At 60.8% G+C, this 56,585-nt stretch carries 54 protein-coding genes and 1 tRNA gene (1 of these 55 running past the window's edge); 27 read left to right on the top strand and 28 right to left on the bottom strand.

Annotated elements, in window-relative coordinates:
- The 3 genes from M5B97_RS02780 to M5B97_RS02770 form a co-directional block, all read left to right on the top strand.
- A protein-coding gene (locus M5B97_RS02780; protein WP_248730689.1) for a pseudouridine synthase crosses the window boundary here: on the top strand, positions 1-324 show its end. 369 nt of this gene lie to the left of the window's left edge; 324 of the gene's 693 nt are visible here — the last part of the coding sequence; the start codon falls outside the window, past its left edge; its stop codon occupies positions 322-324.
- A 305-nt stretch (positions 325-629) separates the two neighbouring features.
- Positions 630-1,514, top strand: a complete 885-nt coding sequence (locus M5B97_RS02775) for an alpha/beta hydrolase (protein WP_248730688.1) — start codon at positions 630-632, stop codon at positions 1,512-1,514.
- A gap of 218 nt (positions 1,515-1,732) precedes the next feature.
- Positions 1,733-1,806 (top strand) — tRNA-Gly (locus M5B97_RS02770).
- A 158-nt stretch (positions 1,807-1,964) separates the two neighbouring features.
- Here the strand turns inward: M5B97_RS02770 and M5B97_RS02765 are convergent.
- Positions 1,965-3,158 carry an MFS transporter gene (locus M5B97_RS02765; protein WP_248730687.1) on the bottom strand — a complete coding sequence of 398 codons (1,194 nt, stop codon included), beginning with the start codon at positions 3,156-3,158 and terminating at the stop codon, positions 1,965-1,967.
- On the bottom strand, positions 3,155-4,318 hold the full coding sequence (locus tag M5B97_RS02760; RefSeq protein WP_248730686.1) for an MFS transporter: 1,164 nt from the start codon (positions 4,316-4,318) through the stop codon (positions 3,155-3,157). Before M5B97_RS02760 ends, M5B97_RS02765 begins: the two co-directional genes overlap by 4 nt.
- A gap of 95 nt (positions 4,319-4,413) precedes the next feature.
- Between M5B97_RS02760 and M5B97_RS02755 the strand changes: the two genes are divergently transcribed.
- The 4 genes from M5B97_RS02755 to M5B97_RS02740 all read left to right on the top strand — a co-directional run bounded on the left by M5B97_RS02755 (position 4,414) and on the right by M5B97_RS02740 (position 6,905).
- Positions 4,414-5,334, top strand: coding sequence for a LysR family transcriptional regulator (locus M5B97_RS02755; protein ID WP_248730685.1), 921 nt, complete (start codon positions 4,414-4,416; stop codon positions 5,332-5,334).
- 107 nt (positions 5,335-5,441) lie between these two features.
- A complete protein-coding gene (locus M5B97_RS02750; RefSeq protein ID WP_248730684.1) occupies positions 5,442-5,774 on the top strand; it encodes a hypothetical protein in 333 nt (110 codons plus the stop codon).
- Positions 5,775-5,866: 92 nt separating this feature from the next.
- Positions 5,867-6,367, top strand: coding sequence for a methylated-DNA--[protein]-cysteine S-methyltransferase (locus tag M5B97_RS02745; protein ID WP_134657969.1), 501 nt, complete (start codon positions 5,867-5,869; stop codon positions 6,365-6,367).
- 112 nt (positions 6,368-6,479) lie between these two features.
- Positions 6,480-6,905, top strand: a complete 426-nt coding sequence (locus tag M5B97_RS02740; protein WP_134657971.1) for a low affinity iron permease family protein — start codon at positions 6,480-6,482, stop codon at positions 6,903-6,905.
- A 52-nt stretch (positions 6,906-6,957) separates the two neighbouring features.
- Here the strand turns inward: M5B97_RS02740 and M5B97_RS02735 are convergent, their stop codons facing one another.
- The 4 genes from M5B97_RS02735 to M5B97_RS02720 all read right to left on the bottom strand — a co-directional run bounded on the left by M5B97_RS02735 (position 6,958) and on the right by M5B97_RS02720 (position 9,650).
- Entirely contained in the window at positions 6,958-7,485 is a 528-nt protein-coding gene (locus M5B97_RS02735) for a DUF4142 domain-containing protein (protein ID WP_123715006.1), read from the bottom strand.
- Between the two features lie 120 nt (positions 7,486-7,605).
- Entirely contained in the window at positions 7,606-8,247 is a 642-nt protein-coding gene (locus M5B97_RS02730) for a LysE family translocator (protein ID WP_123715005.1), read from the bottom strand.
- A gap of 53 nt (positions 8,248-8,300) precedes the next feature.
- The gene (gene fos, locus M5B97_RS02725) at positions 8,301-8,711 is read right to left on the bottom strand and encodes a fosfomycin resistance glutathione transferase (RefSeq protein ID WP_248730683.1); all 411 of its coding nucleotides are present in this window, start codon (positions 8,709-8,711) and stop codon (positions 8,301-8,303) included.
- Between the two features lie 12 nt (positions 8,712-8,723).
- On the bottom strand, positions 8,724-9,650 hold the full coding sequence (locus tag M5B97_RS02720; protein ID WP_248730682.1) for a LysR family transcriptional regulator: 927 nt from the start codon (positions 9,648-9,650) through the stop codon (positions 8,724-8,726).
- A 68-nt stretch (positions 9,651-9,718) separates the two neighbouring features.
- Between M5B97_RS02720 and M5B97_RS02715 the strand changes: the two genes are divergently transcribed.
- A complete protein-coding gene (locus tag M5B97_RS02715; RefSeq protein WP_134657979.1) occupies positions 9,719-10,204 on the top strand; it encodes a DMT family transporter in 486 nt (161 codons plus the stop codon).
- Positions 10,205-10,211: 7 nt separating this feature from the next.
- On the opposite strand, the gene M5B97_RS02710 is transcribed toward M5B97_RS02715, so the two are convergent.
- The 6 genes from M5B97_RS02710 to yiaY form a co-directional block, all read right to left on the bottom strand.
- The gene (locus M5B97_RS02710) at positions 10,212-11,540 is read right to left on the bottom strand and encodes an MFS transporter (RefSeq protein ID WP_134657981.1); all 1,329 of its coding nucleotides are present in this window, start codon (positions 11,538-11,540) and stop codon (positions 10,212-10,214) included.
- Positions 11,541-11,599: 59 nt separating this feature from the next.
- Positions 11,600-12,541 (bottom strand): hydroxymethylglutaryl-CoA lyase, encoded by a 942-nt coding sequence (locus M5B97_RS02705; RefSeq protein WP_248730681.1) that lies wholly within the window; start codon positions 12,539-12,541, stop codon positions 11,600-11,602.
- Positions 12,538-13,731 carry a CaiB/BaiF CoA-transferase family protein gene (locus M5B97_RS02700; protein ID WP_248730680.1) on the bottom strand — a complete coding sequence of 398 codons (1,194 nt, stop codon included), beginning with the start codon at positions 13,729-13,731 and terminating at the stop codon, positions 12,538-12,540. The genes M5B97_RS02705 and M5B97_RS02700 overlap by 4 nt, the downstream gene beginning before the upstream one ends.
- A 111-nt stretch (positions 13,732-13,842) precedes the next feature.
- Positions 13,843-14,763, bottom strand: coding sequence for a LysR family transcriptional regulator (locus tag M5B97_RS02695; RefSeq protein ID WP_248730679.1), 921 nt, complete (start codon positions 14,761-14,763; stop codon positions 13,843-13,845).
- Positions 14,763-15,437: an NAD(P)H-binding protein gene (locus M5B97_RS02690; protein ID WP_248730678.1), complete on the bottom strand. Its 675-nt coding sequence runs from the start codon at positions 15,435-15,437 to the stop codon at positions 14,763-14,765. Before M5B97_RS02690 ends, M5B97_RS02695 begins: the two co-directional genes overlap by 1 nt.
- A gap of 91 nt (positions 15,438-15,528) precedes the next feature.
- Positions 15,529-16,677, bottom strand: a complete 1,149-nt coding sequence (gene yiaY / locus M5B97_RS02685; RefSeq protein ID WP_248730677.1) for an L-threonine dehydrogenase — start codon at positions 16,675-16,677, stop codon at positions 15,529-15,531.
- Positions 16,678-16,800: 123 nt separating this feature from the next.
- Between yiaY and M5B97_RS02680 the strand changes: the two genes are divergently transcribed.
- The gene (locus tag M5B97_RS02680) at positions 16,801-17,817 is read left to right on the top strand and encodes a DUF4917 family protein (protein ID WP_123714994.1); all 1,017 of its coding nucleotides are present in this window, start codon (positions 16,801-16,803) and stop codon (positions 17,815-17,817) included.
- A 75-nt stretch (positions 17,818-17,892) separates the two neighbouring features.
- Here the strand turns inward: M5B97_RS02680 and M5B97_RS02675 are convergent, their stop codons facing one another.
- Positions 17,893-18,420 (bottom strand): XRE family transcriptional regulator, encoded by a 528-nt coding sequence (locus tag M5B97_RS02675; protein WP_248730676.1) that lies wholly within the window; start codon positions 18,418-18,420, stop codon positions 17,893-17,895.
- A gap of 160 nt (positions 18,421-18,580) precedes the next feature.
- On the opposite strand from M5B97_RS02675, the gene M5B97_RS02670 reads away from it, so the two are divergent.
- The 6 genes from M5B97_RS02670 (at position 18,581) to M5B97_RS02645 (ending at position 25,603) form a co-directional block, all read left to right on the top strand.
- Positions 18,581-19,363 (top strand): aldolase, encoded by a 783-nt coding sequence (locus M5B97_RS02670; RefSeq protein ID WP_123714992.1) that lies wholly within the window; start codon positions 18,581-18,583, stop codon positions 19,361-19,363.
- A 28-nt stretch (positions 19,364-19,391) separates the two neighbouring features.
- The gene (locus tag M5B97_RS02665; RefSeq protein ID WP_248730675.1) at positions 19,392-20,264 is read left to right on the top strand and encodes a dihydrodipicolinate synthase family protein; all 873 of its coding nucleotides are present in this window, start codon (positions 19,392-19,394) and stop codon (positions 20,262-20,264) included.
- Between the two features lie 147 nt (positions 20,265-20,411).
- Complete coding sequence (locus M5B97_RS02660; RefSeq protein ID WP_248730674.1) at positions 20,412-20,951, top strand: RNA polymerase sigma factor; 540 nt, start codon at positions 20,412-20,414, stop codon at positions 20,949-20,951.
- On the top strand, positions 20,948-21,916 hold the full coding sequence (locus tag M5B97_RS02655) for a FecR domain-containing protein (RefSeq protein WP_248730673.1): 969 nt from the start codon (positions 20,948-20,950) through the stop codon (positions 21,914-21,916). The genes M5B97_RS02660 and M5B97_RS02655 overlap by 4 nt, the downstream gene beginning before the upstream one ends.
- Before the next feature lie 128 nt (positions 21,917-22,044).
- Positions 22,045-24,603 carry a TonB-dependent receptor gene (locus tag M5B97_RS02650; RefSeq protein ID WP_248730672.1) on the top strand — a complete coding sequence of 853 codons (2,559 nt, stop codon included), beginning with the start codon at positions 22,045-22,047 and terminating at the stop codon, positions 24,601-24,603.
- Positions 24,604-24,703: 100 nt separating this feature from the next.
- Complete coding sequence (locus M5B97_RS02645) at positions 24,704-25,603, top strand: DMT family transporter (protein ID WP_248730671.1); 900 nt, start codon at positions 24,704-24,706, stop codon at positions 25,601-25,603.
- Between the two features lie 147 nt (positions 25,604-25,750).
- Here M5B97_RS02645 and M5B97_RS02640 read toward each other — a convergent pair whose 3' ends face one another.
- From M5B97_RS02640 to M5B97_RS02620, 4 genes are all read right to left on the bottom strand, one after another.
- Positions 25,751-26,968, bottom strand: a complete 1,218-nt coding sequence (locus M5B97_RS02640) for an SAM-dependent methyltransferase (RefSeq protein ID WP_248730670.1) — start codon at positions 26,966-26,968, stop codon at positions 25,751-25,753.
- Between the two features lie 144 nt (positions 26,969-27,112).
- Positions 27,113-27,730 carry a TPM domain-containing protein gene (locus tag M5B97_RS02635; protein WP_123714985.1) on the bottom strand — a complete coding sequence of 206 codons (618 nt, stop codon included), beginning with the start codon at positions 27,728-27,730 and terminating at the stop codon, positions 27,113-27,115.
- Positions 27,731-27,761: 31 nt separating this feature from the next.
- On the bottom strand, positions 27,762-28,490 hold the full coding sequence (locus tag M5B97_RS27605) for a TPM domain-containing protein (RefSeq protein WP_283100839.1): 729 nt from the start codon (positions 28,488-28,490) through the stop codon (positions 27,762-27,764).
- An 18-nt stretch (positions 28,491-28,508) separates the two neighbouring features.
- A complete protein-coding gene (locus M5B97_RS02620; protein ID WP_123714984.1) occupies positions 28,509-29,120 on the bottom strand; it encodes a LemA family protein in 612 nt (203 codons plus the stop codon).
- Between the two features lie 242 nt (positions 29,121-29,362).
- Between M5B97_RS02620 and bglX the strand changes: the two genes are divergently transcribed.
- Positions 29,363-31,654, top strand: coding sequence for a beta-glucosidase BglX (bglX, locus tag M5B97_RS02615; protein ID WP_248730669.1), 2,292 nt, complete (start codon positions 29,363-29,365; stop codon positions 31,652-31,654).
- 82 nt (positions 31,655-31,736) lie between these two features.
- On the opposite strand, the gene M5B97_RS02610 is transcribed toward bglX, so the two are convergent.
- The 5 genes from M5B97_RS02610 to M5B97_RS02590 form a co-directional block, all read right to left on the bottom strand.
- On the bottom strand, positions 31,737-32,894 hold the full coding sequence (locus M5B97_RS02610) for a phosphatidylserine/phosphatidylglycerophosphate/cardiolipin synthase family protein (RefSeq protein WP_248730668.1): 1,158 nt from the start codon (positions 32,892-32,894) through the stop codon (positions 31,737-31,739).
- A 1-nt stretch (position 32,895) separates the two neighbouring features.
- A complete protein-coding gene (locus M5B97_RS02605; RefSeq protein ID WP_248730667.1) occupies positions 32,896-33,474 on the bottom strand; it encodes a YceI family protein in 579 nt (192 codons plus the stop codon).
- Positions 33,475-33,538: 64 nt separating this feature from the next.
- Complete coding sequence (locus M5B97_RS02600; RefSeq protein ID WP_248730666.1) at positions 33,539-35,005, bottom strand: amidase; 1,467 nt, start codon at positions 35,003-35,005, stop codon at positions 33,539-33,541.
- Positions 35,006-35,145: 140 nt separating this feature from the next.
- A complete protein-coding gene (locus M5B97_RS02595) occupies positions 35,146-35,460 on the bottom strand; it encodes an amidase (protein WP_123714979.1) in 315 nt (104 codons plus the stop codon).
- Complete coding sequence (locus M5B97_RS02590) at positions 35,457-36,530, bottom strand: serine hydrolase (RefSeq protein WP_248730665.1); 1,074 nt, start codon at positions 36,528-36,530, stop codon at positions 35,457-35,459. Before M5B97_RS02590 ends, M5B97_RS02595 begins: the two co-directional genes overlap by 4 nt.
- 187 nt (positions 36,531-36,717) lie before the next feature.
- On the opposite strand from M5B97_RS02590, the gene olsB reads away from it, so the two are divergent.
- The gene (gene olsB / locus M5B97_RS02585) at positions 36,718-37,473 is read left to right on the top strand and encodes an L-ornithine N(alpha)-acyltransferase (RefSeq protein WP_123714977.1); all 756 of its coding nucleotides are present in this window, start codon (positions 36,718-36,720) and stop codon (positions 37,471-37,473) included.
- On the top strand, positions 37,473-38,264 hold the full coding sequence (locus M5B97_RS02580) for a lysophospholipid acyltransferase family protein (protein ID WP_248730664.1): 792 nt from the start codon (positions 37,473-37,475) through the stop codon (positions 38,262-38,264). The genes olsB and M5B97_RS02580 overlap by 1 nt, the downstream gene beginning before the upstream one ends.
- A 39-nt stretch (positions 38,265-38,303) precedes the next feature.
- Here M5B97_RS02580 and M5B97_RS02575 read toward each other — a convergent pair whose 3' ends face one another.
- Positions 38,304-38,888 (bottom strand): ACP phosphodiesterase, encoded by a 585-nt coding sequence (locus M5B97_RS02575; RefSeq protein ID WP_134658019.1) that lies wholly within the window; start codon positions 38,886-38,888, stop codon positions 38,304-38,306.
- A gap of 152 nt (positions 38,889-39,040) precedes the next feature.
- Between M5B97_RS02575 and M5B97_RS02570 the strand changes: the two genes are divergently transcribed.
- The 3 genes from M5B97_RS02570 to M5B97_RS02560 are packed head-to-tail and all read left to right on the top strand — an operon-like array spanning position 39,041 to position 41,630.
- Positions 39,041-39,367, top strand: a complete 327-nt coding sequence (locus tag M5B97_RS02570) for a helix-turn-helix transcriptional regulator (RefSeq protein ID WP_123714974.1) — start codon at positions 39,041-39,043, stop codon at positions 39,365-39,367.
- A gap of 13 nt (positions 39,368-39,380) precedes the next feature.
- Positions 39,381-40,547 (top strand): MFS transporter, encoded by a 1,167-nt coding sequence (locus M5B97_RS02565; protein ID WP_248730663.1) that lies wholly within the window; start codon positions 39,381-39,383, stop codon positions 40,545-40,547.
- 27 nt (positions 40,548-40,574) lie between these two features.
- Positions 40,575-41,630: an alkene reductase gene (locus M5B97_RS02560; RefSeq protein ID WP_134658023.1), complete on the top strand. Its 1,056-nt coding sequence runs from the start codon at positions 40,575-40,577 to the stop codon at positions 41,628-41,630.
- Positions 41,631-41,864: 234 nt separating this feature from the next.
- Here M5B97_RS02560 and M5B97_RS02555 read toward each other — a convergent pair whose 3' ends face one another.
- Positions 41,865-42,497, bottom strand: coding sequence for a TetR family transcriptional regulator (locus M5B97_RS02555; protein WP_123714971.1), 633 nt, complete (start codon positions 42,495-42,497; stop codon positions 41,865-41,867).
- Positions 42,498-42,762: 265 nt separating this feature from the next.
- On the opposite strand from M5B97_RS02555, the gene M5B97_RS02550 reads away from it, so the two are divergent.
- The 6 genes from M5B97_RS02550 to M5B97_RS02525 all read left to right on the top strand — a co-directional run bounded on the left by M5B97_RS02550 (position 42,763) and on the right by M5B97_RS02525 (position 52,527).
- The gene (locus tag M5B97_RS02550; RefSeq protein WP_248730662.1) at positions 42,763-43,911 is read left to right on the top strand and encodes an efflux RND transporter periplasmic adaptor subunit; all 1,149 of its coding nucleotides are present in this window, start codon (positions 42,763-42,765) and stop codon (positions 43,909-43,911) included.
- Positions 43,912-43,914: 3 nt separating this feature from the next.
- The gene (locus M5B97_RS02545) at positions 43,915-47,076 is read left to right on the top strand and encodes an efflux RND transporter permease subunit (RefSeq protein WP_248730661.1); all 3,162 of its coding nucleotides are present in this window, start codon (positions 43,915-43,917) and stop codon (positions 47,074-47,076) included.
- A complete protein-coding gene (adeC, locus tag M5B97_RS02540) occupies positions 47,073-48,530 on the top strand; it encodes an AdeC/AdeK/OprM family multidrug efflux complex outer membrane factor (protein ID WP_123714968.1) in 1,458 nt (485 codons plus the stop codon). The genes M5B97_RS02545 and adeC overlap by 4 nt, the downstream gene beginning before the upstream one ends.
- A gap of 172 nt (positions 48,531-48,702) precedes the next feature.
- The gene (locus M5B97_RS02535; protein ID WP_134658025.1) at positions 48,703-49,953 is read left to right on the top strand and encodes an OprD family porin; all 1,251 of its coding nucleotides are present in this window, start codon (positions 48,703-48,705) and stop codon (positions 49,951-49,953) included.
- Positions 49,954-50,036: 83 nt separating this feature from the next.
- Positions 50,037-50,936 (top strand): polysaccharide deacetylase family protein, encoded by a 900-nt coding sequence (locus tag M5B97_RS02530; protein WP_123714966.1) that lies wholly within the window; start codon positions 50,037-50,039, stop codon positions 50,934-50,936.
- A 118-nt stretch (positions 50,937-51,054) separates the two neighbouring features.
- On the top strand, positions 51,055-52,527 hold the full coding sequence (locus tag M5B97_RS02525; RefSeq protein ID WP_248730660.1) for a M91 family zinc metallopeptidase: 1,473 nt from the start codon (positions 51,055-51,057) through the stop codon (positions 52,525-52,527).
- A gap of 28 nt (positions 52,528-52,555) precedes the next feature.
- Here M5B97_RS02525 and pcaC read toward each other — a convergent pair whose 3' ends face one another.
- The 4 genes from pcaC to M5B97_RS02505 are packed head-to-tail and all read right to left on the bottom strand — an operon-like array spanning position 52,556 to position 56,433.
- Positions 52,556-52,951, bottom strand: a complete 396-nt coding sequence (pcaC, locus tag M5B97_RS02520; protein ID WP_248730659.1) for a 4-carboxymuconolactone decarboxylase — start codon at positions 52,949-52,951, stop codon at positions 52,556-52,558.
- Positions 52,952-52,961: 10 nt separating this feature from the next.
- Complete coding sequence (gene pcaD / locus M5B97_RS02515) at positions 52,962-53,753, bottom strand: 3-oxoadipate enol-lactonase (RefSeq protein WP_248730658.1); 792 nt, start codon at positions 53,751-53,753, stop codon at positions 52,962-52,964.
- A gap of 10 nt (positions 53,754-53,763) precedes the next feature.
- The gene (locus M5B97_RS02510) at positions 53,764-55,128 is read right to left on the bottom strand and encodes a 3-carboxy-cis,cis-muconate cycloisomerase (protein WP_134658031.1); all 1,365 of its coding nucleotides are present in this window, start codon (positions 55,126-55,128) and stop codon (positions 53,764-53,766) included.
- Between the two features lie 9 nt (positions 55,129-55,137).
- Positions 55,138-56,433, bottom strand: a complete 1,296-nt coding sequence (locus M5B97_RS02505) for an MFS family transporter (RefSeq protein ID WP_123714964.1) — start codon at positions 56,431-56,433, stop codon at positions 55,138-55,140.
- Between the last annotated feature and the right edge of the window lie 152 nt (positions 56,434-56,585).

The raw sequence follows: 56,585 nt of genomic DNA, 5'->3' as shown, positions 1-56,585 counted from the left end.
CCGCAGACCAAACTGCCCAAGGTCTACCGCGTGGAAACCGAGCAGGACATCGGCCCGCAATACGCGCAGACCTTCGCCGCGGGCCTGTATTTTGCGTTTGAAGACCTCACCACCCAACCGGCCGAATTGACGTTGCTGGGCGCCAGAACCGCGCGCTTGAGCATCATTGAAGGGCGCTACCATCAGGTAAAGCGCATGTTCGGACACTTCAATAACAAGGTGATCGGCCTGCATCGCGAGCGAATGGGCCCGCTGGTGCTGGATGCAACCCTCGCGCCGGGCCAGTATCGCGCGCTGACCGCGGAGGAAATCCGACAGGTATGACGACCGTTCGGCCGGTAGTGGCAAAAACCCATTTCTGCGGCTTGCGACTTCAAGGGTCAGATGCTTGAATCAAACCGTCAGCCGAAATATGACTGATGAGTCGCCTATAACCTCCAAGAAACACTTTGCCCCGCCCGCGCTTGATCTACGGGCCTTCCCGGCAAACAGCCCGCCCTAACAACACCCGTCGACCAGCCGTCCCCGGATCGACATGGGCCCTCATTTTTCCAGGCGTATGCCTACCTGTCATAAAGCTCGTGCAGAGTGATCTGCGCGCCCTACCCGCTTGCCAGGAGTCTTATGACATGAGGCCAGAAATCGCTGTGTTGGATATACAGGGTCAGTATCGGGTTTACACGGAGTTCTATCGCGCGGAAGCTGCTGACAAGACCATCATCCTGGTCAACGGCTCCATGGCCACCACGGCATCTTTCGCCCAAACCGTGAAAAGCCTGTACCCGCAATTCAATGTGGTTTTGTACGACCAGCCTTACGCTGGCCGCTCCAAAATCCATAACCGTCACGAGCAAATGCTGACGAAAGAAGTCGAAGGCCAGATCCTGCTGGAACTCATCGACCATTTCGCCGCTGAACACGTGCTGTCGTTCTCCTGGGGCGGTGCCGCCACTCTGGTCGCCCTTGCCCACCGCCCCCGCCGCGTGGAAAAAGCGGTGATCAGCTCGTTTTCTCCGGTGATCAACGCGCCCATGCGCGATTACCTTGAACGCGGCGTTGACTACCTCGGCAACCTCGACCGCCACAACGTCGGCAACCTGGTGAACAGCACCATTGGCAAACACCTGCCCTCGCTGTTCAAACGCTTCAACTACAAGCACGTGAGCAGCCTGGCCGAGCATGAATATGGGCAGATGCACTTTCACATCAGCCATGTGCTGAACAGCGACCGGTTGTGCTACCTCAAGGCTGCCAGGCAGATCGATATTCCGGTGCTGTTCTTGAACGGCGAATGGGACGAATACACCAGCGCCCAGGATGCCAAGTTGTTCGGCCAGCACGTGGCGAACAGCACCTTCAGCACCATTCAGGCGACCGGGCATTTCCTGGACATGGAGCACAAGGCGGCAAGCCGGGACGCCCGGGATGCGGTGGTGGGTTTCCTCAAACCAGAGCGTCAGGTCAGCCGCTTGCGCTACCAACAGGGCCAGACGCAGCATGCCTTTGCGATTTGAATATGGCTCACTGTGGCGAGCAAGCTTGCTTGCGCTGGGGTGCGAAGCAGCCCCACTGTTTTATTTAGGAGCGCGTCGCCCCCAGCGGGAGCAAGCTCTCTCACCACAGGCACGCTCGCTCCCACAGTGGATCAAGTCGTCGGCTTACGTAACCTGCACATTTTTGAAGAAAAACTTCAAATCCCGGCGAACATCTGGTACAAAGTCAGCCGCTCTGAGCGGGTATAGTTTAGTGGCAAAACGAAAGCTTCCCAAGCTTTAGTTGAGGGTTCGATTCCCTCTACCCGCTCCACTTCTCTGCCGACTCGTTGACTTCTCTGACATCTCAGAGAAATAAAGCGAGAAAGCGTCAAAACGAAATAGCCCTTCTGCAAAAATTCGCGAGACGGTGAACCCTCACCGCGTACGATCGGGTCCACCCGGGTCATGCTTTCGCATGCGCAATACCAGTCAAACTTTCTCCTCTACGCCTCGCTGCACCACCCACGCCAGCGGCAGCGTCACCCATAACACCCCCGCCAGCAGCATCACCGCCATCGGCACACCCCATGCGTCCCCTATGCCACCGAACACCACCGGTGCCACTGCCCCGCCACCAATGGTGCCGGTATAGAACAGCGCAAACGCCTGCTCCCGCCTGGCCGCGCCTGCCAGGTCCGGCACAGTGCCGTAGAGCACCGAAGACGTGCCATTGAGTACCATGCCGAGCACCGGCAGCATCACCATCAACCCGGCCAACGGCAAGTAAACCGCCGCGACAATCAGCAGCGCGGTGCTGGTTTCCGTCAGCCATACGGTTTTCATCATGCCAAGACGGGCGCCGAGGTAACCGCAGAAGAGTTTGCCGAATGCGCCGCCGATAAACAGCATCGTCAGCGCCAAGCCAATGCCGGCGGTACCGGCACCTTTGGCTTGCAGCAGGAATGGCAGGAAGGTCAGAAACCCCATGCGCACGGCGCTGTCGAGAGTGCCGGTGAGGATCAGTGCGCGCAGGCCTGCGGCGGACCCCGCTCCGGTGAGAGGCTTCGTCTGTTTACTCGCAGTGGGCGCAGGGGGTTGGCCTGGGATCATCCACCACAACAGCCCCGCCGCCATCAGCCCCAGCAAGCCCAGCAGTGAGGCACTGGCGCGCCAACTGACAATGGTGAGCAGCAGGCCGACCAACCCTGGAATCAGTGTTTTGCCGATGTCGCCGGCGAAGTTGTACTGGGACAGCGCTTGCTTGACGCCACCACCCTCCTCGTAAGCGTCAGTGATCATCGAGGACGCCAGCGGGTGTTGGGTGCTGGCGCCCAGGCCGCCGAGCAGCAGCGCCAGCAGCAACATGACCAGGCCAGTGGCTTGCCCGACCACCAGGTAAGCGGCACCTGCCAGCGCGGTCCCCACCACCAGCATCGGCATGCGCCCCCAGCGCTTGGCGGCACGACTGGCCATGAGTTGGAACACCGCCATCGTCCCGGAGTAAGCGCCTCGCAGCAGACCGATCTGGGCGTAGGACAACGCGAACTGGGTTTGCCAGATCGGCAGCAGTACGTAGATGACATCGGTGAGGCCATCGTGCACGGCATGGGCGCCGCAACCCGCAATGAGCGAGCGGCGGCGGGAGGATTTCTCAATGGCAGGCAGGGCGACAGTATCGTTCATGGTGTTGGGACCCGTTCAGGCCGATGGGGCGTCCAGCCGATCAGGGCGATCAGCAAGGTGAGGAGCTGGAAACCGATAATCAGGCTCACGCAGCCGGGCCAGCCCCAGTGCTCCCAGATCGCCGCAGGAATGATGGCGCCGCAACTGCCGCCCAGGTAATAACAGGTGAGGTAGATGCCTACGGCGACAGTCTTGCTGTCTCGGGCACTGGCAGAGATAAAGGCATTGGCGGCGGCTTGGGCGAGAAACACTCCCGTGGAACTGAGGGCAAGGCCTGCCACGATGCACCACAAGGGCGACAAAAGGGTCAGTGCCGAGCCCGTGACGCCGAGCACGACGGCAACGCTTAGCAGTTCGGCATGGGACCGGGCCTTGCTAAGGCGACCTGCAACGGGAATCACGATCAGGGCCAGCAGGAACACCATATAGAGCACGCCCAAGGCGGCGGGTCCAAGATTGTATGGCGGTAAGCCGAGGTGCAGCCCCACGTAGGTAAACGCCGCAACCTGTGAAAACAACACGCAAAAACCTACGGCATACGCCGCCAACAACGGTTGGCGAAAGACCCCCGATGATGTCGCGCTCCGCAGTGCCGTCCGTGGCCGATTGGCGGGCAGCAGAAACTGGATAAACCCGCCCACCATCAAGCTCAGCACCGCCAGCCATTCAAAGGCCTCGCGCCAGCCCACATATTCGGTTATGACCCCCGTAACGAAGCGCCCGGCAAATCCGCCCAACACGGTCCCCGCCACATAGAGGCTGGTGACTTCAGTCACCGTGCTCCCCTGCCAGCGATCACCGATGTAAGCCACGCTGGTGGCAAACACCACCGGGATCAACATGCCTTCGACGAATCGCCACACCAGCACTTCGGCGAAGCTGTCGGCATAAGCCGTCATCAACGTCGGCACCGCCAGCAACAGCGCGGCCCCGGCGATCACCGTGCGCTGTTCGAAACGCCCGGTCAGGCGGCTGACGAAGGGTGCGGTGACGGCCACGGCCAGGGTGGTGACCGTGATGCTCCACCCCGCCGCCCTGGCGCTGATCTGAAACTGCGTGGCAAAGGTCTGGAGAATGCTCTGGGTTGCATAGAGGTTGAGAAACGCCGCGCATCCACACAAAAACAGGGCAAGGCGGGCACAATGCAGGCGCGGTTTCATGAAACATCTCGGTTTATTTTGTAACGCCTTTATAGAATGGGTGGCAGGACCGTGACCAATACCGATTTCCGACCGATCAATACCCAAGGACCAGGATGCTTGACCTACGCAAGCTGCGTTACTTTCTGACGGTCGCCGAAGAACTGCACTTCGGCCGTGCCGCCCTGCGCCTGCATCTGGCCCAGCCACCACTGACCCGGCAGATCTCGGCCCTGGAAGCGGAGCTGGGTTTCAAGCTGTTCGATCGCACCAGCCGCACAGTGGCCCTCACCGCGCAGGGCCGTGCGTTTCTGCCCTATGCCCGGGGCGTGCTGGAGCAGGTTGAGCGGGCCCAAGTGATCGCCGGCAAATTGGCCGCCGGTACCGCCGGGCAACTGACATTGGGCTATGTCAGCTCAATCGCCTTGTCGGATCTGTTCAGCCAGACGATCCAGGCGTTCGCCCAACGTTTTCCCGATGTGCAACTGACCCTGGTGGAATGCGCCTCCGGCAGCCTGGGCGCGCAGGTGGCGGATGGGCGCCTGGACATCGGGCTGAGTCGCCTGCTGCCACAGACCGCAGACGTACAAGCCCTGTCATTGGGCGAGGAACGCTTGGTGGCGGCGGTCTCCAGCGAGAGTCCCCTGGCGCTCCAGCCACAGGTCAGCCTGGCGCAATTGAGCGCTTACCCATTGATCCTGTTCCCGCCTGATTATGGGTCGGGGTTGAACCAGTCCATCGAGCAGCTTTACCGACACCACGGCGTTCCTTTGCGTCCAGGCCCGACCGGGCGGCAGATCACCTCGATCATTGCCCTCGTGGCTGCCGGGCAAGGTGTGGCGCTGGTGCCGGAATGCACACAGAGCCTGATGAACAAAGGTGTGGCATACCGACCCTTGGTGGAGGTGGATGCGTGTGCCCGGTTATTGGTACTGACTCGCAGTGAAACCAAAAGCGTGTTGGTTGAAGCCTTCCTCACCGTCATCGCGCAGGCTCTACCGACTCGCGCTCGGGTGTTCTCGCGTCAGCGGCTCTAAGGTGTTGCGCCAGGACTGCCGACGGTCACTCAGAAATATCTGAATGCCGTGGCGGCCGCACCTTGTGATGATGGCAACTCGTCAGCCCTGAAAGAAGGATCAGCGCAATGCTTGAACCCGGACAATGCACACCAAAATCTATACCGCGCCAAGTGGTGGGCTGGGTTGTGGTATTGCCGCTATTGGTTTCATTTGTGAGGCTGCCATTTCCGTTTGGATTGTTCCTGGCGCTCGGCTCAATTGCAGCATCCGCATATGGCGTTTGGCTGGCCCGGCGCCATGCCAGCCGACGCGTAACAGTGTTCGCCTGGGTCGTCACCCTGCTCAATGTCACCTCATTGATATTGACGGGTAATGCATCAGTCCTGGTGGCGCTTTATTGGACCGCTTGGCTTTATGGGTACCCGTACTATTCCAATTGGGTTTACTGGACCTTCTAGGCGGCAGCAGAATTTGACCGCAAGAATCGTAGTTTCCAGTCGGGCGGATGGACTTACAGTAGTGTCGTACTTATCTCCCCAGGAGCCCGATCATGTCTTACGAATACAAGCTCATGCCCTCCCCCGTCGGCCAGCTCACGCTGGTAGCACGCAATGGCAAACTCAGTGCCATCCTGTGGGAAAAAGAGCGCGCCAACCGCGTACGCCTGGGTCAATTGCAGGAAGCCAATGACAGCCCGGTACTGATGGAGGCCGAGCGCCAGTTGAGGGAATACTTTACCGGCACCCGCAACCGTTTCGAGCTGGAACTGGACTTCGTCGGCACCGAGTTTCAGAAGCAGGTGTGGCAGGCGCTGCTGACCATCCCCTTCGGCGAAACTCGCAGCTACAGCCAGATTGCCCGGCAGATCGGCAACCCTAAAGCCGTGCGCGCAGTGGGGGCGGCCAATGGGCGTAATCCGATCTCGATCATCGCGCCTTGTCATCGGGTGATTGGCGCATCGGGCGGGCTGACCGGGTTCGCCGGAGGGCTGGAGGCCAAGCAATATCTGCTCGCACTGGAAGGTGCCGGTCAGGCGGAGTTGGCATTCTGAGGCGTTGGGTACCGCTTCGTAGCATTCCGCGCGCTGAATCAATTGTTAAAAGAAATTTCAGAGCACGGCTGCGGTCAATCTTTCATCACCTCTAGATTCAAGGAATACGGTCATGAAATTTTCCGCAGTTTCCCAATCCCTGTCCCGCTGGGCAGGCAGTGCCCGGACATTTTACGCGGCGGTCGCGTTGATTTTCCTCTGGAGCCTCAGCGGCCCGTATTTTCACTACAACGATACCTGGCAACTGATCATCAACACCTCGACCACCATCATCACGTTCCTGATGGTGTTCCTGATCCAGAACACGCAGAACCGCGACAATGACATCCTGCATATCAAAATCGACGAGTTGCTGCGCGTGTCCAAAGACGCACAAAACGCTGTGTTGAGCCTGGAGGGCCTGGACCGCAAAGAGCTGGAAAAACTGCGCAACCAGTACCGCAGCATCGGCAACACGGGCACCGTCACCCTGAACGGCAACTGTGGTGAGAATGGCGAAGGTGCGCCGCCCACACGAACCGATTTGAATCAGGCATAAAAAACGGCGGTTGGAGAGATTCCAACCGCCGTTTTCATTTCCGGCAAAGGCGTCAACCGTCGCCTTGGTGGCCTTTGCCGTAGGTCGATGCCAGCGCCCGGGCTTTCTGCAGACGTTCCTGCAACTTGGGCAGCGTCTCATCGACCAGGGCTTTTATTTCCGGCACATCCGACGCCGCGCCTTCCTGTTTGAACAGCGCGATGGCGTCTTCGCTTTCCTTGACCTGTTGCGCGGTGTACGCGGCGTCAAAGGAATCGCCATCCTTGAGTTCCGGCATCAGGGTTTCGGCTTTATCGACGATTTTCTCCCGCGGTGCCACCGGCAGGTCGAGCTTCTTGGCGATCGCCGCCAAATGCTGGTTGGCCAGGGTGCGTTCGTTGATCACCTCGATGGTGTAATCCTTGATTTCCTGGGATGAGGTTTTGGCGTGGGCCATGCGACTGGTTTCGATATCGGCCATCCCTTTGGCCGAAGCCTGCTCGATGAATTCAGCAGGCGACTGGGCGAAAGCATTGCTGGCGCCGAGGCCCAGCAGCATCGCGAAACTGGCGGTGCGTAACCGGAAAGCCATGCGGCTCATGATAGGTTCCTCCAGGGCAAAAATAAGGGCGGGGCAACACGTCCCCGCCCTCAATTCGAATTTTCATGGCGGCAAAGGTTTAGAAAAACCTGCCCGGCGCGACGAACGGTCGTCTGCGGCTCAGGCCGGCTTGCTGCCGAACAGCCCCGGCAACGCGTGCGCCAGGGCATTGATGGCAAAGCCGATAAACATCACGCCGCAGAGCCTGGTGATGAGGATTTCATGGCGCTGATACACCGTGCGCACGCGCTGGGCGCCAACCACGCCGACCAGGATCGCATAGGCCAGCAGGCCGCCTAGAAAGCTGAGGGCAATCAGTGACGGCAGCATCGACCAGGTCAGCAATTCAGCACGGCTGGACAACAACGCGGTAAAAGTCGCGACCGCCACCGGGTAAGCCTTGGGGTTAGTCAAACCGAACAGAATGCCGTGCCAGAACGGATGCCGAGCGGCCCCCTGAGGCGCATCGCTGCTGCGACGCTGGGTGCGAATCGCCCGCCAGCCGAGCCAGAACAGATAGAGGCCGCTGAGTACGCCCAGTACATCAAATGCACTGCTGCCCACCTCCCTCGCGCCGACAATGGCGATCAGCGCCGTGCTGCACCAGACCACATCCCCGAGCAAATGCCCACACAGAAACCCCGCCCCGGCACGGCGGCCACGGGCGGCACCAATACCGAACACGGCCAGCACGCCAGGCCCAGGCGTAATACCGTAGATAAAACCCGAAGCAAGGACGGCGAGCAGCAGGGACGGGGTCATAGGCGCGACTCTGACAGACGGTTGGGGGCGGATGGATTCTGCACGTTCTGGTGCTACGGGTAAAACTTCATTCCGGCATAAGGCTGCGCGCGACAGGCGTGCAGGCGCGACGTCAGGTCACCGACATGGACTTCGAGCTTATGGCCGTCCGGGTCGAGAAAGTAGAACGACGCACCTTCGCTGCGGTTGTCGCGCCACTCTTGCACACCCGCGGCACGCAGGCGAGCCACCACCTCGCCGAAGTCATGGGCGCTCGCAGTCAATGCGTAGTGGGTGTAGTCGACAACGGGTGCCGACACGCGCGACGGGTCGAGCGACAAGCACAGCCATAAACCGGGCAAAGAAAGGTAGGCGCCGTTGTCCCAGGTGGCGTCGAGCCGAAGCTGCAACAAATCATGGTAGAAACTGACGCTGCGGTTCAGATCGGTAACGGCAAGGGTCAGGTGGTTGAAGCCTGAAAGCATAGTGTTTTCCTGTTATTGGGCGCCTTCGGACAATACACCCTGCACCTGCCCGATCAACCACTGCAACCCCGAATCCCCGCCCCGGCGTGTATGCCACGCCAGTTCAAAAGCAAAAGAGGGAATATGAAACGGCGGTGGCACAGTCAGCAAATACCGATGGTCAATGTTCAGCAAGCCGCGGGACGAGACCGTCAGAATCAAATCCGTGCCCTGGATCAACTGCGGTGCCACCCCCCAATGCGGCAAGCTGATCGCCACATGCCGACGCTGGCGAATCGCGCTCAACGCCCGCTCGATTTCCGGTGTGCCGCTACCGCGCATCTCCAGCAGCACGTGGGGACGCGCCAGGTAGGTGGGCAGATCCAATACGCCGCTTTGCGGCAGGCTGCTGCGATCCACCAGACAGGTGTAATGCTCCTCGAACAAAGGGGTGGTACACAGCTCGGCAGGCAAATCGGGGAACACACCGGCAGCCAGGTCGATGTCGCCATTAAGCACACCATCGACCATGCCTTCTCGGCTGGCTTGGATGATCTGCAGATCCACGCCAGGCGCATCACGGCGTAGAACCCGGGTCAGTTGCGGCAGGAAAATCGCCGCGCTGTAGTCCGACATCGCCACACGAAACCGGCGTTTTGCCGACGCGGGATCAAACCGGTTAGGCGCCAACAGCGCCTGCACCTGGGCCAGGGCTTCAGCCAAAGGCGCTGCGAGCTCCAAGGCTCGGGCGGTCGGCACCAGGCCACCGCCCTGGCGTACCAGCAACGGGTCGCCCAATAGATCGCGCAGGCGCGCCAACGCATGGCTGACAGCCGGCTGACTCAGGTGCAGACGTTCGGCTGCCCGCGTCACATGTTGCTCGCTGAGCAGCGCGTCGAGGATCACCAGCAGGTTGAGGTCGATACGGCGCAGGTCATTCATAAGCTGCATGCCCGGCATAAGAACTTGGAATTTAAATTTGCGTGACGAATAGCCTAGAGTCCAGCAAAACCTTTGGGAGAATGAAGATGACGACGTTGCACTGGGTAGGCTTGTCAGCGCTGGCGGTGATCGCGGGTGCCGTGGTGCCGTTTCAAAGCGCAATCAACGCCAATCTGGGGCGAGGGCTGGGTCATCCGCTGTGGGCCACCCTCGCCTCGCTGTTGGTGAGCATTGTGGTGCTGCTGCCGGTGATCCTGGCGCTGCGCCTGCCGCTGCCAAGCCTGGCGTTTATCGGCAAGGCACCGCTGTGGATGTGGGCAGGCGGTGCGTTTGGGGTGTGTTTCATTTCACTGGCGTTGATACTGCTGCCCAAGTTGGGCGCCTCAGGGTTTATCGCACTGGCCATGGCCGGGCAGATTCTCGCCTCGTTGCTGCTCGATCATTTCGGTTTGTTTGGCCTGGCGGAACGCCAACTGACAACGCCCCGCGTGTTGGGAGCGTTGTTGTTGATGGGCGGGGTGATATTGATTCAGTTCAGCGCAGCGCCCGCCAAAGCCTTGGCTGCTGCATGAGCATGGGTCAGCGCTTGTCGGAAGTCCGCAGCTTTTGCGGCAACCCCCACAGCAGCAGCGCAGCGGCGATCAGCGCACACACGCCGATCACGTAGAGTGCCGGGGTCGTACTGCCCGTCATGTCCTTGATCCGACCGACCATCACGGGGCTGACAATACCGCCCAGTTGCCCCAGGGTGTTGATCAAGGCTATGCCGCCGGCGGCCCCTGCCCCGGCACCCGCCAGCAGCTTGGGCGGCAACGTCCAGAAGGTGGGGATCGACGCAATAATTCCCGCGCCCAGCAGCCCCAGGGCAATGATCAGGAAAAGGGTGTGATCATCAAAGATCCCGGCGCAAAAGAACCCCACCGCGCCTAACGCGACCAGCCCACTGACAAACTTGCGCCGTTCACCCGTGGCGTCTGACCAACGTCCCACCAGCACCATGGTGATAGCGCCGCAGATGTAGGGGATGGCAGTCAGCAGGCCGATCACTACGGAGCTTTCGATACCGGTGCTGCGGATCAATTGCGGTGCCCAGAAATTCAAGCCGTAGGACGCCACCTGGATCAGGAAGTAAATCAAGCCCAGCATCAGGAAACCGGGAATTCGCAGTGCTTGAAGCAACGAGCCTTTTTTATGGACTTCATGCACCGCAATACGGCTTGAGAGCAACGCCTTTTCGTCACTGTTCAACCAGGGCGCATCTTCGATGCGGTCCTTGAACTGCGTCAGCACCATCCACGCCAACACCACACAGGGCAGGCCGCCCAGCAGGAACAACCAGTGCCAGCCGCGCATCTGTAACACACCGTCCATGTGATCCAATACGAACCCGGAGAACGGTGCGCCTATCAGCCCGGCAAAAGCCGACGCCAAAAACAGCATCGAGGTGATACGCCCGCGGAAATCCTGGGGGAACCAGAGGGTCAGGTAATACAGCACGCCAGGTGCAAAGCCAGCCTCCATGGCGCCGATCAGAAAGCGCAGGGCATAGAACTGCCATTCAGCCGTGACGAACACCATGGCTGCCGTCGCCAGCCCCCAGGACACCATGATGCGCGCGATCCAGCGTCTTGCGCCGACCTTGTAGAGCATCATGTTGCTCGGCACTTCGAAGATGACATAACCGACAACGAACAACCCGGCCCCCAGACCGTACGCGGTGTTGCTCAAACCGAGGTCGGCCTGCAGCTGGAACTTGGCGAAGCTGATGTTGATGCGGTCAAAAAAAGCAAACAGGTAACAGACCATGATCAACGGCATCAGGCGCCAGGCGACCTTGTTCACGACTGCCTTGATCGGATCGGCTTCTCCGGCCGGGCGCGCGCCGGCCTCTAACGTATTAGTGCTCATGGTTTCACTCCAGAGGACAGCTCACAGGTGTCCGATTGTTTTTGTTGTCTGGTAAGCAGTTACAGCGTGGCGATGTAATCCGGCGGTGGGTGCAGGTCACAGTTGCGCCCGGCCTTTGCCACCTGACCGGGCAACTCATGACCCAGCAGCGCCGGCAGGCGACGGGACATTTTCAGCAGATGCGGCAGATCGATGCCGGTGTGAATGCCAACCTCCTCGCACAGGTTGACCAGGTCTTCGGTGCAGATATTGCCCGACGCGCCCGGCGCAAACGGGCAACCACCGAGCCCACCCAGCGCCGCGTCAAAACGCCGGGCGCCGGCCTCGTAGGCGGCCAGTACATTGCACAAACCCAGGCCCCGGGTATTGTGAAAATGCAGGGTCAGGTCGCTGGCGGTCACGCGCTCCAATACACGCTTGACCAAGCGCTCCACTTGGCGCGGGTTGGCCATGCCGGTGGTGTCGGCGAGGCTGATACCGCGGATGCCGAGCGCTTGATAAGCGTCGACAATTTCCAGTACGCGGTCTTCATCAATCGTGCCCTCGAATGGGCAACCGAACGTGGTGGCGATGCTGCCATTAAGACGCACCGGGTGATAGGCGGCAAAGCGCGTGATATCGCCAAACGCCGCCAACGATGCCTCGCAACGCATGCGCATATTGGCCAGGTTGTGGGTCTGGCTGGCGGACATCACCAGGTTCAACTCGTCGGCGCTGGATTCGATGGCGCGCTGCGCGCCCTTGAGGTTGGGGATCAGCGCCACGTAGATCACGCCGGGTCTGCGTTGAATGCCCTGGAACACCTGCTCACCATCGCGCAATGCCGGGATGGCTTTGGGGGAAACGAATGAACCGGCTTCGATCCGCGAGAATCCGGCCAGGGAAAGCTGGTCGACCAGCGCGATTTTGTCGGCTGTCTCCACCCAGGTCGGCTCGATTTGCAGGCCATCGCGCGGGGACACTTCCTGCACGATCAGCGCCTCTGAATAATCAGTGATCATTGCACCACTCCGCAGGTTTTCAGGCGTTGGATATCGGCAGCCGTCAAACCCAGGTTACCGAGGATGTCATCCGTATGCTGGCCCAGGGTCGGACCTTGCCAGTGGACCGCGCCGGGCGTCTCCGACAGCTTGGGCACGATGCCGGGCATCTTCACCGACACACCACCGGGCAGCTCGGCATCGAGCAGCATGTCGCGTGCCTGGTAATGCGGGTCGCTGACGATGTCGGCCACCGAGTAGATACGCCCGGCCGGTACTTCGGCGGTTTCCAGGGCATTGAGCACCTGCTCGATAGGCCGGCTGCTGGTCCAGTGGGTAATCGCAGCGTCCAGTACGCCGCTTTTCGCCGCGCGGCCATCGTTATGGGCAAACTCCGGCGCTTCGGCCAGATCGGCGCGGCCGATGGTGGTCATCAATCGCTTATAGATCGGGTCGCTGTTACCGGCAATCACCACATAGGCGCCATCGGCGGTGAGGTAGGTGTTGGAGGGTGCGATGCCGGGCAAGGCCCCGCCGCTGCGCTCACGTACATGGCCGAGCATGTCGTATTCAGGCACCAGGCTTTCCATCAGGTTGAACACACTTTCGGCGAGGGACACATCGACTATCTGCCCGTCGCCCTGGCCGGTCTTGACTCGCAGCAACGACATCAGCGCACCGATCACGCCGTGCAAGGACGCCAGGGAATCCCCCAGGCTCACGCCCACCCGCGCCGGCGGCGAGTCCGGGTTGCCGGTGGTATAGCGGATACCCCCCATGGCCTCGCCAATGGCACCAAAGCCCGGGCGGTCGCGGTAGGGGCCGGTCTGGCCGTAGCCAGAGATACGCACCAGGGTCAGCTTGGGGTTGAGGGCGTGCAACACGTCCCAGCCCAGGCCGAGTTTTTCCAGCCCGCCGGGGCGCAGGTTCTCGATGAGCACGTCGGCGTCGCCGAGCAGTTGTTTGATCAGGCCCAAGCCTTCAGCGGACTTCAGGTCCAGGGCCAATGACTTCTTGTTGCGCGATTGCAGGTACCACCACAGCGACGTGCCTTCGTGCAGCTTTCGCCACTTGCGAAGCGGATCGCCCTGCCCCATGGCTTCGATCTTGATCACCTCGGCGCCGAACTCGGCCATCAGGCGCGCGGCAAACGGCGCGGCAATCAGGGTTCCGATCTCGATCACCTTGATACCGCTCAGGGGAGCCGTCATGGGGTGTACCTCTTATTCTTGGAATGTGACGCCAAGGCTAGAGGACTGAGCGGGAAGAAAGCCAACCGTCAGTTGGCAAGGAGCGTTCGCGAAACGCGAACAAACAGCGAATTACCTGTAGGAATGTGCCGAATGACTCAGGTAGTCAAAGAGCAAACGGCTGACGGGCGAGAGCTGCGCCTCATCGCGTACCACCAGGATCAGACGGCGATCGGACCAGTCATCCGTCAGCGGTACGGCATGCAAACCCAGTGCGCGACCAAATAATTCAAAAGCCTTCTGCGGCAGGATGCCAATCCCCATATTGGCCTGGACCATCCGGCACATTGCATCGAAACCCGGCACATGAATCCGCAGCCGCAGCATCTTGCCGGCCTCGCGCGCGGCGGCATGGGTGCGCATATTGATCGAGCTGGCAGAATGCAGGCCGACGTAATCGCTGCCCAGGGTTTCGGCGAAGGCCAGGGACTGGCGGGCCGCCAACGGATGGTCCGCCGGCATCAGCACCACCAGTTTGTCGTGGCGGTAAACCACGCGCGGCAGGCCCTTGGTGTCGGTGTCACTGGAGCAGATACCCAGGTCCGCCACGCCATCCAACACGCCTTGCACCACGCCGTTGCTGGGACGTTCTTCGAGGTCGGTTTTGACTTCTGGGTGCAACTCGGAAAAATCCCGCAAGTCTTCCGGAAGGAACTGAATGATCGCCGACAGGTTGGCCAACATCCGCACATAGCCCCGCACGCCGTGGCTGTGCTCGCCCAGTTCCAGGCCCATTTTTTCGAAGTTGAACAGCATCTGCCGTGCATGGTGCAGCAACGTCTCACCGGCCGCCGTCAGGTCCATGCCCTTGGCCCGGCGCACGAACAGGCTGACGCCCAGCACCTGTTCCAACTCCATCAAACGCTTGCTGGCCGCCGACACCGCGATGGCTTCCCGCGCGGCGGCGCGGGTCAACGTGCCTTCTTCAAACACGGCAACGAACAGTTGCAGCGTGATCAGGTCCAGGCGCCGCACCAGGCTCTTGTGCAGCATCAGCGACGCTCGGCGGCCAGGCGATTGATCCCGGCCTGTTCCACCACCGCCTGAGGCGCGCCATGGCGCACCGCCGCGAGCATCGCCTGGCCGACGGTTTCGGTACTCACCACCCAACCCGGTTTGACCCGGCGAAAGAACGACAGCAGCGGGCCGAGCACGGTATAGAAAGATTGGTAGAGCGGCGTTTTCGAGCGCACGCCGTGCAACGGTTGGATCACCCCGGGCCGGAACAGGTACACCGCTTTGAACGGCAGGCGCAGCAATGCGTTTTCGGTCTTGCCCTTGACCCGCGCCCACATCGACTTGCCCGACTCGGAGCTGTCGGTACCGGCGCCGGACACATAGATAAACGTCATTTGCGGATTGAGCCGCGCCAAGGTGCTGGCCGCAACAAGCGTCAAGTCATAGGTAAGGTGGGTGTAGCGGGTTTCACTCATGCCTGCCGACGAGACGCCCAGGCAGAAGAAACAGGCATCGAAGCCTTGCAGCAGGTTTTCCAACGGTTGGAAATCGAGCATGTCGCTGTGCAACACCTGATGCAGCTTGCCGTGTTCCTGGGCCAACGGCGTACGCCCCACGGCGACGACTTCCTGAACGTCGGACGCCAGCAGGCACTCGCGCAACACACCCTGGCCGACCATGCCGGTGGCGCCGAATAGCAGAACTCTCATAAGGGGACCTCAGCGGCAAGCCGCACGCTTCATGCTCAAGTTGAATGCAGTTCGACTTGTAGCTTAACGCTTGCGGCTTGCGCGTGCCCCTTTAGAACGCGCTGCGGAAAATCTCCTCAATCTGACGCTGATCGGCTCGCCGAGGGTTGGTCACCCCGCAGGCGTCTTTCAACGCGTTGGCGGCCAGCAGTGGGATGTCCTGCAACTTGGCACCCAACTCGCGCAGCCCGGCCGGGATTTCAACATCCTGCGCCAAGGTGCGGATGGCCACGATCGCCGCCTGGGCGCCCTCCTCCGGCGAGTTGCCTTTGATATCGGCGCCCAGTGCGCGCGCCACGTCGCTCAAGCGTTTGGCACTGACACTGGCGTTGAAGCTCTGTACGTGGGGTAACAACACCGCGTTGCAGACACCGTGCGGCAGGTCATACAGACCGCCCAACTGGTGCGCCATGGCATGCACGAACCCCAGGGAGGCATTGTTGAAGGCCATGCCGGCGAGGAATTGCGCATAGGCCATGTTTTCCCGCGCGGTCATGTCGCTGCCATCACGTACCGCCAGGCGCAGGTTGGCGCTGATCAATTCGATGGCCTTGATCGCACAGGCATCGGTAATCGGGTTGGCGGCGGTGGACACGTAGGCCTCGATGGCGTGGGTCAAGGCGTCCATGCCGGTGGCGGCGGTGAGGCCCTTGGGCATACCGACCATCAGCGCCGGGTCGTTGACCGACAGCAGCGGCGTGACGTTGCGGTCGACGATGGCCATTTTCACATGGCGGGTTTCGTCGGTAATGATGCAGAAGCGGGTCATCTCGCTGGCGGTGCCGGCGGTGGTGTTGATGGCCACCAACGGCAGTTGCGGCTTGCTCGATTGGTCGATGCCTTCGTAGTCGCCGATATGCCCGCCGTTGGTGGCGCACAACGCAATGCCCTTGGCGCAGTCATGGGGCGAACCGCCGCCCAGGGAGACCACGAAATCGCAGGCATGGGCTTCCAGAAGCGCCAGGCCTTTCTCGACGTTTTCCACATTGGGGTTGGGCTTGGCGCCGTCGTAGATCACCGAGTCGATGTCCTGCATCGCCAGCTTCTCGGCGATCATGCTCGCGACGCCCGCCTTGGCCAGGCCGGCGTCGGTGACGATCAGCGCCTTGCGAAAACCGTAATTGCGGATGGCGTCCATGGCTTCGTCGAGGCAGTCGGTGCCCATGATGTTGACGGCGGGAATGAAGAATGTGCTGCTCATGGCGAATCCTCAGAGGCTTTATGCCTACAGGATCAACCTCTGTCGCCTCAGGCATCTTGATCAGGATCAACGCCGGCTCGTGATAAAGTCACCCACCCGCCGATTTTGAGTAGACCCGCCGCAATGAAGGATTTCCAGGATATTGACGCCCACCTCGAAGACTGGAGCGCGGTGCGCAGCGCCATCGACTTCAGCGCGATTCTGATCGGCAACGGCGCCAGCCGCACGATTTGGGAAGACTTTGCCTATGATTCGCTGTTCGAAAATGCCCGCACCGTCGAAGAAAAACCCCTGAGCCAATCCGAACTCAGTGTGTTCGACGCCCTGCAAACCCGCAGCTTCGAGCAGGTCCTGGGCGCACTGAAAACCACCAGCCGGGTCAACAAAGCCCTGGCCGTCAGCTCGGCAGCGCCGCGTAATCGCTACTACGCGATCAAGGAAGCGCTGATCAACGCCATCCACGCCGTGCACATCCCGTGGCGCCTGGTGCAGCCATCAACGCTGGCGACGATCCACGCAGAGTTGGCAAGCTACCCCACCGTCTTCACCAGCAACTACGACCTGCTCAACTATTGGGCGATCCTGCACACGCCGGGCATCGACGATCTGTTTCACAGCGCCGACGCCAGTTTCGACCTGCGCAACACCCACACCGACGCCACACGCATCCTCTACTTGCACGGCGGCCTGCACCTGGTGCGCAACCTCGATGGTACGGCGCGCAAACTGGCGTCTACCGACAGCACCTTGCTCAGCAGTTTCGCGATCAACAATACAATCAAGACCCTCGATGACGTGCCGCTGTTCGTCAACGAAGGCAAGGTGCAGGAGAAGCTCAAGACCATCCGCAGTTCGGACTACCTGTCGTTCTGCTATGAGCAGTTGCTCAGTCATGAAGGGGCGCTGTGCATCTTCGGCCATGATCTGGGGCCGCAGGATCAACACCTGGTGGATGCGGTTCGCCAGGCGAAGCCCGCGACCCTGGCGATCTCGGTGTCGGGGCGCAGTGACGGGTTTATCCGCCAGCAGAAGCGCCGGTATTCGGAGCTGTTTGAGGGGGCTGGGGTGGAGCTGAAGTTCTTTGCGGCGCGCACGCATCCCCTGGGTAATCCGGCGCTATCAGTACCTGTCGAACGCTGATGCGCTGAACAAAGAAGATCAATGTGGGAACTGGCTTGTGTCCCACATTGATCCTACTTCAAGCACGCATCAGCGTTACTCTTCGGTGCTGTGCACCACCACCAACAGTTGCGCCTGCACCTCCCCCACCGAACGAAGCCGGTGCGGCTTCTGCGCGTTGAAATGCAGCGCATCCCCGCGCTCCAGAATCACCCGCTCGTTCATGAAATCCACTTCCACCCGGCCTTCATGCACAAACAGAAATTCTTCCCCCAAGTGCTCCTTGAAGGTCTTGTCGGTGAACTCCGCCGGCGGGTAGATGATGAACGGCAGCAGGCTGCGTTCGCTGACCTGATGGGCCAGCACGGCATACCCCGGCGTGGTGTCCGGCCGCTCGTGACTGCGCACCAGGCTGTAGCTGTCGAGGCTTACGTTGTCTTCGCTGAACAACTCCTCGACCTTCACGTTCAACGCCTTGGCCAGCTTCAGCGCGGCCGCAATCGACGGCGTGTTCAGCCCGCGCTCGACCTTGGACAGGTAACTCTTGGTCATCCCGGATCGTTCAGCCAAGGCCTCAAGGGTTACGCCAAGTTTTTTTCTCAATAATTTCAAACGGATAGACATGCGCTGCGGTTAATCCATGCAGAAAAGCAAGAACTTTGCTTGCCTATGACACTTTGTGTCATATAGCATCTTTAGTGTCATTTGCGTCCACCCCACGACCTTGCGAGCAACGGGAGACCAGCAAACCAGACGTCCATTGAACCACCCAAAGGACACCGATATGGCCAAGACATTAGCACTCCCCAAAGACCAACTGGTCAAGCAAGCGCTGATCCAGATGCAAAACACCCTGGCAGATAATACGTGGACCGACCGGCAAAAGCTGGCGCTCACGTGCCGCATCCTGTTCGAGCATGGCCACGACTCCGGCCTGGCCGGGCAGATCACCGCGCGCGGACCCATGCCCGGCACCTATTACACCCAGCAACTGGGCCTGGGCTTTGATGAGATCACCGCCAGCAATCTGTTGCTGGTCAACGAAGACCTTGAAGTGCTGGAAGGTCACGGCATTCCCAACCCGGCCAACCGCTTTCACACCTGGGTGTACCGTGGTCGGCCGGATGTGAACTGCATCATCCACACGCACCCGACCCACATCGCTGCGCTGTCGATGCTGGAAGTGCCGCTGCAGGTCTCCCACATGGACCTCTGCCCGCTCTACGAGGACTGCGCTTTTCTGAAGGCTTGGCCGGGCGTGCCGGTGGGCAATGAAGAAGGGGAAATCATCACTGCGGCGTTAGGCGACAAACGCGCGATTCTGCTCTCGCACCACGGCCAGCTCTCCACCGGTGCAAGCATCGAGGAAGCCTGTGTGATCGCGCAGTTGATCGAGCGTGCGGCCAAATTGCAGTTGCTGGCGATGTCGGCCGGTACGATCAAACCGATCCTGCCGGAACTCGGTCGCGAGGCCCACGACTGGATCTCCAAGCCCAAGCGCCATGGCGCCGCGTTCAACTACTACGCGCGGCAGAACCTGCGTCAACACGCCGATTGCCTGAACTGATTGCCCTTTTCCGAGCGGAGACTTGCCCATGTCCAATCCAACTATTCACGGCATCATCGGCTACACCATCACCCCGTTCAGCGCCGACGGCCAACGCATTGACCTCGACGCCCTGGGCCGCTCCATCGACCGCCTGATCGACAGCGGCGTGCATGCCATCGCGCCCCTGGGCAGCACGGGCGAAGGCGCGTATCTGAGCGATGCCGAGTGGGATGAAGTCAGCGCCTACAGCCTGGCAAAAATCGCCAGGCGTGTACCGACCATCGTCAGCGTGTCCGACCTGACCACGGCCAAGGCCGTGCGCCGTGCGCGGTATGCCGAGGCCAATGGCGCCGATGTGGTGATGGTGCTGCCGGCCTCGTACTGGAAACTCAGCGAGGCGGAGATCCTCGCCCATTACGCTGCGATCGGCGACAGCGTCGGCATACCGATCATGCTCTATAACAACCCGGCCACCAGCGGCACGGACATGTCAGTGGACTTGATCCTGCGCATTGTCCAGCAGGTCGCCAACGTGAGCATGGTCAAGGAAAGCACCGGCGATATCCAGCGCATGCACCAGTTGCGCCGCCACAGCGACGTGCCGTTCTACAACGGTTGCAACCCGTTGGCCCTGGAAGCCTTTGCGGCAGGTGCCAAGGGTTGGTGCACGGCGGCGCCGAACCTGATCGCGCAATTGAACCTGGATTTGTATGACGCGGTGCTGGCCAATGATCTGGCCCTGGCACGGGAACTGTTCTATCGCCAGTTGCCATTGCTGGAGTTCATTCTCAAAGGCGGGTTGCCGGCGACGATCAAGGCCGGGTTGCGGTTGACCGGCCTGGAAGCGGGCGATCCGCGGTTGCCGGTGTTCCCATTGGGTGAAGCGCAGATCGAGCGGTTGAAAACACTTCTGCGCTGACACTCCTTATGTGGGAGGGAGCACATCGAATTATCAAACCACCCTCCCACTGTTCTACAGCGTTTGCGCTTAAATGGAGACAAATGACAATAGTTCTCGATATCATTCGCGACTTTTCTACGTCGCACTTCGTCAAGAAGGATATCCATGTCTCGTCCCAAGCCCGACCCGCTGTCGGCCGATGCCTTTCGCGGGTTTTATGCAGATATCCTGCATTTCCTGCGCAAACGCACGGACAACGCCAGCGATGCGGCGGACATGACCCAGGATGTCTTCACCCAATGGCTGGATTACCGCGACCGGGCCAAGGTTGAGCAGCCACGGGCGTTTCTGTTCCAGATGGCGCGCAACCTGCTGCGTGATCACTGGCGTAAACAGAAGGTACGCCACACCGTTCATGCCGGTCCGGCCGATATCGGCACCGAACCGGTCGCCGACGAACAAAACGATCCCATGGCCGCCGCACTTCGCATGCAGCGCCTGGACCGGTTGAAAGAAGTCCTCGCCGAACTCTCGCCGCGCAGGCGAGAAGCCCTTATGCTGCACCGCTTCGAAGGCTTGAGCCAGGCGCAGATCGCCGAGCGCATGGGGATTTCGACCAGTATGGTGGAAAAGCACATCGCTTTTGCCCTGCTGCACTGCAAGCGACGCCTTCAACACGCACCCGGCACGGAGCAGCCAGAATGAACCGCCTGAGCGAGAACGACGCCCTGGACATCGAAGCGAGCGACTCGATCGATGCACAAGCCGCCAGTTGGTTTGCCCGCAACAGCAGCGAATCGCCGCGAGCCGACCGCAAAGCCTTTGCCGCCTGGCAAGCGGAGCCGGCCCACGCTCGCGCCTATGCCGAGTTCGAGCAGCTGTGGGACGACCTTGCTCAATTGCAGCAACACAACAGGCCCGTGCCGCTGCCCAAACGCAAACCCTCGCTGTGGCGCCCAGCCCTGGCCGTGGCCGCCGCCCTGGTCTGCGCCGTGATGACCAGCCATATCGGCACGCCCCGCGAGCTTTATCACAGCCAGGTCGCTGCCCACGCCAAAGGCATGCGCACCCTGCACCTGCCAGACGGCAGCACCCTGTATGTGAATGCCAACACACGCCTGCGGGTGGATTTCACCGCCTACCAACGCATCCTGCACCTGGAAAAAGGCCAGCTGTACATCGAAGTGGCGGCCGACAAAGAGCGCCCGCTGTACGTGCAAGCCGGCGAGGCAAGTGTGCGAGTAGTCGGCACCGGCTTTGACGTGCGGCGCAGCCAGCAACAACTGGTGGTCAGCGTCGCCCACGGCCAAGTGGCGTTCGAGCCGGACGCAAAAAACCCGGTGGCCCTGCTCGGCGCCCAGCAACGCGCGATCTACAGCTACGCCAAAGGCACCGTGCAACAGCAGGCCCTCACCGCTCAAGAGGTGGCCGACTGGCGCAGCGGGCACCTGTCCTTTCGCAATCGCGAGTTGGCCAGCCTGATCGATGAGTTGAGCCTCTACCGTCCTCAGGCTCCGTTACAGGTCAACCGTGCCGTCGCGCAGTTGAAGGTCTCGGGCAATCTGGATGTGAATGACCCGGATGCCCTGCTGAATGCTCTACCCGCCCTGCTGCCAGTGAAAACCGTGACCTCGGCCGATGGCATCGTCAGAATCGAACCACGTAAATAAAGCCCGGAAATTCTCACTTGAGAATATTTTGCATTTGCATGTGTGGTTTTTTTGGCCTGCCCCGTCTTCCTCCCGACTGTGTTTGATAAGCACACCTTTTCGGCTATTCAGCCACCCCGGGGGATTCCATGTTTCGCGCGCCTTGCCACGCTTCGCACCTGTTTCTTCGACCCAGCCTCGTTGCCACCTGCCTGGCGTTCAGCCTCAGTGCCCAGGCCGAGTCGTTCAAGCTGCAACTGCCCGCCCAGCCGTTGGCCATGTCCCTGAGCCAGGTGGCGCAACAGGCGAAAATCCAGCTGCTGTTCGATGAAACACTGCTCAACAACGTGCAGGCACCGGCGCTCAGTGGTGATTTCACCCCGGAAGTCGCGATTCGCAGCCTGCTGAAAAACGGTGAATTCACCCTGATCAAAGTCGGCACCACCTACGTGGTACGCCCCGACGAAGGCAAGACCACCCAAAGCGGCGCGATCCAACTGGACGCCCTCAGCGTGATCGGCACCGGTAACGAAGTCGACTCCAGCACCGTCAATCGCTCCACCCTGACCCAGGCCGATATCGACCGCTACCAGTCCAACAACATCCCCAGCCTGTTGCAGACGTTGCCCGGTGTGAGCCAGGGCGGCTCGCTCAAACCCGGCGGCCAGACCATCAACATCCGTGGCTTCGGTGATGCCGAAGACGTGCCGCTGACCGTCGACGGCGCCACCAAGAGCGGCTTTGAGCGCTATCAACAAGGCACAGTATTTATCGAGCCCGAGCTGATCAAAAGCATTGAGGTGGAGAAAGGCCCCAACTCGCCATTCACCGGCAACGGCGGTTTTGGCGGCACGGTCAACATGACCACCAAGGATGCACCCGACCTGCTCCAGGACGGCCGCAACAGCGGTGCCATGCTCAAATATGGTTACTCCAGCAACGACCACGAACAGGTCTACAGCAGCGCCGTGTACGGCCGCACCGACGACGGCCGCTTCGATGCCCTGGCCTACCTGACCCAGCGTGACGGCGGCGATATGAAGGTGGCCGCCAAACTGCCCAACGAGAACAACCAGTACCCGATCAACCCCCAGCGGCTGCCCAACTCGGCCCAGGACGTGGACGGCAAGTTGTTCAAGCTCAACGCGCACTTCACCGATGAGCACAGCGCGGGCTTGTCCTACTCGCGCTCCCACAGCAATCGCTGGACACCGTTCTCCGCCGCCAGCTATCCGACGCCGCCAACCCAGGCCAACATCGACCGCTACGGCTATGAAAACGCCCTGAAACGTTTTTTGGCGCAACGTGACACCACCGACACCACCTGGTCTGGCAAGTATGAATACACACCGCTCGACAACCCGCTGGTCGATCTGACCGTCAAGTACTCCCAGTCCAACACCGAGCAGACCGACGAGCGCGACGCTACTGCGTTCTTCCAACTGGCCACCGGCGGACGCAAGATGGACACGTCCTACACCGACAAGAACCTGGACGTGCGCAACGTCAGCTTGTTCAACACCGGGCCGCTGCAACACGCCCTGACGGTGGGTGGGCAGATCCGCAAGCATATCCGCGAGACCGAGATGTGGATGCCCGGTGCCACCTACAACACCGCGCGTTACAACTACGGGCATTTCCAGCCGGGCTTCATGCCCCATGGCAAAGTCGATACCAACAGTTTCTTTGTCCAGGACGCGGTCACCGTCGGCGATGTGACCATCACCCCATCGCTGCGCTACGACCATGTGCGCAACCGTGGCGAAGGTAACGACGCGCCGTACTACAACAATCCAGACCCGTCCTACGGCCATGACTACAGCGACCGTACCTACACAGGCTGGTCGCCGCGCCTGGCGTTGTTCTGGAACGTCAACCCGCACCTGGGGCTGTTCGCCAACTGGAGCAAGACCTGGCGTGCGCCGGTCATCGACGAGCAATATGAGGTCCAGGGCCTGGGCAGCCGCACCGCCACCAGCCTCGACCTCGACCCGGAGCGCATTACCTCGATCAGCGTAGGCAGCGTTACCAGCTTCGATAACGTCATCACCCAGGACGACAATCTGCAACTGCGCACCACCCTGTTCCACAACAAGGTCGAAGACGAAATCTTCAAAGCCACGGGTGTGGGTTGCCAGAACCAGGCCATCAACGGAGGCACGATTTCCAGCGCCTGCCCGTCGGGAGCATTGCCCAACTACCGCAACATCGGCGGCATGACCATCAAGGGTTTTGAGCTGGAGTCGTTCTATAACTCCACCTACCTGTTCGGCTCGGTGTCGTTCGCTTATGCCAAAGGTGATCACGAAGGCGCATACACCAACCCGTGGGGCCCGGATGTACCGGCACGTGACATTCCGCCGACCAAATGGGTGCTGGTCCTGGGCACCCACATCCCGGCCTGGGATGCCCAGGTGGGCTGGATGGGCCAGTTCATCGGCGCGACCGACCGCCTGCCCAGCGACAAATATTCCGGCGGCCCGGGCAGCAGTGTGGGCGACCTGTTCTACGACCAGTACGGCAACAAGCGCTACAACACCCAGGGCCTGTTTGCCAAATGGAAACCGCAACAGGCTTACCTCAAAGGCACCGAAGTGAATGTCACCGTCGATAACCTGTTCAACGAAAACTTCCGCCCGGCCTTGAGCGGCGACCGCGCGTACACCAAGGGCCGCGACGCGAAGATCAGCGTTACACGGTTCTTCTGAAACTGTACGGATAAATCCACACGCAGCTGTAGGCCCGTGATCAACGCGGGTTGTGGCTAGATGGGCTTCCCTTGAAGCCCTCTAGATTGTGGTCCCCTCCATGAGCTCGCGCGAAAACACCGGCATGGCCCTGGGCCTGCTGGGCGTCATCATCTTCAGCCTGACCCTGCCCTTCACGCGCATTGTGGTGCAGGAAATCCACCCGCTGCTCAACGGCCTGGGTCGTGCGTTGTTCGCGGCGGTCCCGGCGGCGGCGCTGTTGTTGTGGCGGCGCGAGCGGTGGCCGACCTGGCGTCAGGTGCGTGGGTTGTGCCTGGTCATCGCCGGCGTGATCCTCGGTTTCCCGGTGCTGTCGGCCTGGGCCATGCAAACCTTGCCGGCGTCCCATGGCGCGCTGGTCAACGGCCTGCAACCGCTGTGCGTAGCGCTGTATGCGGCGTGGTTGTCCCACGAGCGACCGTCGAAGGCCTTTTGGGCCTGTGCAGCATTGGGCAGTGGGTTGGTGCTGAGTTACGCGTTGATCACCGGCGCCGGCAGTATTCAGGCGGGCGATCTGTTGATGCTCGGCGCTATTGCCGTGGGCGGCCTGGGCTATGCCGAAGGCGGCCGTCTGGCCAAGGAGATGGGTGGCTGGCAAGTGATCTGCTGGGCACTGGTGCTGTCGACGCCCGTCTTGATCGGCCCGGTGTGGTACCTGGCGGCGCAGCATCAAGGGGCGATTTCCATACGCACCTGGTGGGCGTTCGGCTATGTGTCGCTGTTCTCGCAGTTCCTGGGGTTCTTTGCCTGGTACGCCGGGCTGGCCATGGGCGGCATCGCCAGGGTCAGCCAGATTCAACTGTTGCAGATCTTCTTCACCATCGCGTTTTCAGCGCTGTTCTTTGGTGAACATATCGAGCCGATTACCTGGCTGTTTGCCTGCGGGGTGATCGTGACAGTGATGCTGGGGCGCAAGACAGCGGTGCAGCCTGCGCCCATTTCAAAGCCCGATACAGTCTAAGTGCGGGAGGCGCTGGCCCTGATATCTTTTGGAGCGAGCTTGCTCGCGAAGAACTCACAGGCGCCGCGTTTACTCAGGGAACACGCGTTACCGTTGACGTTTTTTCGCGAGCAAGCTCGCTCCTGCAGATGACGACTTGCCCGGTGCTCAGCTCAGGTAACCCTCTGCGCGCAGGAGGGTTTCCAGGCAGTGCTCGCTGATGTGGTAGAACGCCTTCAGTTCCTGGATTTTCTCCAGCAACTGGGCGTTATCCACTGGCTCGGCGCGTTTGACCGCCAGGATCATCTTGTTCTTGTTGGTGTGCTCCAGGGAGATGAACTCGAATACCTTGGTCTCGTAGCCACAGGCTTCAAGAAACAATGCACGCAAGCTGTCGGTGACCATTTCCGCCTGTTGGCCCAGGTGCAGGCCGTATTGCAGCATCGGCTTCAATAGCACAGGGCTCTGGATCTGCAGGCGAATCTGTTTGTGGCAGCACGGCGAGCACATGATGATCGACGCGCCGGAGCGGATGCCGGTGTGGATCGCGTAGTCGGTCGCGATATCGCAGGCGTGCAGGGCAATCATCACGTCCAGCTCGCTCGGCGCCACGCTGCGCACATCACCGCATTTGAACACCAGCCCCGGGTGTTCCAGGCGTGCGGCGGCGTTGTTGCACAGGGTGACCATGTCCTCACGCAGCTCGACGCCCGTCACTTCGCCCTCGGCCTTGAGGGTGTTGCGCAGGTAATCGTGGATGGCGAAGGTCAGGTAGCCCTTGCCCGAGCCGAAATCGGCGACGCGCACCGGCTGGTCGAGCTTCAGCGGTGACGAGGTCAACGCATGGCTGAACACTTCGATGAACTTGTTGATCTGCTTCCACTTGCGCGACATCGACGGGATCAGCGCCTGCTTGGAATCGGTCACGCCCAGGTCGGCAAGGAACGGACGGCTCAGGTCGAGGAAGCGATTTTTCTCGCGGTTGTGCTCGGCGGAAGGTGCCTCGCGCAACTGTTGCGGCTTGCTTTTGAACAGCGAGCTTTTGTTCTTCTTGCTGTATTCCAACTGGGCTTCGTCGGTCAGCGACAGCAAGTGCGCGTTCTTGAACGAGGCCGGCAGCAGCTCGGCAATCGCCGTCACGCCGTCGGCCAAGGGCAGGTTCTTGGTGATGTCGCGGGTCTTGTAGCGATAAACGAAGGACAGGCAAGGCTGCTCCTTGACCGTCACCTGCTTGATGATCAGCCGTTGCAGGTCGGCTTCTTCACCGACGTACTTGGCCAGTACCAGCTTGATGAACGCGTTCTGCGCCAGGCTTGTGCTCAGCAACTCAATGAACTGGGCATGATGATCAGGCGCAGGGCGGGCAGGTTGAGCGGTGACGGACATGAACAAAAACGCCTCGGGCTGGGAATGCCGGGCATTTTAGGGGGGATAGCCCGCCAGGGCACGGAGTTATTTGACCAATGGTCACCACAGGCCATTTGTGGGAGGGGCCTGCTCCTTCCCACATGGGTTCCGGCGTTGCCTGGCCTATTCGAGCACTACCAGGCGATTGGGCAGCTCGTTACGCGTCTGCGTCACCGGCACATGCACCTTCAGCAACTCACCGCAGGCCTCGATGCAGGCAATGAACCCGGCCAACGTCTGCCCCTGTTTCACTTGCAGGGTAAACGCCTTGACGATGGCGTCCCAACTGCTGTCATCCAGCCGCTTGGAAATGCCGTCATCCACCAGGATCTCCACGTAGCGCTCGGCCTCGCAGACAAAAATCAGCATGCCGGTGCTGCCCAGGGTGTGGTGCAGGTTCTGCTCGAGGAACTGTCGCCGTGCCAGGTTGGATGCGCGCCAGTGGCGTACCGAGCGTGGGATCAAGCGGGTGGTGACCTTGGGCAAGCGAAACAGCAGGCACAACACGATGAACGTCACCCATTGCGCCAACAACAGGGTGTACATGGTCAAGTAGCCCGACAGGTAATGCACCACGCCCGGCACCACCAACGCGATCAGGCTGGCCCACAACAGCGGAATGTAGGCGTAATCGTCAGCGCGCGCGGCCAGCACCGTCACCAGTTCGGCGTCGGTCTGTTGCTCGACCCGGGCGATGGCTTCGGCGACTTGGCGTTGCTCGTGTTCAGTCAGTAATGCCATGGTTGTACATGCTCTTTTCTAGTTATTGTCATCACCAGCCACCCGACGCACCGCCGCCGCCGAAGCCGCCACCGCCGCCTCGGAAACCTCCGCCTCCCCCGCTTCCTCCGCCGCCGCGACCACTGCTGCTGAGGATCGCCAGCAGGATAGCGCCCACCGGCAGGCCCAGGCGATTGCACAACCACAACACACCGATCAGCAGGATAAACAGGCCAATCGAAAACCCGGGATTATCCTTGGCGAAATTCGCATCAGCCACATGCGCAGGCACCGCCAACGGCTCGCCGCCTACCACCTGCAGCATCGCCGCCACACCCTCGCTGATGCCCTGGCTGAAATTGCCGGCCTTGAACTTGGGCGCGATCACCTGGTTGATGATCACCCATGACTGGGCGTCCGTCAGCACGCCTTCCAGCCCGTAACCGACTTCGATGCGCAATTTGCGCTCATCCCGGGCGACGATCAACAGCGCGCCGTTGTCCTTGCCTTTCTGGCCAATGCCCCACTGGCGGCCCAATTGATAACCGAAGTCTTCAATGGGCACACCCTGCAGGTCGGGCACGGTAACCACCACGATCTGATCGCCGGTGGTTTGCTCCAGTGCCTGCAGTTGCTGGGTCAGTTGCTCGCGCGTGGCCGGGTCGATCATCTGCGCGTTGTCCACCACCCGGCCGGTCAAGGCCGGGAACGTCAGTGCCGCCTGGGCAGCACCGACGCAGGCTAACAAGCACAGCGCCAAGCCTATCCGTAATAAACGCATCGACACCTCAGGGAAGCCTTATTTGAACTTCACTTGGGGCGCTTTATCGGCATCGGCACTGGTGGCTTCGAACGTAGCGCGGACCGGCAGATCGCTATACATGATGCTGTGCCACAAGCGTCCCGGGAAGGTACGGATCTCGGTGTTGTAAGCCTGCACTGCCTGGATAAAGTCACGGCGGGCCACGGCGATACGGTTTTCAGTGCCTTCAAGCTGGGATTGCAGGGCCAGGAAGTTCTGGTTGGCCTTCAGGTCCGGATAGCGTTCGGACACCACCATCAGGCGGTTGAGGGCGCCGCTCAAACCGTCCTGGGCTTGCTGGAACTGCTTGAGTTTTTCCGGGTTATCCAGGGTGCTGGCATCCACCTGGATCGAGGTGGCCTTGGCCCGCGCTTCGATCACGGCGGTGAGGGTGTCCTGCTCATGAGCAGCGTACCCCTTGACCACTTCCACCAGGTTGGGGATCAGGTCGGCACGCCGTTGGTATTGGTTCTGCACCTGGCCCCAGGCCGCCTTGGCCTGTTCGTCCAGGGTAGGAATGGTGTTGATGCCACAACCGCTCAGCACGCTGCTGATCAAGAGCAACGCGGCGGCCTTGAAGCCCCAGCGGTAGGTGTGTGCTGCTTGCATGGTGTCTCTCCTGGTGAAACGGGATGGAATTGACAGCTGGCCCTATCGATCACGCGCTTGAGGCATAATCCGCGACCACGACTGGAATGCATCGAGTCAATCAGCTAAAAGATGCCCAGCGCAAATAAGAGTTCAGAAGTGTGGTGCATTTTCAGCAATAACACTCGAACAACAACATAAGTTCCCCACATTTTGGCAGACCGGTGCATGTGTGCCGTGCAGTAAGCCGAAAAAGGATATTCATGAAAAAGCTGTGTTTGCTCGGCCTGATCGCCACGCTGGCCACTCACCCCGTATGGGCAGAGACAACGCCTGCCACGCTTAAAGACAAGGATGCGTTCGTCAACGACCTGCTCAAGCAGATGACCCTCGATGAAAAGATCGGCCAATTGCGCCTGATCAGCATCGGCCCGGAAATGCCCCGCGAGCTGATCCGCAAGGAAATCGCCGCGGGCCGCATCGGCGGCACCTTCAACTCCATCACCCGCCCGGAAAACCGTCCGATGCAGGACGCCGCCATGCGCAGCCGGTTGAAGATCCCGATGTTCTTCGCCTATGACGTGATCCACGGCCACCGTACCATTTTCCCGATCAGCCTGGCCCTCGCTTCCAGCTGGGACATGGACGCCATCGGCCGTTCCGGGCGCATCGCCGCCCAGGAAGCCGCCGCCGACAGCCTCGACATCACCTTCGCGCCGATGGTCGACATCTCCCGCGACCCACGCTGGGGCCGTACTTCCGAAGGTTTCGGCGAAGACACGTATCTGGTCTCACGCATTGCCGAGGTGATGGTCAAGGCATTCCAGGGCACCAGCCCCGCCAACGCCGACAGCATCATGGCCAGCGTCAAGCACTTCGCCTTGTATGGCGCGGTGGAAGGCGGTCGCGACTACAACGTCGTCGACATGAGCCCGGTCAAGATGTACCAGGATTACCTGCCGCCCTACCACGCGGCGATCAAGGCCGGTTCCGGCGGCGTGATGGTGGCGCTCAACTCCATCAACGGTGTGCCCGCCACCGCCAACACCTGGCTGATGAACGATCTGCTGCGCAAGGACTGGGGCTTCAAGGGCCTGGCCGTCAGCGACCACGGTGCGATCTTCGAGCTGATCAAGCACGGCGTGGCCAAGGATGGGCGTGAAGCCGCCAAGCTGGCGATCAAGGCCGGTATCGACATGAGCATGAACGACTCGCTGTACGGCAAGGAATTGCCGGGGCTGCTCAAGTCCGGCGAGATCGAGCAAAGCGACATCGACAACGCCGTGCGTGAAGTGCTTGCCGCCAAGTACGACATGGGCCTGTTCAAAGATCCGTACCTGCGTATCGGCAAGGCCGAAGACGATCCGGCCGACACCTATGCCGAGAGCCGCCTGCACCGCAGCGACGCCCGTGACATCGCGCGGCGCAGCCTGGTTTTGCTGAAGAACCAGAACCAGACCCTGCCGCTGAAAAAGTCTGCGACCATCGCCCTGGTCGGCCCGCTGGCCAAGGCTCCGATCGACATGATGGGCAGTTGGGCCGCTGCCGGGCGCCCCGCGCAATCGGTGACATTGTTCGACGGCATGAACGCCGTGATCGGCGAAAAAGGCAAAGTGATCTATGCCCGTGGCGCCAACATCACCAATGACAAGGCGGTCGTCGACTACCTCAACTTCCTCAACTTCGATGCACCGGAAGTGGTGGATGACCCGCGCTCATCGCAAGTGATGATCGACGAAGCGGTCAAGGCCGCGAAAAACTCCGACGTGGTAGTGGCGGCCGTGGGTGAATCCCGTGGCATGTCCCACGAGTCCTCCAGCCGCACCGACCTGAACATCCCGCAAAGCCAGCGCGACCTGATCAAGGCGCTCAAAGCCACCGGCAAACCTCTGGTGCTGGTGCTGATGAACGGCCGTCCACTGTCGATCGTCGAGGAAAACCAGCAGGCCGATGCGATCCTGGAAACCTGGTTCGCCGGCACCGAAGGCGGCAACGCCATCGCTGATGTACTGTTCGGTGACTACAACCCATCGGGCAAACTGCCGATCACCTTCCCACGTTCGGTGGGGCAGATTCCGACCTACTACAACCACCTGACTATCGGTCGGCCGTTCACCCCAGGCAAACCGGGCAACTACACCTCGCAGTACTTCGATGACACCACCGGGCCGCTGTTCCCGTTCGGCTACGGCCTGAGCTACACCACGTTCAGCTTGTCGGACATGGCGCTGTCGTCCACGACCCTGAACAAGACCGGCAAGCTCGACGCCAGCGTCACACTGAAAAACACCGGCACGCTGGATGGCGAAACCGTGGTGCAGCTGTACATCCAGGACGTGGCCGGCTCGATGATCCGTCCGATCAAGGAGTTGAAGAACTTCCAGAAGGTCATGCTCAAAGCGGGTGAGGAACGCACCCTGCACTTCACCATCACCGAGGACGACCTGAAGTTCTACAACACCCAGCTCAAGTACGCGGCGGAACCGGGTGAGTTCAATGTGCAGATCGGGCTCGATTCACAGGATGTAAAACAGCAGACTTTTGAGTTGTTGTAACGGCTAGATTCAAGTTGCAAGCTTCAAGCGGCAAGAAAGAGCAGGTGTGCTCTTAACTTGCAGATTGAAGCTTGCAGCTGCTTTAGCTCCTTCTGTCTAGAAGGTTCACCACCAGCCGATCAATCCACCCCCACACCCGCTGTTTCACGCGCCGCCACAACGGCCGCGCTTTCCACGCCTGCAGACTCACCGCCTGGCTTTGCGCAAAGTCCCGCTCGAAGCACCTCGTCACCGCCTGCGTCAATCCGGGGTCCAACGCTTCGAGGTTGGCTTCCAGGTTGAAGCGCAGATTCCAGTGATCGAAATTGCACGAGCCAACACTCACCCAGTCATCCACCAGCACCATTTTCAGGTGCAGGAAACACGGTTGGTATTCGAATATCTGCACACCCGAGCGCAACAGGCGCGGGTAATAGCGGTGCCCGGCGTAACGCACGGAAGGGTGATCGGTGCGCGGCCCGGTGAGCAACAGGCGCACATCCACACCCCGCGCCGACGCCCGCCGCAGAGCCCGGCGCACGCCCCAGGTCGGTAAAAAGTAGGGCGTAGCCAGCCAGATGCGTTGCTGGCTGAGGTTCAATGCGCGGATCAGTGATTGCAAAATATCGCGATGCTGGCGAGCGTCGGCATACGCCACCCGACCAAGGCCAGCACCTGTCGCCGGCACCTTGGGCAGGCGCGGCAAACCGAAATGGCTGGCGGGTTTCCACTCCCGACGCGCCGCATTGGCATGCCATTGACGGTCGAACAGCGCCTGCCAGTCCTGCACCAGCGGGCCGCTGATTTGCACCATCACTTCATGCCAGTCGGCAACATCGTTACCGGGCGTCCAGAATTCATCCGTCGCGCCGGTACCGCCCACGAAAGCGTCGGACTGGTCGATCAACAATAGTTTGCGATGGTCGCGGTACAGGTTGCGCATCCAACGGCGCCAGTTGAGGCGATTGTAGAAACGCAGCTCCACACCGGCGTCGGTCAAGCGTTTACGCAGCCCAAGGGTGAACGCCAGGCTGCCGTAATCATCGAACAGGCAACGCACCTGCACCCCTCGTTCAGCGGCCAGCACCAACGCCTGCACCAAGGCTTCGGCGCAGGCGCCGGCTTCCACCAGGTAGAGCTCGAGGTCTACCTGCCGCTCGGCCCGGGCGATGCCTACCAACATCTGAGGGAAGAAACTCGGGCCGTCGATCAGCAACTCGAAACGGTTGGCGTTGCGCCAGGGAAATACTGCGCCGCCCATGTCAGCGCGCCGAAAAAATCAGCACCGCACCCACCGGCACCGACAGGCTGATCGACGTAAGCCCGGCCGCCTTACGCAAGGCCGCCACACCCGGCATCAGCTCGAAATCCTCGGCATGCACCACCACAGGTTCCAACGTCACCACCTGGAACCGGCGATCATCCAGACGCGTGGCGAGCAGCTCGGCACTGTAAGTCTGGGTCTTGCCATGCAGCGTCACCGACAGAGGCAGACGCAGCTCCAGCTGTGCGCCTGGCGCCAGGTCGTTGATCGGTTGCAGGTTGATCTGCGCGTTGATCCGGGCTTCAGGGAATGTCTTGATTTCAAACAGGTCATTGCGCATGCGCTCATCGCGCAAGGGGATGCCACTGTTGATCGACTCCAGCTCGACATCCAACTGCGCCGCGCCATCGCCGTCGACCTTGCCGTGCAACACCAAGAAGCGATGCACTTCGGCGATTTCGGTATTTTTGGTCGTGACGAACGACAGGCGCGAGGACTCGTTATCCAGGTACCAATCGGCATGGGCAGGCACGGCGGCCGCGGCCAAGAGGGCGAAGGCCAAGGGTTTGATTGACATTAAAGACTCGCGGGAAAAAACCTGGACGAACCTTAAGCGCAATGTCATGAACGGCGCAAATCCATTATGGGAGGAGGCTTGCTCCCGGTAGCGGCTGATCAGTCAGACAAGCAGGCGGCCGCCTCTGCACCCATTGCGTCAGTTGCTCATGGGCATACGCCAATTGCAGCACCGCGTGATCGGCCTGGGCCGGGCCGATGATCTGCAGCCCCATGGGCAGGCCCTGGGGGTTGAAGCCCACCGGGATGCTCATGCTCGGCAGACCGGCCAGGGTGGGGCCGATCACCACCTCCATCCAACGATGGTAAGTATCCATTTCACGCCCTGCCACCTGGCGCGGCCAAGGCTGTTGTGCATCGAAAGGGAACACTTGGGCAGTGGGCAACAGCAGGAAATCATAACGTTCGAACAGCGTGGTCAACGCGCGATACCACTCGCTGCGATCCACCGATGCCTGATACACCTGCTGGGCACTCAAGCCCAGGCCACCCTCCACTTCCCATTGCGCCTCGGGCTTGAGCAGCGCGCGCTTTTTCGGGTTGGCATAGGCCGCAGCCAGGTTGCCATGCACCAACCAGTGGCGATGCACCAGCCAACTGCGCCACAGGCGCGCCATGGAAAAGTCCGGTTGGCAGCTGTCGACGTCGCACCCCAGCGTGGTGAAATCGCTCAGGGCCGATTCGCACAGGCTCATTACACCGTCTTCCATCGGCAGGTAGCCGTTATAGTCCCCCAGCCAGCCCAGGCGAGTGCCCTTGAAGTCACGCGGCAAGGGCTGGCCCAAAACGCTCGGATCGTCCTTCGATGACAACGGCACCCGTGGGTCATAACCTGCCTGGATGCTCAGCAGCCGCGCCACGTCCGTTACGCTGCGGCCCATCGGGCCTTCGGTACTCAGTTGCTGCACGAACAGTTCCGGCATCGGCCCGTGGGGCACCCGGCCCTGGGACGGGCGCAAGCCGAACACATTGTTGAAGGCCGCCGGGTTGCGCAACGACCCCATCATGTCGCTGCCATCGGCCACCGGCAGCATGCGCAGCGCCAGGGCCACGGCCGCCCCGCCGCTGCTGCCGCCCGCGACGCGGCTTGGGTCATACGCATTGACGGTGGTGCCAAACACCGTGTTGTAGGTCTGCGAGCCCAGGCCGAACTCCGGCACGTTGCTCTTGCCGATGATGATCGCGCCGCTGGCCCGCACCCGCGCGACGCTGATGGCATCTTCTTTCGGCACATGCTCGGCGAACAGGGGCGAGCCCAAGGTCGTGCGCACCCCCTGGGTGGCCGCCAGGTCCTTGATCGCCTGGGGCATGCCGTGCATCCAGCCACGGGACCGGCCCTGGTCCAATTCGCGATCGCAGGCCCGCGCCTCGGCGAGCACCTTATCGGCCTCGCGCAGCGACACCAGCGCGTTCACGCTCGGGTTGAAACGCTGGATCTGCGCCAGATACGCCAGCATGACCTCTTCGCAGGAGACCTGCCGGGCGTGGATCGCCCGCGACAGTTGCACCGCATCCCAATCAACAATATTCAAGGCTTCACCTCACTCGGAAACGGCAGCGGCTGCTTGGCACGCGGGGCCGAAAAATCCGTCGGTGGCCATGCACGGCATTAGCAGCAAACGCTCGATAGACGACGCAGCGGTCAGCCACTCACAGTTCCACAGGTGGACCATCAAGGCAACAGGCGGCAGCCCTGGCGATCGCCCATCCACCGTGCGGTATGGGTGCGCCCCAGGCCGCTGGCGGTCACTTCACTGCGCTTGGGGCTATCGCTGAACGCACTGGTCGGCACGTACTGCTTCACATAGCCCCGGCAATATTCGGCCGGGTTGTTTTCCACGTACCGGCACGAACAGTATTCCTTGGCCGTGTACGCCGCGATGATGTCAGGGAAGGCTTGCAGGTTGACGCGCTCATGCCAGATCCACCCCGCCAACGCGAGCAACAGCAGCAGGAACAGACAAGTAAACGGCCGACGGCGGATCATGGCTGCACCGCCGCCAGTACGCGCTTGAGCAGTTCGTTGTGGCGATAGCTGCCGTCACGGTCATCGCCATAGCGCACGATCACCAGGTGTTCGGCGGGCATCACGAACAACGCCTGGCCCCAGTGGCCGAGCGCGGCGAAGGTGTCCTCGGGGGCATCGGGCCAGGGCCTGGGTGCGCCTTTATTGAGCCACCAATGGCCACCCGGCACAGCGTCGTCCTGGCCAGCCTTGTAGTGGGCGAAGGGCTGGCGATTGAAGGCGATCCACGCTTCAGGCAGCAACTGCTGATCGCCCCAGCGCCCGTCCCGGGCCATCAACAGGCCAACCCGCGCCAGGTCGCGAGCGGTGAGGTAGGCATAGGACGAAGCGACAAAAGTTTCATCAGCATCGGTTTCCCAGGTGGCGTTGCGGATGCCCAGCGGTTTGAACAGCACGTCCCAGGGATAACTTATATAAGCCTTGTGACCGAGCATGCCCTTGAGGGCGGCGGACAGGATGTTGGTGTCACCACTGGAATAACGGAACACCTGGCCTGGCGCGCTGACGGACTCGGTGTCTGCCGCAAAGTCGGCCATATCGCCACGACCGCGGGTGTAGAGCATCGCCACCACGGACGATTTCAGCGGGGCGTATTCATAGTCTTCCTGCCAGTCCAGGCCCGAGGCCCAGTGCAGCAGGTCGGCCATCGTCACCGTGGGGTGTTGTTTCATCGGCGGGTAAAAGCGCGCGACGGGGTCGGTCAGCTTGAAGCGGTTTTCGCCGTAGGCCACACCGAGTACGGTGGCCATCAGGCTTTTGCTGACGGACCACGTCAGGTGCGGTGTGCTGGCAGTGGTGGGCGCGCCGTAGCGTTCATAAATGATCTCGCCGTCACGGATCACCAGCAGTGCGTCGGTGCGGATGCCTTTACGGGTCACGTCATCGCGGGCGGGGAATGCGTAGGCGTCCACTGCATCGACAGCGGGGCCGGAAAGCGCTGCGCCCCTGGCCCACTCCTTGTCAGGCCAGGTTTCGGCGTGGGCGGTAACGGTGACGAACAGCAGGGCGACGCACAACAAGCCTCTGACCATAAACGCAGACTCAACGAGGGGGCATTCAAGCCCGCGAGCCTAGCCGAGGCCGATGACAGATTGGCGACAAAAGGCCTGTCATCCAACCGTCACCGTAACTTCATGGAGATGACACCGAGGCTACATAGCCTGAGTTTGGACAAACAAGTCGACCGGCCGGTAAGTGGCCGGCACTCGGAGATTCGCCATGACTCAGATCGCCCGCATCAGCGACACCGGCAATGAACGCCGCCTGCAAGCCGAACGCCTGGTTGGCGCGCAGGCGTTGCAGGAAGCCCAGACCCTGCGGTTCAACGTGTTCAGCGGCGAGTTCAACGCCAAGCTGAAAGGTGCGGAACTGGGCCTGGACATGGATGATTATGATGTTCACTGCAGCCACATCGGCGTGCGTGATTTGAACAGCGGTCGACTGGTGGCCACCACCCGTTTGCTGGACCACCAGGCCGCCAGCACCCTGGGTCGGTTCTACAGTGAAGAAGAATTCAGCCTGCATGGTTTGTTGCACCTGCAAGGCCCGATCCTGGAAATCGGCCGCACGTGCGTCGACCCGGCTTACCGCAACGGCGGCACTATCGCAGTGCTGTGGGGAGAGCTGGCCGAAGTACTCAACGAGGGTGGCTACAGTTATTTAATGGGTTGCGCGAGCATCCCGATGCACGATGGCGGCATTCAGGCTCACGCGATCATGCAGCGCTTGCGCGAACGCTACCTGTGCAACGAACACTTGCGCGCCGAACCGAAAAAGCCGCTGCCGGCGCTGGACCTGCCGTCCAACGTCATCGCCGAGATGCCGCCCTTGCTCAAGGCCTATATGCGCCTGGGTGCGAAGATCTGCGGCGAGCCGTGCTGGGATGAAGACTTCCAGGTGGCCGATGTCTTTATCCTGCTCAAGCGCGATGAGTTGTGCCCGCGTTACGCCCGCCATTTCAAGGCGGCAATGTGATGAGCCGTCTGCGCGTCTACGGACGCATTGCCCGGGTGGTGCTGGTGGTGGCGCTGGGCTTGAGCATGGCCAGTGTCTTTGGTGTGTTCGAACGCTTGGGCGTCGCCAACTCGATGGTGCGGCGTCAGCGCTGGTCGCGGTTCTTTATGGCGCGATTGACTAACGCCCTGCCCTTTCGCGTGACGGTACACGGCGAGGTGCCGCAAACGCCGATGCTGTGGGTGAGTAATCATGTGTCCTGGACCGACATCCCACTGCTGGGCATGGTGGCGCCGATGTCATTTCTGTCCAAGGCCGAAGTACGCACCTGGCCGGTCGCCGGCTGGTTGGCGGCCAAGGCCGGTAGCCTGTTTATCCGCCGGGGCTCGGGCGACAGCCAGTTGATCCGCAAACAGATGACCCGCCACTTGGAGCAGCAGCACCCGCTGCTGATGTTCCCGGAAGGCACCACCACCGATGGGCGCAGCCTGCGCACCTTCCACGGGCGCTTGCTGGCCAGTGCAATCGATGCCGAGGTGTCACTGCAACCGGTGGCAATCCGTTATCTGCGCGGTGGCCAGGTCGATCCTCTGGCACCGTTCATTGGCGATGATGACTTGCTCTCGCACCTCATGCGCCTGTTTGCCAATGACCAGGGTGATGTGGAGATTCATGTGCTCAAGCCGATTGCCTGTGCCGGCCAGGAACGCGCGGCGCTGGCGTACCAGGCACAGCAGGCAGTGCAGAAGGCGTTGTTCGGGCCGTTGCCCGAGGCCGAGCAGGTAGATACCCGGCCAGCATTTGCGGCCTGAACTTACCCGGTGGGAAGGGCTTAGCCCCCCTTCCCACCTTCAGTTCTGCAGGGTCAGTTGGGCCTGGGCAAATTTCTGCAACTGCGGATAGAACAACCGAAAGTCTTCACTCAGCGGTTCATACAACACCCGCAACTCCTGCATGGCATGGGCCAGTTCTTCGGGCTGCGTCAGGCGTCGGGAGATCCCTCGCAACACCTGCTCCATCACCGCGAACTCGCGGTATGAACCCAGCCAGTCATCCGCCGCCATATAGGGGGCGATCTGCGCCAGGCGCCCCGGCAATTGCGGTTCGGCGGCCAGCACGCGGTAGACCTGCGCGGTAAAGCGTTCCAGCGGTTGGTCGGCATACTCCAGCCAATCCCGCGCCAGGCAATGATCGAAAAACACATCGAGGACGATCCCGGCATAACGCCGTCGGGTCAGGCTGAAGCGCGACAACGCCTCCCCCACCAGCGCGTGGCTGTCGGTGAAGCGATCAATTGAGCGGTGCAGCGCAATGGCCGATTCGATTTGCGGGCTGAACTGGCCCTGCAGGCGGCCTTTGACAAAGTCGCCATACAGGCTGCCCAGCAATTGCGCAGGAAGTTGGCCGCCCAGGTGCAGATGTGCGAGATAATTCATGGCGTGCAGTCTAACACTGCCACCAACGTATCGTTATAACCCGATATACCGAATTGATCGGCATTAAGACTAAAATCATATTGGTATATCGAGATTCAACGATTTAAAGTTCGCCTCATCGCGATATAACGCTGCAGCAACGAGCAACCGCCATGTCCATCGACCTCGACGAAATAATAAAAGCCCTGGCACACCCAGTACGACGAGAAATCCTCACCTGGCTGAAAGACCCCAAGGTGCAGTTCCCCGAACAACTGCACAACCACGAATACGGCATCTGCGCCGGGCAGATCGACCAGCGCTGCGGCTTGTCCCAGTCGACCGTGTCGGCCCACCTGGCCACCTTGCAACGGGCCGGTCTGATCAGCAGCCAGAAGGCCGGGCAGTGGCACTTTTTCAAACGCAACGAGGAAACGATCCAAGCCTTCCTCGCCGCGTTCATCACTGAACTCAGCGCTGACGATAAAGCAGCGCTGTAACAAGGAAACGATAATGCCCCTCTCGCTACTCATACTGGCCCTGAGCGCCTTCGCCATCGGCACCACCGAATTCGTCATCATGGGTTTGCTGCCCGATGTGGCGGCGGATTTGGGCGTGTCGATTCCAGGCGCCGGCTGGCTGGTTACCGGTTACGCCCTGGGCGTGGCCATCGGCGCACCGTTCATGGCACTGGCGACCGCCAAGCTGCCACGCAAGGCCGCCCTGGTAGCGTTGATGGTCATCTTCATTATCGGCAACCTGCTCTGCGCCCTGGCCAGCGACTACAACGTGCTGATGTTTGCCCGCGTGATCACCGCGCTGTGCCACGGCGCCTTCTTCGGTATCGGTTCGGTGGTAGCGGCCAACCTGGTGCCGGCCAACAAGCGCGCGTCGGCCGTGGCCTTGATGTTTACCGGCTTGACCCTTGCCAACGTACTGGGCGTGCCATTGGGCACTGCACTGGGGCAGGAAGCGGGCTGGCGTTCGACCTTCTGGGCCGTCACGGTGATTGGCGTGGTGGCGTTGATCGGCCTGATCCGTTTCCTGCCCGCCAAGCGGGATGAAGAGAAACTCGACATGCGCGCCGAACTCAAAGCCCTCCAGGGTGCCGGTATCTGGCTGTCGCTGACCATGACCGCGCTGTTTTCAGCGTCCATGTTCACCCTCTTTACCTACGTCGCGCCGTTGCTGGGCGATGTCACTGGCGTTTCGCCCAAGGGCGTGACCTGGACGCTGCTGTTGATCGGCCTCGGCCTCACGGCGGGCAACATCATCGGCGGCAAGCTGGCGGACAAACGCCTGGCAGCCACGTTGATCGGCGTGTTCATCAGTATGGCGGTGATCTCCACCGTATTGACCTGGACCAGCGCCGCACTGATCCCGACTGAAATCACGCTGTTCCTGTGGGCAACTGCCTCGTTCGCCGCCGTCCCGGCGCTGCAGATCAACGTAGTGACCTTCGGCAAGGCGGCACCGAACCTGGTGTCCACCCTGAACATCGGCGCCTTCAATATCGGCAACGCCCTGGGTGCCTGGGTGGGCGGCAGCGTGATTGCCCACGGCTTCGGCCTGACCAGCGTGCCCGTAGCCGCCGGCGCCCTGGCAGTGCTCGCGCTGCTGGTGACCCTGATTACTTTCCGTCAGGGCGGCGATGCCGACCTGGCCCCTGCGACCAACTGATCAACTTAATAGAGAGAGTGTTTTCCCATGACGACTATTTTCGATCCGATCAAACTGGGCGACCTGGAACTGTCGAACCGCATCATCATGGCACCGCTGACCCGCTGCCGCGCAGATGAAGGCCGTGTACCCAACGCGCTGATGGCCGAGTACTACGTGCAACGTGCTTCTGCCGGGCTGATCCTCAGCGAAGCGACCTCGGTCACCCCGATGGGCGTTGGCTACCCCGACACTCCGGGCATCTGGTCCAACGACCAGGTGCGCGGCTGGGCCAATATCACCAAGGCCGTACACGGTGCGGGCGGCAAGATTTTCCTGCAACTGTGGCACGTAGGGCGGATCTCGCATGAGTCCTACCTGAACGGCGAAACGCCGGTGGCCCCGAGCGCCATCCAGCCTAAAGGCCACGTCAGCCTGGTGCGCCCACTGGCCGACTATCCAACCCCGCGCGCCCTGGAAACCGCTGAAATCGCCGACATCGTCGACGCCTACCGCGTGGGTGCGGAAAACGCCAAGGCTGCCGGTTTTGACGGTGTGGAAATCCACGGCGCCAACGGCTACCTGCTCGACCAGTTCCTGCAAAGCAGCACCAACAAGCGTACCGACAACTATGGTGGCTCCCTGGAAAACCGTGCGCGCCTGCTGCTGGAAGTCACAGACGCTGCGATTGAAATCTGGGGCGCCGGCCGTGTAGGCGTGCACCTGGCTCCGCGCGCCGACTCCCACGACATGGGTGACGAGAACCTGGCCGAAACCTTCACCTACGTAGCCAGCGAACTGGGCAAGCGGGGTATCGCATTTATCTGTTCCCGCGAAAAAGAAGGTGCCGACAGCCTCGGCCCGCAGTTGAAAAAAGCCTTCGGCGGCCCGTACATCGCCAACGAGCGTTTCACCAAGGACAGCGCCAACGCCTGGCTGGCAGCGGGCAAGGCAGATGCGGTGGCCTTCGGCGTACCGTTCATTGCCAACCCCGACCTGCCGGCCCGCCTGAAGGCCGATGCACCGCTGAACGAACCGCACCCGGAAACCTTCTACGGCAAAGGCCCGGTGGGTTACATCGATTACCCAACGCTGGCGATCTGACGTAAATCGCTGAAACGAAAAAGCCCCGGTTCGCAGGAACCGGGGCTTTTTCATAGGCGCTTGGAAACATTCCTTCACAGCCTTGCAACAATATCGCTACAAAATACATAGGCGGCTATCTATCAACCGACCGCCAGCCCGTATATAAAGTCATCCTACCCATCAGGCAGAAGGGCGATTGACTGTCTCTGGACTTTACTGTTGACACAACTGGAAGCAATTACGCATTTTGTCTCAATTGCGCAGGCTGGGGCTCAAGCGCAGCATGTCCAGCCCTGCATCAACCCAACGCTCTGCGTCCTGGTGCAGCTGGAAGCTGTCGGGCACCAGTAGCCACTGGCCAATCAAGCCTTGGATGTAGCCATGGATGCACACTGCCCCCCGGACAGTGTCCAGGTTTTCCGGAAGCTGCCCCCGATTGACCGCGTTACGCAACGTCAGGCCGATGCGCAGGTTGCATTCCAGACTGTGGGTCTGGCGCTGGCGCCGCATGTCACACATTTCATCGGTGAACTCGCACTTATGGATCAGGATTTCGTTGATGCGCCGGGTTTTCGGGTCCAGAGCCACTTGATGATAGAGATGAATCAACAGCTTGCGCATACAGCCCAGCGGGTCGACTTCATCCTCGCTTTCACTCGCCCTGGCCAATTCGTCCAGGGGTTCGTGCAGCGTGTCCAGCAGAGCCTGGAGCAAGTCGGACTTATTACTGAAATGCCAGTAGATGGCACCGCGCGTCACGCCGGCCAGCGTGGCGATGTCCGCCAACGTGGTCCGCGCAACGCCGCGCTGATAAAAGGCTTGCTCGGCGGCCTCGAGAATCTGGCTGCGTGTTTCCTGAGCTTCCTCTTTGGTGCGACGAACCATGGCAATAAAACCTCAATCAGAACACTTGGGATGATCGGCAACGAGCATCTGAATAATTGTGGGACGACACCGTCATGGGCGCCGAACGTACTAAAATCCAGGCTTTCAGCGGTGCTTTGTCAACATTCCGCAAAGCCTGTCAAGAGTTTACAAACAACCATGAACGTAAGTATATTGCGTAGCAAGCTACTTATCTACTCACAGCTTGTTTTTTACCCTTCCACACTGCTTGTGCGCACTCTGCGCGCCTGACCCGAGGATCTTCATGCAACTTAAGCCAGCTGTTACCGCTCTGGTCACTGCCGTCGCCCTGGCATCGCTGCTCAGCGGATGTAAAAAGGAAGAAGCGGCTCCGCCCGCTCAAACCCCTCAGGTCGGCGTGGTAACCATTCAACCGCAAGCCTTTACCCTGACCACCGAACTGCCAGGCCGCACCACGGCCTACCGCATTGCGGAAGTTCGTCCTCAGGTCAATGGCATCATTCTCAAGCGCCTGTTCAAGGAAGGCGGCGACGTGAAGGAAGGGCAGCAGCTCTACCAGATCGACCCGTCGGTGTATGAAGCCACGCTGAAAAGCGCACAAGCCACCCTGACCCAGACCAAGTCCATCACCGACCGCTACAAGCAGTTGGTCGATGAGCAGGCCGTCAGCCGCCAGGAATACGACACCGCCCTGGCCAACCGGATGACCGCAGAGGCCAACGTGCAAACCGCCCAGATCAACGTGCGCTACACCAAAGTGTTCGCGCCGATCTCCGGGCGTATCGGCCGTTCCTCGGTGACTGAAGGCGCGCTGGTCAGCAATGGCCAGACCGATGCCATGGCCGTTATCCAACAACTGGACCCGATCTACGTCGACGTCACGCAGTCCTCGGCTGAAATGCTGAAACTGCGCCGCGACCTGGAAAGCGGCCAGTTGCAAAAAGCGGGCGACAACGCCGCCAAGGTCAAGCTGACCCTGGAAGACGGCACGGCCTACGGCCTGGAGGGCAAGCTGGAGTTCTCGGAAGTGTCGGTCGACGAGACCACCGGTTCCGTGACCCTGCGCGCCGTGTTCCCGAACCCTGACCACACCCTGCTGCCAGGCATGTTCGTACACGCCCAGCTGCAAGCGGGTGTGAACAGCAAGGCCATCCTGGCGCCGCAACAAGGCGTGACCCGTGACCTCAAGGGTATCCCGACGGCACTGGTCGTGAACCAGGACAACAAGGTCGAGCAACGCGTCCTGGTAGCGAACCGCACTGCCGGCGCCTACTGGCTGGTGGAAGATGGCCTCAAGGCCGGTGACCGCGTGATCACCGAGGGCCTGCAGTTCATCAAGCCGGGCATCGAAGTCAAGGTCAAGGACGCTGATAACGCTAAACCCGCCGGTACGGCTGCAGCGCCTGCTGCCGCTGCTGGTAAAGGGGAGTAATTCATGTCGAAATTTTTTATCGACCGTCCCATTTTTGCCTGGGTAATCGCCCTGGTGATCATGCTGGTCGGGGCATTGTCGATCCTGAAGTTGCCCATCAACCAATACCCGGCCATTGCGCCAACCGCTATCGATATCCAAGTGACCTACCCAGGCGCGTCCGCACAAACCGTGCAGGACACCGTCGTACAGGTGATCGAGCAACAGCTCAACGGTATCGACAACCTGCGTTATGTCGCCTCGGACAGTAACTCCGACGGCAGCATGACCATCACCGCGACGTTCAACCAGGGTACCAACCCGGATATCGCTCAGGTCCAGGTGCAGAACAAGCTGAACCTGGCGACCCCACTGCTGCCGCAAGAAGTGCAGCAGCAGGGTATCCGCGTGACCAAGTCGGTGAAGAACTTCCTGATGGTGATTGGTCTGGTGTCGGAAGACGGCAGCATGACCAAGGACGACTTGTCCAACTACATCGTTTCCAACATCCAGGACCCGATTTCCCGGACCGCGGGTGTAGGTGACTTCCAGGTGTTCGGTTCGCAGTACGCCATGCGTATCTGGCTCGACCCGGCCAAGCTGAACAACTACCAGCTCACGCCCGTAGATGTCAGCAACGCCATTGCGGCCCAGAACGTCCAGGTAGCCACCGGCCAGTTGGGCGGCCTGCCTGCCCTGCCCGGCACCCAGCTGAACGCCACCATTATCGGCAAGACCCGCCTGCAAAGCGCCGAAGAGTTCGCCAAGATCCTGATGAAGGTGAACGCCGACGGCTCGCAGGTTCGCCTGGGCGACGTGGCTCGCATCGAGCTGGGTGGCCAGAACTACAGCATCAGTGCGCAGTTCAACGGCAAGCCGGCCTCCGGTATGGCCATCAAGCTGGCAGCCGGTGCAAACGCCCTCGACACCGGCAAGGCTATCCGCGCCACCGTGGCGTCCCTGGAACCGTTCTTCCCGCCTGGCATGAAGGCGGTGGTGCCGTATGACACCACCCCGGTGGTGACCGAATCGATCTCCGGTGTGGTTCACACCCTGGTCGAAGCGATCGTGCTGGTGTTCCTGGTGATGTTCCTGTTCCTGCAGAACTTCCGCGCCACCATCATCACCACCATGACCGTACCGGTGGTATTGCTGGGCACCTTCGGCATCCTCGCGGCAGCTGGCTTCACCATCAACACCCTGACAATGTTCGGCATGATCCTGGCCATCGGCTTGCTGGTGGACGACGCCATCGTGGTAGTGGAAAACGTCGAGCGGGTAATGGCCGAGGAACACCTGTCGCCGAAAGAGGCGACGATCAAGTCCATGGGCCAGATCCAGGGCGCCCTGGTGGGTATTGCCCTGGTCCTGTCGGCGGTACTGTTGCCGATGGCGTTCTTCGGCGGTTCCACCGGTGTGATCTACCGGCAGTTCTCCATCACCATTGTTTCGGCGATGGCGTTGTCGGTACTGGTTGCCTTGATCTTCACCCCGGCCTTGTGCGCCACCATGCTCAAGCCGATCGACCCGGACAAACACGGCCAACCCAAGCGCGGCTTCTTCGGCTGGTTCAACCGCACATTCGATCGCGGTGTTCAGAAGTACGAGCGCGGCGTGGGCGGCATGATCAAGCACAAGATCCCGGCGTTCCTGGTGTATGCGCTGATCCTGGCCGGCATGATCTGGATGTTCACCCGCATTCCAAGCGCGTTCCTGCCTGAAGAAGACCAGGGTGTGATCTTTGCCCAGGTGCAGACGCCGGTAGGTTCGTCGGCTGAACGTACGCAGAAAGTCATCGACGATATGCGTATCTTCCTGCTGAACGACAAGGAAGGCGAACCGGGCGAAGGCAAGGCCGTGAAGTCGGTGTTTACCGTCAACGGCTTCAACTTCGCCGGTCGTGGCCAGAGCTCGGGCCTTGCGTTCGTGATGCTCAAGCCGTGGGACGAGCGTGATGCGTCGCAATCGGTGTTTGAAGTGGCCAAGCGTGCCCAGGGTTACTTCTTCGGGGCCTTCAAGGACGCCATGGTCTTTGCCATCGTGCCGCCTTCGGTTCTGGAGTTGGGTAACGCCACCGGTTTCGACGTGTTCCTGCAAGACCAGGGCGGCGTTGGCCACCAGAAGTTGATGGATGCGCGTAACCAGTTCCTGGGCGCGGCGTCGCAAAGCAAGATCCTGGCGGGCGTGCGCCCCAACGGCGTGAACGATGAGCCGCAATACGAGCTGACCGTTGACGACGAGAAGGCCAGTGCCCAAGGCATCAGCCTGGCGGAAATCCAGCAGACCCTGGCGATTGCCCTGGGTGGCAGCTACGTCAACGACTTCATCGACCGTGGTCGTGTGAAGAAGGTGTACGTGCAGGGCGATGCGGCCAGCCGCATGTCTCCGGAAGACCTCAACAAATGGTACGTACGCAGCACCTCCGGGAAGATGGTGCCCCTGTCGGCCATCTCTTCGGGCAAGTGGATCTACGGCTCGCCGAAGCTCTCGCGTTATAACGGTGTAGCGGCGATGGAAATCCTCGGTACTCCGGCACCAGGCTACAGTACGGGTGACGCGATGGCGGAAGTCGAGCGCATTGCCAAGGATCTGCCAACCGGTATCGGCTACTCGTGGACCGGCCTGTCGTATGAAGAACGTCTGTCCGGCTCCCAGGCGCCTGCGCTGTACGCCCTGTCGCTGCTGGTGGTGTTCCTGTGCCTCGCGGCACTGTACGAAAGCTGGTCGATCCCGATTGCGGTGATTCTGGTGGTGCCACTGGGCGTGATCGGTGCATTGATCGCCACCAGCCTGCGCGGCCTGTCCAACGACGTGTTCTTCCAGGTGGGCCTGCTGGTCACCGTGGGTCTGGCAGCGAAAAACGCCATCTTGATCGTGGAGTTCGCCAAAGAGCTCCACGAACAGGGCAAAGGCATCGTCGAGGCCGCCATCGAAGCGTCCCGCATGCGTCTGCGCCCGATCATCATGACGTCCATGGCGTTCATGCTCGGCGTACTGCCGCTGGCGATTTCCACCGGCGCAGGCTCAGGCAGCCAGCACGCGATCGGTACCGGTGTCATCGGCGGTATGATCACGGCTACTGTCCTGGCGATCTTCTGGGTGCCGCTGTTCTACGCAACCGTGTCGTCCGCCGGCGAACGCAAGAAACCGGTTACTACTGAAACCCCTAAAGAGGCTGGCCAATGAGCAAGTCGCTACTTTCCCTGGCCGTCACGGCATTCGTGCTCAGTGGCTGCTCTTTGATACCCGACTACCAGCGCCCTGAGGCGCCGGTAGCCGCCCAGTTCCCCCAGGGGCCGGCGTATTCGTCGGCCCAGGCGCCGGGCCAGGCCGCTGCCGAGCAGGGCTGGAAGCAGTTTTTCCATGACCCGGCCCTGCAACAGCTGATCCAGACCGCGCTGGTGAACAACCGTGACCTGCGCGTCGCGGCCCTGAACATCGACGCGTATGCGGCGCAGTACCAGATCCAGCGTGCCGACCTGTTCCCGGCCGTTTCGGCCACGGGTAGCGGCAGCCGTTCGCGTACTCCGGCCCGCCTGTCGCAGACTGGCGAGGCGAGCATCAACAGCCAATACTCGGCCGGGCTCGGGATCAGCGCGTATGAGCTGGACCTGTTCGGTCGCGTCCGCAGCCTGAGCGAAGAAGCCCTGCAAAAGTATTTCGCCACTGAAGAAGCACGGCGCAGTACCCAGATCAGCCTGGTGGCCAGCGTGGCCAATGCCTACCTGACCTGGCAGGCCGACAAGGAACTGCTCAAGCTGACCCAGGACACCTTGGGCGCCTTCGAGGAGAGCTACCGGTTGACCTCGCGCAGCAACGAAGTCGGCGTGGCCTCGGCCCTCGACCTCAGCCAGTCGCGTACCTCGGTGGAAAACGCCCGCGTGCAGCTTGCCCGCTATACGCGCCAGGTAGCCCAGGACGAAAACAGCCTGACTCTGCTGCTGGGCACCGGCCTGCCGGCCAACCTGGCCAGCAAGCCGCTGTCGGATGACCTGCTCAGCGAAGTGCCGGCCGGCTTGCCGTCGGACCTGCTGCAACGTCGTCCCGACATTGTGCAGGCCGAGTACAACCTCAAGGCCGCCAATGCCAATATCGGCGCAGCCCGTGCAGCGTTCTTCCCGAGCATCAGCCTGACCGCCAGCGCCGGTACCGCCAGCCCTAACCTGGGCGGCCTGTTCAAAGGCGGTTCTGGCACCTGGTCGTTTGCCCCGCAGATCAACATCCCGATCTTCAACGCCGGTAGCCTGCGCGCAAGCCTGGATTACTCGAAGATCCAGAAAGAGATCAACGTGGCCAACTACGAGAAAGCGATCCAGACCGGCTTCCAGGAAGTCTCCGACGGCCTCGCCGCACGTGCGACCTATAAGCAGCAACTGGACGCCCAACGTGGGTTCGTCGCCGCCAACCAGGATTACTACCGCCTGGCCGAGCGTCGCTACCGCATTGGTGTCGACAGCAACCTGACGTTCCTCGACGCCCAGCGCCAACTGTTCAGTGCCCAGCAATCGCTGATCACCGACCGCCTGGCGCAGTTGACCAGCGAGGTCAACCTGTACAAGGCCCTCGGCGGCGGCTGGAACGAGCAAACCGCTAAAAACGAACCGTTGAAAGAAGAAGCGCCGAAGATGAAGCTGTTCTGATATCTGCGGCGTAAACGAAGCCCACCTTCCGGTGGGCTTTTTATTTTCCGTGCCCCACCAGCTTTCGTTCGATCATCGCCCACAACCCGCTCTCCCCCACTTTCAACGCTCCCATACCGCCAAGCACCATGGCCGCCACCTGCACAACCCCAATAACAACAGGTCCGACACCATGAGCACTTTCCATCCGCGCCAGCTTTTGCTGGCCACCGCTGTCGCCGGCTTTGCCCTACCCGTGGTCGCTGAAGAACACGGCTTTCTCGAAGACGCCAGCGCCAACCTCAACCTGCGCAATTTCTTCTTCAACCGCAATTACACCAACCCGACCAAAAGCCAGGGCGGCGCGCAGGAGTGGACGCAAAGTTTCATCCTCGACGCCAAATCCGGCTTTACTCAAGGCACGGTGGGTTTCGGTCTGGATGTACTGGGCTTGTATTCGCAAAAGCTCGACGGTGGGCGCGGCACCGGCGGTACCCAACTGTTGCCGCTGGACCACGATGGCCGCCCGGCCGATAACTTCGGACGCCTGGGCGTGGCGTTCAAGACGCGTATTTCAAAGACCGAAGTGAAGGTTGGCGAATGGATGCCTGTGCTGCCGATCCTGCGTGCCGATGATGGCCGCTCGCTGCCGCAGACCTTGCGCGGTGGGCAAATCACCTCCAGGGAGATCGACGGCCTGACGGTGTATGGCGGCCAGTTCCGCGCCAACAGCCCACGTGACGACAGCAGCATGAGCGACATGTCGATGACCGGCAAAGCGGCATTCACCTCCGATCGCTTCAACTTTCAAGGTGCGGAATATGCGTTCAATGACAAACGCACCCAGGTCGGCCTGTGGAATGCCCAGCTCAAGGACATCTACCGCCAGCAGTTCGTCAACCTGATCCACAGCCAGCCCGTGGGTGACTGGACCCTGGGCGCCAACCTTGGCTTTTTCTATGGCAAGGACGATGGCAGCGCCCGCGCCGGCAGCCTGGACAACAAGACCTGGTCCGGCCTGTTTTCCGCGCGCTACGGCGGCAATACCTTCTACGTCGGCCTGCAAAAACTCACCGGCAACAACGCCTGGATGCGCGTCAACGGCACCAGCGGCGGCACCCTGGCCAACGACAGCTACAATTCCAGCTACGACAACGCGCAGGAAAAGTCCTGGCAGGTACGCCACGACTATAATTTCGCCGCCCTCGGCATCCCGGGCCTGACCTTGATGAACCGCTACATCAGCGGCAGCAACGTACACACCGGCACGATCACCGACGGCAAGGAATGGGGCCGTGAGAGCGAAGTGGGCTACACCGTGCAGAGTGGAACCCTGAAGAACCTCAACGTACGCTGGCGCAACTCCACGATGCGCAGGGACTACAGCAACAACGAGTTCGATGAAAACCGGTTGATCGTCAGTTACCCGATCAGCCTGCTGTAAACCGGCGTCCCACTTGCTGTATGGTGCGCGCCTGCCGCTGCTGAACCGCCCAGCAGCGGCCTTTATTCGAGCCCGCATCCCCCATGAAAGCCTTCGCTTCAGCGACTGCCCTGCTAGCCCTGGCCTTGAGCCTCAATGGCTGCATCAGCGCACCTGTCGCCTTGACACCGCAGACCGCGCAGCGCTTGCAGGCCCAGGCACCGATCCGATTCCTGCTGACCTTCGATGACGGCCCCAGCGCCTCGGGCTACAACAACCCGAGCCGTTCGGTAATGGCAGACCTGGCGAAAAACCCGGTGTTGCCGGGCATCAAGGCGGTGTTCTTCCTGCAGACCGAGGCGTCCCGTTCCGGCGGCAACCCTCGCGGCCACAAGACCATGGAGCGCGAATATGCCGCCGGGCATATCCTGGCATTCCATACGGCCACTGCGTTTCATACCAACCATCGCTGGCTGAGTGACGCCGAATTGGAACGCACCCTCACCCAGGGTTCGGCAGACATCGCCGCCATCACCGGAACACCGCCCCTGCTGGTTCGCCCGCCCTTCTGGAACTACGACAAGCGCACCTTCGCGGCCTACCAGCGCCACCACATGCAGGTGTTGCTCACGGACCTGAGTGCCAATGACGGCAAGATCTGGGGGTTCAATGGCAGCCCGCGTCGCCGGGCCAATCTGTACCGGCAACTGTCAGTGGTGCGCGAGCATATTGCCCTGGGTGAACTGCCGACGGTGGACGGCGTGATCCCCGTGGTGGTGACCTTCCACGACATCAACCGCTACACCGCGCGGCATATGCAGGAATACCTGCAGATCCTGATGGACAGTGCGCGGATCAACGGCATGAAAACCGCCGCCGAGCCGTTCTACACCGACCACGCCACCCTGGAACGCGCGGCGCTGGCCCGCACGGTCAAGGATGTGAATGAGCCGGTGCATCTGCCCGGGGTATGGAATTGGGTGTGGGATGCGGACTCTCACTGAAACACTTTCAGTTCATAAATGATGAAAATAAAAGCGCTCTACGTGGGATAAATTTCCCTCCTCACGCCACTCAGGATGAGCGACTTCATAAACCTCATCATTGAGAAAGGCATCAATCATGATCACTGCTACTCACCCCGTGATATCTCCTCTCCTTGCGCAAGAGCCCGTTACCCCAACAGATACTATCGACAGATCCCGCAACCGTACGCTGATCGATGATGGCAACGTCAAGATCGAGCGGATACTGGAACAGGATGATCATTTCATCACTACCGACGAAGTCCGGATAACGACCACTGACCGCAATGATGTGGTCAGGATTCATGCCGGTGCCAATGGCCAAGTCAGTGCAACTGTGAACGGCCAGCCTTATCAGCTGCCGTTGAGCCGTGGGGACTTGGATCAGATCCTGGTGATAAAAACCCAGGGTGGAGATGACAAGATTGACATCGACCCGGATATCAAACTTCCCGTTAATATTTCCGCTGGAGACGGCAATGATCGAATCGTAGCAGGAGGTGGCGAGACCCGGGTTTTCGCGGGTAACGGCAACGACTACATACGCCTGGGAAGCGACAATGGCCTGGCCTTTGGCGAGGACGGCGACGATCTGATGGTCGCAGGAGAGGGTAAGGCGGTGATGTCAGGTGGTAAGGGCAAAGACAAAATGTACGCGGGTTCAGGCCCTGAAAGCCGCGAGGTGTATCTGAGTGGAGATGCCGATGATGACAAGCTGTACGGGGGCCAGGGAAAAGTCATCTTGAACGGAGGGTTGGGTAATGATCAATTGTTCGGCTATCGGAACACGACCATCTATACCGGACACGGCCAGGACAGTGTCCACTCCTTTAATGCCAAAGACCGTATCTATGCAAAAAAAACTGATCGTATTCACAACCACAGAGACGCCAAGATCAATGAGGTTCGCCCGAGCGAAGCGGGAAAGCGCGGCTTTAAAATAGTGGGTTCACCAGAGTTCATCCGTCGGGTGGAAGACAAGCTGGAAGAGTTGAGGTCCTCGCCAGTGGGACAACAGGTTCTTGAAGAAATGGACAAGCTCTCGGACAAAATCGGCAGCCCGGTGGTCATTCGATCAGCGGGTGAAAATGGAAACATCCACAGCTATCGGGTCCAGCCAATATCCAGTGATACGGCAGAAGATGAGGCAACGGACGAAAATGATGCGAAGTATGGGTTTATCAAAGAGGGTATACCCGGTACAGCGGCCACTCGGGCAGAAATCACCTTCGCAGCAGACTCCCTGGACTGGCGTCTGGGCCTGTCACCGCTGATCAGCATCTTTCATGAGATGATTCACGCCTACAACGGCGCGACAGGAACCTTCATTCCCGGCAAACAACCCATCGTCGAGAAGGACGGCAAGCCCGCCGTTATCGACGATGAACCCGTACATGATGCATTTACTGAACTTCAAGCCATCGGCGTGCCGAACTCCGGCACGGCATTCGACTTCGACAACGATCCAGGCACCCCGCCATCGACAATAAATCCATACCCGTTCTATGAGAACGCCCTACGAGAGGAACTGGGGGTACCACTTCGTACAAAGCATAGGGACACCGAATAACCCACGACAGCCCCGCAGGCCTCGCTTGCTAAAGTTGCCGAGACTCAACCCCCAGCTCATCCCACACCGACTCCGCCAGGTGGAACGTCGCATTCGCCGCCGGAATGCCGCAGTAGATCGCGCTCTGCATCAGCACCTCCTTGATCTCGGCACGAGTGACCCCATTGCTGGCGGCGGCACGCAGGTGCAATTTCAATTCTTCACTGCGGTTCATGCCGATCAACATGGCGATGGTGATCAGGCTGCGGGTGTGCCGGGGCAACCCTGGTCGGGTCCAGATATCGCCCCAGGCATGACGGGTGATCATTTCCTGGAACTCACTGTTGAACTCGGTCAGGGCATTGAGGCTGCGGTCGACGTGGGTATCGCCCAGCACCTCGCGGCGCACTTGCAGGCCATCAGCGTAACGTTGTTTCTCGTCCACAAAAGACTCCTTAACGGGCCAGCAAAAATTCCAGCACGCGTTCGCTGAACGCTGTGCCGGCTTGAACGTTGGACAGGTGAGCCGCGTAGAACTCGGCGTACTCGGCGCCTTTCACATGGTTCTGGATAAAGTGCCCGCCGGCCGGTGGTGTCACGGCATCTTCAGTGCCGGCAATCACCAGGGTCGGCACTTTGATCGAGGCCAATTGCTCACGAAAATCGGCATCGCGCACCGCTGCGCAGTTCGCGGCATAGCCCTGGGGTGAAGTCGCCGCGAGCATGTCGGTGATCTGCTGCGCCTGGTGCGGGTTGGCCGCCGCGAAATCAGCCGTGAACCAGCGCGCAATCGAAGCATCGCGCAGGGCCACCATCGCCGCCGCGCCATCGCGCAGGACCATTTCTATGCGCGGGTTCCATACCTCGGGCGTGCCGATCTTGGCGGCGGTGTTGCACACCACCAGGCGGTGCAGGCGTTCGCCCGCGTGAATGCCCAACCATTGGCCAATCAGCCCGCCCATGGACAGGCCACAGAAATGCGCACGTTGGATATCCAGCGCGTCGAGCAACGCAACCACGTCATGGCCAAGTTGCTCGATGCTGTAAGGCCCCTCCGTCACCAGGGACTGGCCGTGGCCACGGGTGTCGAAACGCAACACGCGAAAATGCCGGGTGAAGGCAGAAATCTGGATGTCCCACATATGCATGTCGGTACCCAGGGAGTTGGACAGCACCAGCACCGGCGCGTCGATCGGCCCGTCCAGTTGGTAATGCAGTTCGCCCTCGGCGAGTTGTACAAAAGCCACAGCGTTCTCCTCAGGCGTTCAATGCAAAATGGTCGGCCACCGCGCGGGTAACCCAAGTATGGGCCTGGCCCAGGTAGTTAGCCGGGTCAAGCAGCCGGTCCAGCTCAGACGCCGACAGCTCGGCGGTGATCTGCGGTTCGTCCGCCAGCACGGCGCGCAGATGGCGCCCGTCGGCGACGGCACGTTTGCAGCAAAGCTCAAGCAGATGGTGCGCGGTCTCGCGGCCCAGGCGCTGGGCAAGCACGATGCTGACCGCTTCGGCCAACACCAGGCCTTGGGTCAGGTCGAGGTTGTGCGCCATGCGCTGCGCATCGACTTCGAGGCCCTCACTCACCAGCAATGCCTGCTTCAAGGCACCGGACACCAGCCGGCAGATCTCCGGCAGGGTTTCCCATTCGGCGTGCCACAAACCCAGGCTGCGCTCGTGCTCCTGGGGCATGGCGCTGAACATCGTCGCCACCAGGCCGGGCACGCGCGTGGCGGCGCTGATCAGCACGGCAGCGCCCACCGGGTTGCGCTTGTGGGGCATAGTCGAGGAACCGCCCTTGCCCGGTGCCGAGGGTTCAAACACTTCGGCGGCTTCGGTCTGCATCAACAGGCTGATATCGCGCCCGATTTTGCCAAGGCTGCCGGCGATCAGGCCAAGGCTGCCGGCAAACTCCACCAGGCGATCACGCTGGGTATGCCAGGGTTGCTCGGGCAGGCTCAACTGCAACTCGGCCGCCAGCGCCTCGGCCACTGGCATGGCCTGTTCGCCGAGCGCCGCGAGGGTGCCGGACGCACCGCCGAATTGCAGCACCAGCAGGCGCGGCTTCAGCTCGGCCAGACGCTGACGGCTACGGGTGACGGCACCCAGCCAACCGGCGATTTTCATGCCCAACGTCACCGGCGTCGCATGCTGAAGCCAGGTGCGGCCAGCCAGAGGCGTGGCTGCATGACGCTGCGCTTGAGCGGCCAGAATGCCGCCCAAACGCGCCAGGTCCGTTTCGATCAACTCCATGGCACGCCGCAGTTGCAGTACCAGGCCGGTGTCCATCACATCCTGGCTGGTTGCGCCCAGGTGCACATAACGTTCGGCACCGGCGTCTTCAGCGGCGATCAACTTGCCCAACGCCTTGACCAATGGAATCGCCGAATTGCCCGCCGTGGCAATCGCCACGCCGAGCGCATCCACGTCGTACAACGACGCCAGGCAGGCTTGGGCAATCGGTGCCACGGCGGCCTGCGGAATCAGCCCGACCCGCGCCTCGGCGCGGGCCAGTGCAGCCTCGAAATCCAGCATGCCCTGCAGGCGTCCATGGTCGCAGAACACCTCGGCCATGCTGTCAGCGGTGAAGTAGGCGTCGAACAGTTGATTGCTCGTGCGCAGCGTCATAACTCATCCCTAGAGATCGTGGTGCAGATACGCCGCCTGTTTCGGCAGGCGCAAGCTGAACAGGAAAGCGATTGCCATCATCGCCGTGACATACCAATAGAAGCTGTTTTCCAGGCCGATGGACTTCAGGCTCAGCGCGACGAATTCCGCCGAGCCGCCAAAAATTGCATTGGCGACCGCGTAGGCCAGGCCCACTCCCAACGCACGTACCTGAGGCGGGAACATCTCCGCTTTGACCAGGCCGCTGATGGAGGTGTAGAAACTCACAATCGCCAAGGCCAGGGTGATCAACACGAACGCCAGGAACGGGCTGCTGACGGTTTTCAAGGTGAGCAGGATAGGCACGGTGAACAGGGTGCCAAGGCCGGCGAACCACAACATCGAGGCACGTCGGCCGATCTTGTCCGCCAACATGCCAAACACCGGCTGCATGCACATGTACAGGAACAGCGCACCGGTCATGATGTAGCTCGACGTCTTGGCATGCATGCCGACGGTGTTCACCAGGTACTTCTGCATGTAAGTGGTGAAGGTATAGAAAATCAGCGAGCCGCCGGCGGTATAGCCCAGCACGGTGATGAACGCCGCCTTGTGGTCGCGGAACAAGGCGCTAATGCTGCCGGCGTCTTTGTCTTCGCGCATTTCCTTGCTGGTGGTTTCTTTCAATGAACGGCGCAACAGCAGCGAAATCACCGCCGCAATGGCGCCGATCACGAACGGGATACGCCAGCCCCAGGCCCGCAGTTCTTCTTCAGTGAGAAACTGTTGCAGGATCACCACCACCAGCACGGCCAGCAATTGCCCGCCGATCAGCGTCACATACTGGAAGGAGGCGAAGAAACCCCGTTGTCCCTTGAGCGCCACCTCACTCATATAGGTCGCGGTAGTGCCGTACTCGCCGCCCACGGACAGGCCTTGAAACAGGCGCGCCACCAACAGCAGGATCGGCGCCCAGACGCCGATGGTGTTATAGGTCGGCAAAAAGGCGATGACCAGCGAGCCGGCGCACATCATCAGCACCGAGATCATCATCGAGTTTTTACGGCCGTGCTTGTCGGCCACGCGACCAAACAGCCAGCCACCGATGGGCCGCATCAGGAACCCGGCGGCGAACACACCGGCAGTGTTGACCAGCTGAACGGTGGGGTTGTCCGATGGAAAAAATGCAGGGGCAAAGTAAATGGCGCAGAAGGCATAGACGTAGAAGTCGAACCATTCGACCAGGTTGCCGGAAGAAGCACCGACAATCGCAAAAATCCGTTTGCTGCGTTCTTCTCCGGTGTAGTGACTCGTTGTTGTTGTCATGGTTTTTTCACTCAGTGGGAACAGTTATAGCCTAGACATACTTTGCAACAACCATGTTCCGCATGTGGAGCAGTTGCAAGTTTCAAGCTACAAGCTGCAAGAGAAGAACGGCCGCAATCACTACTGCCAGTCAGTTAAGAAGGGGAAAGGCT

The organism is Pseudomonas sp. MWU13-2517, assembly GCF_023242545.1.
Classification (GTDB): domain Bacteria; phylum Pseudomonadota; class Gammaproteobacteria; order Pseudomonadales; family Pseudomonadaceae; genus Aquipseudomonas.
This window is presented reverse-complemented; position numbering and strand designations above follow the sequence as displayed.

Coding starts and splice junctions, on each gene's coding strand:
- M5B97_RS02715 (WP_134657979.1), top strand. CDS start 9,719: ATGACGACGTTGCACTGGGTAGGCTTGTCAGCGCTGGCGGTGATCGCG.
- M5B97_RS02735 (WP_123715006.1), bottom strand. CDS start 7,485: ATGAGCCGCATGGCTTTCCGGTTACGCACCGCCAGTTTCGCGATGCTG.
- M5B97_RS02740 (WP_134657971.1), top strand. CDS start 6,480: ATGAAATTTTCCGCAGTTTCCCAATCCCTGTCCCGCTGGGCAGGCAGT.
- M5B97_RS02580 (WP_248730664.1), top strand. CDS start 37,473: ATGAGCCGTCTGCGCGTCTACGGACGCATTGCCCGGGTGGTGCTGGTG.
- M5B97_RS02590 (WP_248730665.1), bottom strand. CDS start 36,530: ATGGTCAGAGGCTTGTTGTGCGTCGCCCTGCTGTTCGTCACCGTTACC.
- M5B97_RS02760 (WP_248730686.1), bottom strand. CDS start 4,318: ATGAAACCGCGCCTGCATTGTGCCCGCCTTGCCCTGTTTTTGTGTGGA.
- M5B97_RS02530 (WP_123714966.1), top strand. CDS start 50,037: ATGAAAGCCTTCGCTTCAGCGACTGCCCTGCTAGCCCTGGCCTTGAGC.
- M5B97_RS02550 (WP_248730662.1), top strand. CDS start 42,763: ATGCAACTTAAGCCAGCTGTTACCGCTCTGGTCACTGCCGTCGCCCTG.
- M5B97_RS02690 (WP_248730678.1), bottom strand. CDS start 15,437: ATGAGAGTTCTGCTATTCGGCGCCACCGGCATGGTCGGCCAGGGTGTG.
- M5B97_RS02525 (WP_248730660.1), top strand. CDS start 51,055: ATGATCACTGCTACTCACCCCGTGATATCTCCTCTCCTTGCGCAAGAG.
- M5B97_RS02680 (WP_123714994.1), top strand. CDS start 16,801: ATGAAGGATTTCCAGGATATTGACGCCCACCTCGAAGACTGGAGCGCG.
- M5B97_RS02640 (WP_248730670.1), bottom strand. CDS start 26,968: ATGTCCGTCACCGCTCAACCTGCCCGCCCTGCGCCTGATCATCATGCC.
- yiaY (WP_248730677.1), bottom strand. CDS start 16,677: ATGAGCAGCACATTCTTCATTCCCGCCGTCAACATCATGGGCACCGAC.
- M5B97_RS02575 (WP_134658019.1), bottom strand. CDS start 38,888: ATGAATTATCTCGCACATCTGCACCTGGGCGGCCAACTTCCTGCGCAA.
- M5B97_RS27605 (WP_283100839.1), bottom strand. CDS start 28,490: ATGCGTTTATTACGGATAGGCTTGGCGCTGTGCTTGTTAGCCTGCGTC.
- M5B97_RS02610 (WP_248730668.1), bottom strand. CDS start 32,894: ATGGGCGGCGCAGTATTTCCCTGGCGCAACGCCAACCGTTTCGAGTTG.
- M5B97_RS02705 (WP_248730681.1), bottom strand. CDS start 12,541: ATGATCACTGATTATTCAGAGGCGCTGATCGTGCAGGAAGTGTCCCCG.
- M5B97_RS02545 (WP_248730661.1), top strand. CDS start 43,915: ATGTCGAAATTTTTTATCGACCGTCCCATTTTTGCCTGGGTAATCGCC.
- M5B97_RS02675 (WP_248730676.1), bottom strand. CDS start 18,420: ATGTCTATCCGTTTGAAATTATTGAGAAAAAAACTTGGCGTAACCCTT.
- M5B97_RS02775 (WP_248730688.1), top strand. CDS start 630: ATGAGGCCAGAAATCGCTGTGTTGGATATACAGGGTCAGTATCGGGTT.
- M5B97_RS02535 (WP_134658025.1), top strand. CDS start 48,703: ATGAGCACTTTCCATCCGCGCCAGCTTTTGCTGGCCACCGCTGTCGCC.
- M5B97_RS02700 (WP_248730680.1), bottom strand. CDS start 13,731: ATGACGGCTCCCCTGAGCGGTATCAAGGTGATCGAGATCGGAACCCTG.
- M5B97_RS02750 (WP_248730684.1), top strand. CDS start 5,442: ATGCTTGAACCCGGACAATGCACACCAAAATCTATACCGCGCCAAGTG.
- M5B97_RS02635 (WP_123714985.1), bottom strand. CDS start 27,730: ATGGCATTACTGACTGAACACGAGCAACGCCAAGTCGCCGAAGCCATC.
- M5B97_RS02660 (WP_248730674.1), top strand. CDS start 20,412: ATGTCTCGTCCCAAGCCCGACCCGCTGTCGGCCGATGCCTTTCGCGGG.
- M5B97_RS02505 (WP_123714964.1), bottom strand. CDS start 56,433: ATGACAACAACAACGAGTCACTACACCGGAGAAGAACGCAGCAAACGG.
- M5B97_RS02650 (WP_248730672.1), top strand. CDS start 22,045: ATGTTTCGCGCGCCTTGCCACGCTTCGCACCTGTTTCTTCGACCCAGC.
- M5B97_RS02655 (WP_248730673.1), top strand. CDS start 20,948: ATGAACCGCCTGAGCGAGAACGACGCCCTGGACATCGAAGCGAGCGAC.
- M5B97_RS02695 (WP_248730679.1), bottom strand. CDS start 14,763: ATGCTGCACAAGAGCCTGGTGCGGCGCCTGGACCTGATCACGCTGCAA.
- M5B97_RS02720 (WP_248730682.1), bottom strand. CDS start 9,650: ATGCCGGGCATGCAGCTTATGAATGACCTGCGCCGTATCGACCTCAAC.
- M5B97_RS02510 (WP_134658031.1), bottom strand. CDS start 55,128: ATGACGCTGCGCACGAGCAATCAACTGTTCGACGCCTACTTCACCGCT.
- olsB (WP_123714977.1), top strand. CDS start 36,718: ATGACTCAGATCGCCCGCATCAGCGACACCGGCAATGAACGCCGCCTG.
- M5B97_RS02555 (WP_123714971.1), bottom strand. CDS start 42,497: ATGGTTCGTCGCACCAAAGAGGAAGCTCAGGAAACACGCAGCCAGATT.
- M5B97_RS02605 (WP_248730667.1), bottom strand. CDS start 33,474: ATGTCAATCAAACCCTTGGCCTTCGCCCTCTTGGCCGCGGCCGCCGTG.
- bglX (WP_248730669.1), top strand. CDS start 29,363: ATGAAAAAGCTGTGTTTGCTCGGCCTGATCGCCACGCTGGCCACTCAC.
- M5B97_RS02710 (WP_134657981.1), bottom strand. CDS start 11,540: ATGAGCACTAATACGTTAGAGGCCGGCGCGCGCCCGGCCGGAGAAGCC.
- M5B97_RS02595 (WP_123714979.1), bottom strand. CDS start 35,460: ATGATCCGCCGTCGGCCGTTTACTTGTCTGTTCCTGCTGCTGTTGCTC.
- M5B97_RS02755 (WP_248730685.1), top strand. CDS start 4,414: ATGCTTGACCTACGCAAGCTGCGTTACTTTCTGACGGTCGCCGAAGAA.
- M5B97_RS02665 (WP_248730675.1), top strand. CDS start 19,392: ATGTCCAATCCAACTATTCACGGCATCATCGGCTACACCATCACCCCG.
- M5B97_RS02560 (WP_134658023.1), top strand. CDS start 40,575: ATGACGACTATTTTCGATCCGATCAAACTGGGCGACCTGGAACTGTCG.
- M5B97_RS02670 (WP_123714992.1), top strand. CDS start 18,581: ATGGCCAAGACATTAGCACTCCCCAAAGACCAACTGGTCAAGCAAGCG.
- M5B97_RS02565 (WP_248730663.1), top strand. CDS start 39,381: ATGCCCCTCTCGCTACTCATACTGGCCCTGAGCGCCTTCGCCATCGGC.
- fos (WP_248730683.1), bottom strand. CDS start 8,711: ATGCTTTCAGGCTTCAACCACCTGACCCTTGCCGTTACCGATCTGAAC.
- M5B97_RS02730 (WP_123715005.1), bottom strand. CDS start 8,247: ATGACCCCGTCCCTGCTGCTCGCCGTCCTTGCTTCGGGTTTTATCTAC.
- adeC (WP_123714968.1), top strand. CDS start 47,073: ATGAGCAAGTCGCTACTTTCCCTGGCCGTCACGGCATTCGTGCTCAGT.
- M5B97_RS02620 (WP_123714984.1), bottom strand. CDS start 29,120: ATGCAAGCAGCACACACCTACCGCTGGGGCTTCAAGGCCGCCGCGTTG.
- M5B97_RS02570 (WP_123714974.1), top strand. CDS start 39,041: ATGTCCATCGACCTCGACGAAATAATAAAAGCCCTGGCACACCCAGTA.
- M5B97_RS02645 (WP_248730671.1), top strand. CDS start 24,704: ATGAGCTCGCGCGAAAACACCGGCATGGCCCTGGGCCTGCTGGGCGTC.
- M5B97_RS02765 (WP_248730687.1), bottom strand. CDS start 3,158: ATGAACGATACTGTCGCCCTGCCTGCCATTGAGAAATCCTCCCGCCGC.
- M5B97_RS02745 (WP_134657969.1), top strand. CDS start 5,867: ATGTCTTACGAATACAAGCTCATGCCCTCCCCCGTCGGCCAGCTCACG.